Source organism: Neptunitalea lumnitzerae (genome assembly GCF_027924185.1).
Taxonomy (GTDB): Bacteria; Bacteroidota; Bacteroidia; order Flavobacteriales; family Flavobacteriaceae; genus Neptunitalea; species Neptunitalea lumnitzerae.
Genome location: NZ_BRVO01000005.1, coordinates 1 through 57,671 on the forward strand (window position 1 = coordinate 1; position 57,671 = coordinate 57,671).

45 protein-coding genes (1 of these 45 running past the window's edge) are annotated in these 57,671 nt (G+C 34.4%); 22 read left to right on the plus strand and 23 right to left on the minus strand.

Going from position 1 to position 57,671, the window contains the following annotated elements:
* Positions 1-926, minus strand: a 926-nt coding sequence (locus Y10_RS16045) for a YpdA family putative bacillithiol disulfide reductase (protein WP_281766439.1), incomplete at its 3' end; no start/stop codon positions are given.
* A gap of 171 nt (positions 927-1,097) precedes the next feature.
* Here Y10_RS16045 and Y10_RS16050 point away from each other — a divergent pair.
* Complete coding sequence (locus Y10_RS16050) at positions 1,098-1,520, plus strand: CBS domain-containing protein (protein ID WP_281766440.1); 423 nt, start codon at positions 1,098-1,100, stop codon at positions 1,518-1,520.
* A 101-nt stretch (positions 1,521-1,621) separates the two neighbouring features.
* On the opposite strand, the gene Y10_RS16055 is transcribed toward Y10_RS16050, so the two are convergent.
* The 4 genes from Y10_RS16055 to Y10_RS16070 form a co-directional block, all read right to left on the minus strand.
* Positions 1,622-2,140, minus strand: a complete 519-nt coding sequence (locus Y10_RS16055; RefSeq protein ID WP_281766441.1) for a DUF4890 domain-containing protein — start codon at positions 2,138-2,140, stop codon at positions 1,622-1,624.
* A 123-nt stretch (positions 2,141-2,263) separates the two neighbouring features.
* Entirely contained in the window at positions 2,264-4,738 is a 2,475-nt protein-coding gene (locus Y10_RS16060) for a zinc-dependent metalloprotease (protein WP_281766442.1), read from the minus strand.
* Between the two features lie 270 nt (positions 4,739-5,008).
* Positions 5,009-6,493 (minus strand): SLC13 family permease, encoded by a 1,485-nt coding sequence (locus Y10_RS16065; RefSeq protein ID WP_281766443.1) that lies wholly within the window; start codon positions 6,491-6,493, stop codon positions 5,009-5,011.
* Positions 6,494-6,611: 118 nt separating this feature from the next.
* Positions 6,612-7,505, minus strand: a complete 894-nt coding sequence (locus tag Y10_RS16070) for a DUF6268 family outer membrane beta-barrel protein (protein ID WP_281766444.1) — start codon at positions 7,503-7,505, stop codon at positions 6,612-6,614.
* 179 nt (positions 7,506-7,684) lie between these two features.
* Here Y10_RS16070 and Y10_RS16075 point away from each other — a divergent pair, with 179 nt between their 5' ends.
* Positions 7,685-8,338 carry an HAD family hydrolase gene (locus tag Y10_RS16075; protein WP_281766445.1) on the plus strand — a complete coding sequence of 218 codons (654 nt, stop codon included), beginning with the start codon at positions 7,685-7,687 and terminating at the stop codon, positions 8,336-8,338.
* Between the two features lie 77 nt (positions 8,339-8,415).
* Here the strand turns inward: Y10_RS16075 and lysS are convergent, their stop codons facing one another.
* The 6 genes from lysS to Y10_RS16105 all read right to left on the minus strand — a co-directional run bounded on the left by lysS (position 8,416) and on the right by Y10_RS16105 (position 22,293).
* Positions 8,416-10,104 (minus strand): lysine--tRNA ligase, encoded by a 1,689-nt coding sequence (gene lysS / locus Y10_RS16080; RefSeq protein WP_281766446.1) that lies wholly within the window; start codon positions 10,102-10,104, stop codon positions 8,416-8,418.
* Positions 10,105-10,217: 113 nt separating this feature from the next.
* Positions 10,218-11,969, minus strand: coding sequence for a T9SS type A sorting domain-containing protein (locus tag Y10_RS16085; protein ID WP_281766447.1), 1,752 nt, complete (start codon positions 11,967-11,969; stop codon positions 10,218-10,220).
* Positions 11,970-11,972: 3 nt separating this feature from the next.
* Entirely contained in the window at positions 11,973-13,724 is a 1,752-nt protein-coding gene (locus tag Y10_RS16090) for a T9SS type A sorting domain-containing protein (protein ID WP_281766448.1), read from the minus strand.
* 3 nt (positions 13,725-13,727) lie between these two features.
* Positions 13,728-15,464: a T9SS type A sorting domain-containing protein gene (locus Y10_RS16095; protein ID WP_281766449.1), complete on the minus strand. Its 1,737-nt coding sequence runs from the start codon at positions 15,462-15,464 to the stop codon at positions 13,728-13,730.
* Entirely contained in the window at positions 15,465-17,207 is a 1,743-nt protein-coding gene (locus Y10_RS16100) for a T9SS type A sorting domain-containing protein (protein ID WP_281766450.1), read from the minus strand.
* 103 nt (positions 17,208-17,310) lie between these two features.
* A complete protein-coding gene (locus Y10_RS16105; RefSeq protein WP_281766451.1) occupies positions 17,311-22,293 on the minus strand; it encodes a PKD domain-containing protein in 4,983 nt (1,660 codons plus the stop codon).
* Between the two features lie 322 nt (positions 22,294-22,615).
* On the opposite strand from Y10_RS16105, the gene Y10_RS16110 reads away from it, so the two are divergent.
* The 3 genes from Y10_RS16110 (at position 22,616) to Y10_RS16120 (ending at position 25,415) form a co-directional block, all read left to right on the plus strand.
* Positions 22,616-22,774, plus strand: coding sequence for a YqaE/Pmp3 family membrane protein (locus Y10_RS16110; RefSeq protein WP_281766452.1), 159 nt, complete (start codon positions 22,616-22,618; stop codon positions 22,772-22,774).
* Between the two features lie 56 nt (positions 22,775-22,830).
* Complete coding sequence (gene lipB, locus Y10_RS16115; protein WP_281766453.1) at positions 22,831-23,550, plus strand: lipoyl(octanoyl) transferase LipB; 720 nt, start codon at positions 22,831-22,833, stop codon at positions 23,548-23,550.
* A gap of 110 nt (positions 23,551-23,660) precedes the next feature.
* Positions 23,661-25,415 (plus strand): discoidin domain-containing protein, encoded by a 1,755-nt coding sequence (locus Y10_RS16120; RefSeq protein ID WP_281766454.1) that lies wholly within the window; start codon positions 23,661-23,663, stop codon positions 25,413-25,415.
* 148 nt (positions 25,416-25,563) lie between these two features.
* Here Y10_RS16120 and Y10_RS16125 read toward each other — a convergent pair whose 3' ends face one another.
* Positions 25,564-26,511 carry an aldose epimerase family protein gene (locus Y10_RS16125; protein ID WP_281766455.1) on the minus strand — a complete coding sequence of 316 codons (948 nt, stop codon included), beginning with the start codon at positions 26,509-26,511 and terminating at the stop codon, positions 25,564-25,566.
* A gap of 125 nt (positions 26,512-26,636) precedes the next feature.
* Here Y10_RS16125 and Y10_RS16130 point away from each other — a divergent pair, with 125 nt between their 5' ends.
* Genes Y10_RS16130 through Y10_RS16140 form a run of 3 tightly spaced genes read left to right on the plus strand, consistent with a single transcriptional unit; the run spans position 26,637 to position 29,080 of the window.
* The gene (locus tag Y10_RS16130) at positions 26,637-27,185 is read left to right on the plus strand and encodes an RNA polymerase sigma factor (RefSeq protein WP_281766456.1); all 549 of its coding nucleotides are present in this window, start codon (positions 26,637-26,639) and stop codon (positions 27,183-27,185) included.
* Positions 27,172-27,765 (plus strand): hypothetical protein, encoded by a 594-nt coding sequence (locus Y10_RS16135; protein WP_281766457.1) that lies wholly within the window; start codon positions 27,172-27,174, stop codon positions 27,763-27,765. The genes Y10_RS16130 and Y10_RS16135 overlap by 14 nt, the downstream gene beginning before the upstream one ends.
* Positions 27,749-29,080, plus strand: coding sequence for a hypothetical protein (locus Y10_RS16140; RefSeq protein WP_281766458.1), 1,332 nt, complete (start codon positions 27,749-27,751; stop codon positions 29,078-29,080). The genes Y10_RS16135 and Y10_RS16140 overlap by 17 nt, the downstream gene beginning before the upstream one ends.
* On the opposite strand, the gene Y10_RS16145 is transcribed toward Y10_RS16140, so the two are convergent.
* The 3 genes from Y10_RS16145 to msrA form a co-directional block, all read right to left on the minus strand.
* A complete protein-coding gene (locus Y10_RS16145) occupies positions 29,058-30,017 on the minus strand; it encodes a TIGR01212 family radical SAM protein (RefSeq protein ID WP_281766459.1) in 960 nt (319 codons plus the stop codon). The two genes, Y10_RS16140 and Y10_RS16145, sit on opposite strands and share 23 nt — an antisense overlap.
* Before the next feature lie 68 nt (positions 30,018-30,085).
* Positions 30,086-30,820 (minus strand): sugar-binding protein, encoded by a 735-nt coding sequence (locus Y10_RS16150; RefSeq protein ID WP_281766460.1) that lies wholly within the window; start codon positions 30,818-30,820, stop codon positions 30,086-30,088.
* An 86-nt stretch (positions 30,821-30,906) separates the two neighbouring features.
* On the minus strand, positions 30,907-31,584 hold the full coding sequence (gene msrA, locus Y10_RS16155; RefSeq protein ID WP_281766461.1) for a peptide-methionine (S)-S-oxide reductase MsrA: 678 nt from the start codon (positions 31,582-31,584) through the stop codon (positions 30,907-30,909).
* Positions 31,585-31,891: 307 nt separating this feature from the next.
* On the opposite strand from msrA, the gene Y10_RS16160 reads away from it, so the two are divergent.
* A complete protein-coding gene (locus tag Y10_RS16160) occupies positions 31,892-33,526 on the plus strand; it encodes a BCCT family transporter (protein WP_281766462.1) in 1,635 nt (544 codons plus the stop codon).
* Between the two features lie 69 nt (positions 33,527-33,595).
* Here Y10_RS16160 and secA read toward each other — a convergent pair whose 3' ends face one another.
* From secA to Y10_RS16190, 6 genes are all read right to left on the minus strand, one after another.
* The gene (gene secA, locus Y10_RS16165; RefSeq protein WP_281766463.1) at positions 33,596-36,964 is read right to left on the minus strand and encodes a preprotein translocase subunit SecA; all 3,369 of its coding nucleotides are present in this window, start codon (positions 36,962-36,964) and stop codon (positions 33,596-33,598) included.
* An 83-nt stretch (positions 36,965-37,047) separates the two neighbouring features.
* Entirely contained in the window at positions 37,048-37,269 is a 222-nt protein-coding gene (locus Y10_RS16170) for a DUF2795 domain-containing protein (protein ID WP_281753081.1), read from the minus strand.
* Positions 37,270-37,422: 153 nt separating this feature from the next.
* Positions 37,423-37,998, minus strand: a complete 576-nt coding sequence (locus Y10_RS16175) for a cob(I)yrinic acid a,c-diamide adenosyltransferase (protein WP_281766464.1) — start codon at positions 37,996-37,998, stop codon at positions 37,423-37,425.
* Positions 37,999-38,065: 67 nt separating this feature from the next.
* Positions 38,066-38,761 carry an ABC transporter ATP-binding protein gene (locus tag Y10_RS16180; RefSeq protein ID WP_281766465.1) on the minus strand — a complete coding sequence of 232 codons (696 nt, stop codon included), beginning with the start codon at positions 38,759-38,761 and terminating at the stop codon, positions 38,066-38,068.
* A gap of 82 nt (positions 38,762-38,843) precedes the next feature.
* On the minus strand, positions 38,844-39,629 hold the full coding sequence (locus Y10_RS16185) for an O-methyltransferase (protein WP_281766466.1): 786 nt from the start codon (positions 39,627-39,629) through the stop codon (positions 38,844-38,846).
* A gap of 19 nt (positions 39,630-39,648) precedes the next feature.
* On the minus strand, positions 39,649-41,508 hold the full coding sequence (locus Y10_RS16190; RefSeq protein ID WP_281766467.1) for an ABC-F family ATP-binding cassette domain-containing protein: 1,860 nt from the start codon (positions 41,506-41,508) through the stop codon (positions 39,649-39,651).
* A gap of 144 nt (positions 41,509-41,652) precedes the next feature.
* On the opposite strand from Y10_RS16190, the gene Y10_RS16195 reads away from it, so the two are divergent.
* The 12 genes from Y10_RS16195 to Y10_RS16250 are packed head-to-tail and all read left to right on the plus strand — an operon-like array spanning position 41,653 to position 55,084.
* On the plus strand, positions 41,653-42,411 hold the full coding sequence (locus tag Y10_RS16195; RefSeq protein WP_281766468.1) for a polysaccharide biosynthesis/export family protein: 759 nt from the start codon (positions 41,653-41,655) through the stop codon (positions 42,409-42,411).
* A 13-nt stretch (positions 42,412-42,424) separates the two neighbouring features.
* Entirely contained in the window at positions 42,425-44,896 is a 2,472-nt protein-coding gene (locus Y10_RS16200; RefSeq protein WP_281766469.1) for a GumC family protein, read from the plus strand.
* Positions 44,897-44,899: 3 nt separating this feature from the next.
* Positions 44,900-45,499 carry a sugar transferase gene (locus tag Y10_RS16205; protein ID WP_281766470.1) on the plus strand — a complete coding sequence of 200 codons (600 nt, stop codon included), beginning with the start codon at positions 44,900-44,902 and terminating at the stop codon, positions 45,497-45,499.
* A complete protein-coding gene (locus Y10_RS16210) occupies positions 45,477-46,343 on the plus strand; it encodes an ABC transporter permease (RefSeq protein ID WP_281766471.1) in 867 nt (288 codons plus the stop codon). Before Y10_RS16205 ends, Y10_RS16210 begins: the two co-directional genes overlap by 23 nt.
* A gap of 2 nt (positions 46,344-46,345) precedes the next feature.
* On the plus strand, positions 46,346-47,158 hold the full coding sequence (locus Y10_RS16215; protein WP_281766472.1) for a polysaccharide pyruvyl transferase family protein: 813 nt from the start codon (positions 46,346-46,348) through the stop codon (positions 47,156-47,158).
* A 9-nt stretch (positions 47,159-47,167) separates the two neighbouring features.
* Positions 47,168-48,397 carry an ABC transporter ATP-binding protein gene (locus Y10_RS16220; RefSeq protein ID WP_281766473.1) on the plus strand — a complete coding sequence of 410 codons (1,230 nt, stop codon included), beginning with the start codon at positions 47,168-47,170 and terminating at the stop codon, positions 48,395-48,397.
* The gene (locus Y10_RS16225) at positions 48,388-49,752 is read left to right on the plus strand and encodes a sulfotransferase (RefSeq protein WP_281766474.1); all 1,365 of its coding nucleotides are present in this window, start codon (positions 48,388-48,390) and stop codon (positions 49,750-49,752) included. Before Y10_RS16220 ends, Y10_RS16225 begins: the two co-directional genes overlap by 10 nt.
* Positions 49,752-50,708 (plus strand): glycosyltransferase family 2 protein, encoded by a 957-nt coding sequence (locus Y10_RS16230; protein WP_281766475.1) that lies wholly within the window; start codon positions 49,752-49,754, stop codon positions 50,706-50,708. Before Y10_RS16225 ends, Y10_RS16230 begins: the two co-directional genes overlap by 1 nt.
* Before the next feature lie 15 nt (positions 50,709-50,723).
* Positions 50,724-51,695: a glycosyltransferase gene (locus tag Y10_RS16235; RefSeq protein WP_281766476.1), complete on the plus strand. Its 972-nt coding sequence runs from the start codon at positions 50,724-50,726 to the stop codon at positions 51,693-51,695.
* A complete protein-coding gene (locus Y10_RS16240) occupies positions 51,695-52,777 on the plus strand; it encodes a glycosyltransferase family 2 protein (protein ID WP_281766477.1) in 1,083 nt (360 codons plus the stop codon). Before Y10_RS16235 ends, Y10_RS16240 begins: the two co-directional genes overlap by 1 nt.
* The gene (locus tag Y10_RS16245) at positions 52,761-53,918 is read left to right on the plus strand and encodes a glycosyltransferase (RefSeq protein ID WP_281766478.1); all 1,158 of its coding nucleotides are present in this window, start codon (positions 52,761-52,763) and stop codon (positions 53,916-53,918) included. The genes Y10_RS16240 and Y10_RS16245 overlap by 17 nt, the downstream gene beginning before the upstream one ends.
* A 5-nt stretch (positions 53,919-53,923) precedes the next feature.
* Positions 53,924-55,084: an acylneuraminate cytidylyltransferase gene (locus tag Y10_RS16250; protein WP_281766479.1), complete on the plus strand. Its 1,161-nt coding sequence runs from the start codon at positions 53,924-53,926 to the stop codon at positions 55,082-55,084.
* Here Y10_RS16250 and Y10_RS16255 read toward each other — a convergent pair whose 3' ends face one another.
* Positions 55,085-55,849: a hypothetical protein gene (locus Y10_RS16255; RefSeq protein WP_281766480.1), complete on the minus strand. Its 765-nt coding sequence runs from the start codon at positions 55,847-55,849 to the stop codon at positions 55,085-55,087.
* Between the two features lie 41 nt (positions 55,850-55,890).
* Entirely contained in the window at positions 55,891-56,769 is an 879-nt protein-coding gene (locus Y10_RS16260; protein ID WP_281766481.1) for an N-acetylneuraminate synthase family protein, read from the minus strand.
* Positions 56,770-56,926: 157 nt separating this feature from the next.
* Here Y10_RS16260 and Y10_RS16265 point away from each other — a divergent pair, with 157 nt between their 5' ends.
* Positions 56,927-57,671: the 5' portion of a UDP-glycosyltransferase gene (locus tag Y10_RS16265; RefSeq protein WP_281766482.1), read on the plus strand. Its footprint extends 647 nt past the window's final position; 745 of the gene's 1,392 nt are visible here — the first part of the coding sequence; it begins with the start codon at positions 56,927-56,929; its stop codon lies off the right edge, out of view.

Below are 57,671 nucleotides of genomic sequence, written 5' to 3' on the forward strand. Positions count from 1 at the left end.
AGTTCTGAGTGAATAATGGAATTTTCTATAAACCATTTATGTGTTTCCATACCACCACAAATAACGCCTGCTAAATAAAGGTTGTCTATATTGGTTTCCATTGTATCAGGGTTATAAGTTGGTTTCAGCGCATCTTGTTCATTTAAATCAACACCAATCTTTTTCAAAAAGTCAAAATTAGGCATATACCCAGTTAGGGCTAAAACAAAGTCATTTTCAATTTCTACGCTACCATCAGGTGTTCTCATAATTACAGAACCTTCTTTTATTTCTTCAAGTTCTGAGGTAAAGTAAGCTTTGATACTTCCTTCTTTAATTCGGTTTTCAACGTCTGGTTTCACCCAATATTTAACGCGTTCTCCAATAGCCTCTTTTCTTACAATCATGGTTACATCAGCACCTTTTCGGTAACATTCAAGTGCAGCATCTACCGAAGAGTTACTGGCGCCAATTACAGCCACTTTTTGATTCACATATAAGTGTGGTTCTCTGTAATAATGACTCACTTTTGGTAAATCTTCACCAGGTACGTTTATGAGATTTGGAATGTCATAAAACCCGGTAGATATAATAACATTTGAAGCTGTATAAGTACCTTTAGAAGTATTGATATGAAAAACGTCACTCTTTTTTATTTCTTTTACCTCTTCGTAAAGCTTTATCTGTAAATTATTAGAGGTTACAATTCTTCTGTAATATTCCAAAGCTTCATTTCTTTGTGGCTTCGGTTCTTTACAGATAAAGGGTATATTATCTATTTCTAATTTATCTGAGGTAGAAAAGAAATGCATGTTCAGCGGATAATTGAAAATAGAATTAGCAATGCATCCTTTTTCTATAATAAGATGAGATAATCCTTTCTTTTTGGCTTCTAGTGCACAGGCAATACCAATAGGTCCGCCACCTACAATTATAACGTCGTACATGATATTTTGTTTAAATAACAAAGGTACAATAATCAGATTTTTTAACTTCTGCTAAGCACTTTACTGGGTGTTAAATATTTTACAAAAATCTTCTAATATTTGGAATGACTAAAATCAGTAATCCGGACAAATTTATTTCTGACATTTACAATGTATTAAAAAGCACTAATCATGAAAGTTAATATACCGGTATCGGAAATAATGTCAACAAATTTGGTGCTGCTCAACACAGATGATAGTCTTGATAAGGCAGAGAGACTATTTAGAAAGCATCATATAAGACACATTCCTGTTGTAAAAGGAAAAGTAATAGTGGGGATGCTTAGCTTTACAGATATACTAAGAATTAGTTTTGCCGATTTGAATGATGATGACGAACAAGTAGAAACAATTGTTTATAATATGTTCACGATAGAGCAAGTAATGTCTAAGGCGCCTGTAGTAGTTAGGCCAACCAGTACTATAAGAGAGGTTGCAGAAATTTTATCGCAGAAAGAATTTCATGCATTACCTGTAGTTAATAAAAGAACCTTGGTAGGTATTGTTACCACTACCGATATTTTAAGGTATTTATTAAAACAGTGTGAAGAATAAAGTTTAGAATTTCAGATTTTTTTGGGTTTATAGTTAGCAAAAAGCCGTTTCATACTAAATGTGTGAAACGGCTTTTTCTCTCATCAATCAACCATCATTTTTTATCTTCTTCTACCTTGACCTTCTTTTCTTTCTTCCATACGACCTTTAAAATGCTCTTTCATTTTATCCTTACGGCTTTCTTTCATCTCACTCCACTTTTTATATTGCTCATCCGTAAGTAATGATTTCATTTTAGTACGCATTGCAATTTGTTCATCTAGTCTGGCATTTTGCATAGCAAAGCGTTCTTCAGATGTTGGTCTTTGAGGGGTTTCTCCTTTCGCTTTAGCTTCCTCTCTTTTAGCTTTTATTTCTTCAAATTTGGCTTTATGCTTTTTAGCAACTTCGGTATTAATTTTTAATAATTCTTTTTGTTGTTTTTCGGTAAGGTCTAAGGCTAATGTCATTTTTTTTGTTTTCAAAGTAGCCATTTGTTCTGGAGTATAGTCATCCATCATTCTTTCAAACCTAGGTTGGTGTTGCCCTCTGTGTTCTCTATCTCCTCTTCCTTTAAACTCTGTTTGTGCTATCCCAGCAGACGTAACTAAGATAGCGGCTAATACTAATAACTTTTTCATGATAACTATTTTAATGTTTGTATATAAGACCGTTACAGTATTAAAAGGTTTAATGAATTGATGCCTGAAACAGAAAAAGCACCCTATTTTGGGTGCTTTTTAACATTTTTATGCGGTATTTGATTATTTCGTCGGATTTAAAATAAGGTCTATACGCTTTATTAAATCTTGTAAATGATACTTAGTAGTTGTGTCACTAGTTCTGTACGTAGCGCTTTTTAATTTCTTTTGAAGCGTGTCTAGTTCACCTCTTACTATAGCGCGAATATCAGACTGACTTACATTTACTGAAGTATCACCGTAAGTTTGACCTTGGTCTTCTGTCATTAAATATTCCATTCTGTCAATATAGGCACGTTGTAAATTACGTCTATAGGTATCTATTGTTTTACCTTTTGATAGTTCACTAAAAATACCATCACGTAAATCGGTCATCATTTCTAGTAGGCTATATGCTTTATCTGCTTGGAATGTTTCATTTTCTATAAGACGTTGCATTCTACCAAAATCTAGAATTTTATTAATTCCGTTTACTTGTAACTTACGGATGCGTTCAATAGCACCAGCACTTTCAATCTTGTTGAAAATAGTTTCATCTAACATCCATTCTGGTGTAGTAAATAATTGTTCTTGAATAAAAGCCATACAATTTTCTTGATGTTCTTTAGCCACAGGAACATACACAGCACCTTCTTGGTCATACGTTTTATAGAACTCATAAACACCACCAATGTTAGAAATTACGTGCCCCATGTATCTATTGTACTGGCTTAAAACTTGTCCGTACATATACTCTAATTCTTCAAAATCTTCCCCTTTTTCATAGGTCCAAGTAATTAAGTTAGGTACAATTCTTTTCAAGTTTTCAATACCATATAAAGAAGCTTTAATAGCATCGTCTCCTAAATCTTCTGTTTGAGAACTAGGGTCAATAACAGTCCATTGTTGGCTACCAAAACGGTACATAGGATCGTTTTCATGCGCTAATATCCAGCTGTCTAAAGTTTCCTTTTCTTCAGTAGCAGTTTTGTCTAGTAATGGCTTATATCCCCATTCAATAGCATATTTGTCATATATACCAATATTAGGCATAAGGGCAACACCTTTATCTTCTGGTTGTGCTACATAGTTAAAACGTGCGTAATCCATTATAGAAGGCGCCGTACCGTATTTTTGCGTAAAGCTAGCTGAACGTAAAGAGTCTACCGGGTACGCAACACTGCTACCCATGTTATGAGGTAACCCTAAAGTATGGCCTACTTCATGAGAAGAAACAAAACGAATTAAACGCCCCATAACTTCATCTTTAAATTCAGGAGATTGTGCATCTGGGTTAATGGCTGCCGTTTGTACAAAAAACCACCCGCGTAATAACGACATTACATTGTGGTACCAGTTAATATCAGATTCTAAGATTTCACCACTTCTAGGGTCACTTACGTGAGGTCCGTTAGCATTTGGTATAGGTGAAGCCAAGTAACGTACTACAGAGTATCTAATGTCTTCAGGAGACCATTCTGGGTCTTCTTCTACTGTAGGAGCATCTTTGGCGATAATTGCATTTTTAAAACCAGCCTTTTCAAAGGCTACTTGCCAGTCTTCTATACCTTGTTTAATAAAAGGTACCCATTTTTTAGGGGTAGCTCTATCAATATAATATACAATAGGCTTTTTAGGTTCTACTAATTCACCTCTTTTAAATTTTTCAAGATCTTCATCTTTAACTTCTAAACGCCATCTGTCCAAGTACTGTATGGTTTTACTTTGCTGTACATCTAACCCATAATCTGTTTGGCGTGTGGTAAACCACCCTACACGCTGGTCAAAGTACCTTCTTTTCATAGGTTCTTTAGGAAGTAAAATCATAGAAGCATTCATTTCTACAGAAATAGTTCCTAAGCTAGAGTTTGAAGGTGGATCTCCGGCAGCATACGTTTTTACGTGTCTTGCTTCAATGTTTAACGGATAACTCTTAATATGGTCTATAAAAGATTTATCGCCATCTATACGGCTTACTTTATATTTTTTGCGGTACCATTCAGGTAATCCTAAAGCTTTTACATCTTTCTCAAATAAATTGTTTATTTGAATTACGGTACTGTTACCTACAGAATCTTTCTTTTCTGCCTTGATATCAAAAGTTTCTAATATAGGCTCAAAGTTAGAGTTTACTACAGCTTCATGAATAGGTAATGAATCGGCAGCATAGATATTGTACGATACAATACGTAGTAATACTTTTTTATCTTTTTTCTCCCAACGTAATACTTGGGTGTTAGCCTTACCACCACCAAAACCAAGACCGCTTGCAGTTTTAGCAATTCTAGACACCATAAGCATTTCTCTTCCAAATAAAGAATCTGGAATTTCGTAGTATTCTTTCTCTTCTATTTTATGAACTTTAAATAGCCCGTCGTCTGTAATGGCATCCTTCGTAATTACCTTACTATACGGTTGAATACTTCCTTTAGGAGTTGGTTTGGGTTGTTCGGTTTGTTTTTTCTTGTCTTTCTTTTTCCAAAATTGTGCTTCTGCATACTGTATATTACAGAGTCCTACACACAAAAGCAGAAATGTTAACGATATATGGTTTTTCATAATAAAATTTTAGTAAACAGATGCAATTACGAGAAAATAGAAACATTAAGGAAATTAAAAAGTGAAAATATGTTATTTGCGCAGCTTGAAAATGCTGATAATGAGCTCTTAAAGAAAACATAAAAATGTTAAAATTTATTTAATAAATGCAACATTTTCAACGTTTTAGAGTCTATATAATAAAGGAGTTTGAAACACTTCTTTTTTTGAGTTAGAATTATTTGAATTAGCAATTAAAAAGAGCCCATTTGGAGAAATAGGCTCTTTTTTTTATGGTTGAAATTCTGATGGAAATATATTGGGATTAATATCCCATATAATAGGAATAAGATAATAGACAGCAACCGTTACTATGAGTATGGAAATAATGTTTAATACAACTCCTTTTCCTACCATATCCGGAATTTTTAAGTAACCAGAACCAAATACTACGGCATTTGGTGGTGTGGCTACAGGTAGCATAAAGGCACATGATGCAGCCACTGCTGCTCCCGTCATTATAATAAGAGGGTGAATATCTAAGGTTAAAGCCATGGGAGCTAAAATAGGCAATAGCATGGCTGTGGTAGCTAAATTAGAAGTAACTTCTGTTAAAAAGTTAACCGATGCCACTAGTATTAGTAATATAATGAATAGTGAGAAACCTTCTAAGCCTGCCATTTTTTCTCCTATCCAAACGGCTAAGCCACTTTGCTGAAAAGCACTTGCCAATGCCATACCACCCCCAAAAAGCAGAATAATACCCCAAGGTAGTTTTTGGGCATCTTTCCATACCATAAGCCCTTTTTTGTTGGTGCTATCCGGAATAATAAATAATACAATGCTAAAGGCTATGGCAATTACAGTGTCGTCAATAATTTTGCTGTCTACCTCTGGGAAGAACGATTTCATTACAATACTTCTAAAAATCCAGCAAAGTGCGGTTAGTGCAAAAACAATGGTTACTTTTATTTCTTCGTTACTTATTTTGCCAAGTTCTTTTTTTTGCTTTTTAATTTCTTCTTTACCACCAGCATAATTCTTTTTTTCAAACTTGTAAGCTATTTTGGTAAGGTAGAAGTAGCATATCACTAATATGGTTATAGAAATTGGAAACCCAAATTTAAACCACTCTACAAAAGTAATCTCATAGTTATAGGTTTCTTGTACAACGCCTGCTAATACTAAATTAGGCGGTGTACCAATTAACGTTGCAATACCACCAATGCTAGCACTATAGGCAATGGCTAGCATGAGAGCCTTGCCAAAACGTTTATTTTCATTTTCCGCTGTTTCTGGGTTGTCCTTTAATTGTGTAACAACGGCTAAAGCAATGGGTAACATCATTACCGATGTGGCGGTATTAGATATCCACATTGATAAAAATGCTGTGGCTATCATAAAGCCAAGAATAATTTTCTTTACATCGGTGCCTACATAGTATATAATGTTTAAAGCAATACGCCTATGTAAGTTCCATTTCTCAATAGCTAATGCAATTAAAAAACCACCTAAGTACAGAAATACAAATTTATGACCGTACGAGGCTGTGGTGTCAGAAATGGAAGCCCCGCCAGTAATAGTAAATAATACTATAGGGAGTAGGGATGTAGCAGCTATGGGAATAGCTTCAGTAATCCACCAAGTGGCAATCCATGCTGTAACAGCAAGAACCGAGTTAGCCTCTGGGGATAATCCTTCTGGATGAAAAAGAAAGCGAATTAAAAGAAATGCTATGGGACCCAAAATGAGCCCTATCTTTTTGGTTAGTTTCATGCTACAACGTTTGCTGGTAGCTAATTTAAAAAAATAAGTGAGCGATTCCACAAAAAAAAGGAACCCTACATAATTCAGGTTCCTTTTTGACAAAGAATATAAATACAGAAAATAAATTTTAGTCTAATAGTTTGTTTGGGATGGTCCAGTTAATGCCAAGGTTTATGTAAAAACTGTCTTCTATATCAAAGTTGTAAACCTCGTTGTTTTCTGGGTCTAGAATACTTAAATCGTTATAAAATGTTTTTCCTGCCTTTAACTGTAATTTGCTGTTTTTCCATAGGTTTAGGTCGTACCCAAAACCAGCTAGTACATAGGTTTGTCTTAAAATACCTGTATCTTCATAACTCTCTGTTCTTATTTCAAGGTTGTCATTAAAGGTGCCCATAAAACCATCTAACTTAGCAAAGGCGCTAAAGGTGTGCGCTTTACCCACTATGTATTTGGTATACATTTCTGGTATACCAATTTGGTAACTCCATCTTTCAGTAGCTTGTTTGGTATAGGCAATTACAGGTATAGGAGTTCTAAAACCATATTGCGGATTATAAGTTGCCCCAAACGTCCAAGAGCTGTTGGTGGTACTGTCTGTTTTACGTACTAAAATGGTTCCGTTAAAGTAATAACTGTCCTTAAAATCGTTAGTGTCATAGTTAGTAGCTAATTGTCCACCTCCTTTTATAATAAGGCTCCACTTATTGCTAAATGCATGTGCATATTTTAAAGTAGGTGTATAGGTGTAAAACTGCTCTAATTGATCAAAAGAAAAAGGCACATCTTCATCTACAAAACTGTAATTGGTGTATTTGTAGTCAAACCCTAAGCTAAAACTATTTTTTTCATTTTTAAAAATTGGGACACTAAAGCCGGCATTGAATTGATACACATCGGTAACACTATTACTACTAAGGATACCTCCGTTAACATATAGGTTGTCTGATAGCTGTGCTGAGGAAAATTGACCAATTAATAAAGTAATAAAAATGGGGGAAAACTTCATGAAACTCTTCATATACATATTATTTTATGGTAAAACTATGGCGTTTACCATAACTTTCAATGTAAAATATACGAAGTGGCAAAATGTGTCTACGAATCGAAAAATGATGGTAAACATTAGGTTTCCTTTCACATAAGCCCACTATGGAAACTGTATATTTGTGAAGAACAACGATTTGTATTCAAATGTATATGTACAAAGGAGTAATTTTTGATTTAGATGGTACGTTGGTAGACTCTATTGAAGATCTGGCGTTGGCAATGAACGAGGTTTTACAGCAACATAATTTCCCTACGCACCCCATAGAGGCTTATAAAACTTTTATTGGTAATGGAATGAATAAATTAGCGGAACGTGCTTTACCAAAGGAATACCAAAATATAGCAACTCTTGACCATTATGCAAGTGCTTTAAAAGAAGCGTATAAAGTGTATTGTAATACACATACTAAGGCTTATGATGGAATTGGAACTCTTTTAACTACCTTACAGGTAATGGGAATACACATGGGAGTATTATCTAATAAAATGCACAATTTTACGCAAAAAGTAGTGCTAACTGCATTTCCTGATATTAAGTTTACAGCGGTGCATGGTATGTATGATGAGGCTACTAAAAAACCAAATCCGACGAGGGCTCTAGAAATGGCTAAAGAAATGAAATTACCTGTAGAACAGGTTTTATTTGTGGGCGATTCTGATGTAGATATTCAAACCGCTAGAAATGCCGGAATGCGTGCTGTGAGTGTAACTTGGGGATTTCAGCCTAAAGAAAAATTGGTAGCCAATCATCCTGATTTTATGATAGATGTACCAGAAGCTTTATTAGGTATTATTAAAGAATAAAAAAAAATGGAACCTATTAGGTTCCATTTTACTAGATAATTGATATATTATAAGACTAATCTTGTTTAAAATGTTTCTTATGCTACAGAAACAAATAATCCATCGTCTGTTTTTTCAACTTTGGCAACTTTTTTACTAGTTAAACCTTTAATGGCTTTATCCCATTTTTTGTTGCTCATGCCTGTAGCTTCTTTCAGTGCAGGCAATTCAATTGGCGATTGTTTTTTCAATAATTCAAAAACAACTTTTTCGTCTTCACTTAGCTCTACCTGTTTTTTCTCTGGCTTCATTTGTGGGAAGAACAATACTTCCTGAATCGATTGGTTATTGGTTAAGAACATAATTAAACGATCCATACCAATACCTAAGCCCGAAGTAGGAGGCATACCAAACTCTAAAGCTCTTAAGAAATCCTGATCTATAAACATAGCTTCATCGTCTCCTTTTTCAGCTAATTTTAATTGCGCCTCAAAACGTTCGCGTTGGTCAATAGGGTCGTTAAGTTCTGAATATGCGTTTGCAATTTCTTTACCACAAACCATTAACTCAAAGCGCTCTGTTAACTCAGGGTTATCACGGTGTGCTTTACACAACGGACTCATTTCTTTTGGATAATCGGTAATAAAGGTTGGTTGAATAAAATTCCCTTCACATTTCTCACCAAAAATTTCATCAATAAGTTTTCCTTTACCCATAGTATCATCTACATCAACTCCCATGTCTAAGGCAGCAGCTCTAAGCTCATCTTCGGTTTTTCCTGTAATGTCAAAACCTGTGAATTGCTTAATAGCATCGGTCATGGTAACACGAGCATAGGGTGCTTTGAAATCTACTGTATGTTCTCCAAATGTAGCTTGAGTGGTACCGTTTACCTGCATTGCGCAATGCTCTAACAAGTTTTCGGTAAACTCCATCATCCAGTTGTAATCTTTGTAAGACACATAGATTTCCATAGCGGTAAACTCAGGGTTGTGCGTTCTGTCCATTCCTTCATTACGGAAGTTTTTAGAAAACTCATAAACCCCATCAAATCCACCAACTATTAATCTTTTTAAGTATAACTCATTCGCAATACGCATGTACAATGGTATGTCTAATGAGTTATGGTGCGTAATAAACGGACGTGCAGCAGCACCACCTGGTATAGATTGTAATACCGGAGTTTCCACTTCAAAATAACCTTTATCATTAAAGAAGTTACGCATAGCTGTAAACAACTTGGTACGCTTTACAAACACCTCTTTAACTTGCGGGTTTACTACTAAATCTACATAACGCATACGGTAACGTAATTCAGGGTCTGTAAACCCATCGTGAATATTTCCTTCTGCATCTGTTTTTGGTAATGGTAACGGGCGTAAGGTTTTACTTAGTAGAGTAAAATCTTTTACCAAAACTGTTTTTTCACCTACCTGTGTAGTGAAAAGTTCCCCTTCAATACCTATAAAATCTCCTAAATCAATAAGTTTTTTAAATAGGTCGTTATATTTTGACTTGTCATCACCAGGACAAATTTCGTCACGGTTAAAATAAATCTGAATTCTTCCTTCGCTGTCTTGCAACTCTGCAAAAGAAGCTTTTCCCTGAATTCTGGTAGACATTAATCTACCCGCTAAGATTACCTGTTTACCTTCTTCATATTCTTCTTTTACTTGCTTAGAAGTATGGTTTACAGGGTATAGTGCAGCCGGATATGGCTCGATGCCCATAGCTCTTAAGTCCTCCAGTTTTTTTCTTCGAATCAGTTCTTGTTCAGAAAGTTGCATACTATTTTATTTTAGAAGTGCAAAAGTACATTTTTTACAAATTTTGTACACACCTTTTTGAGGTATTTTTCAAATATCCCTAATTAATAGAAGAATTTAAAGTTTATATACTGCTATTGCTTTATAATTTTATGTGTTTGTGATTGTCCGTTGGTGGTTAGGGTTAATAAATACATTCCTGTAGGGTAGTTGTTCAGGGGCACTGATTGGTTATTAGTGTTTAAGGTACCTTGTTGTAATAAAGCCCCTTGAATATTGTATAGCGTATAGCTTGTTTGTTGGGTTACCGGTACGTTAATGTTATTATAGGTTGGGTTAGGGTAGGGCTGTAAATTTATAGCTTGGTTATTCTGCGTACTAAGTGGCGTACATGCCTGTGTTGAAAATTTGGTTAGGAAGAAATCGGTATCCCCCCCAATACTGGTAATGGCATTTCCGTTGGCATCGTTTAAGTAGCTGTTAAAATCGCCCCCTACCAGGTAATCTCCCGAATGGTCTACGGCAAGCGCTCTTCCGTTCCCTAATGCTCCCGGACCTCCATTGATAAAATACAACCCAGTACAATCTCCGTTTGCAGGGTCAAAAGTAGCCATCATCGGTCTGCTTCCGTTGTTGGTGCTAGGGTAAATGGTTTGGTTCCCCCATGTGTAATTACTATCGCCTTGTACTCGTCCGGTAAACACTACTTTGTTATTAACATCATCATATACAAGGTCGTATAAGTTATTAGTACTAAAGGTATCTGGGTAGGTATACCAATGTACGGTAGTAGCGGTAGTAGCATCTACTTTAAAAATAACGTGTGGTACTTGGTTTTCATTAATGGTAAGTCCTAAAAAAGTATTAAGCCCAAAGCCTGCTAATGAACAAGCGATATACATATCATTCTGACTATCAAAAGCGAGTTTTTTAATAGCAAGATAAAACAGATCAGGTTGTGCATCTTGTAGCATCCATTGTAGGGTACCTGTAGCATCTAAACAGGCAATATAAGAAGAGCCAGTAAGGGTTTGTCCTTGAATAGAAAATGTTTCAGAGGTACTGCTAGACTTATGCGCAGTTAAGTAGATGTAATTATTGTTAGGGTTAATATATAACTGCATATTAGCTTGTAATCCTCCATCAGACACATCAATGTTTAAGGGAATGGCTTCTATAAAATTACCATTGGTATCATATTTTAAAATAAAGACCTCTCTATCAGTACCCGTATAGGTAAAGCTATCTGCATAGGTGCCTGGGGCATCAATAGTTACGAGCCAATAAGAAGTACCATCAGCAGTAGTTTTTAAATCCATAGACCGCATATCATTAGAATTGGCACTGGATGATAAAGGTCTTTGTACCCATTGAAAATTCCCATCTTTATCAAACTTAGTAATAAAGGTATTTCTACAATCAATAGGAGTAACAGTTTGGTCAATAATATAATCTTCATCAATATGTGGTGCATAGTAATTATTGACTACACAGGTTTTAAAGTGTCCTGCTACATATACATTGTCATTGGCATCAATTTCAACACCTTCAATAGTTTCATTACCTCCGCCTCCAAAAACTTTACTCCACCGGTAAGTTCCATCAAAACTAAAGCTTGTTAATACATAATCAGGAATGTTATTGGAATAGCCATAAAAGGTAAGAGGGTTCCCCGCTACATCAGGTTGTAGCCCACCAATGGGCGACATGGTATAGCTGTTATTATCGCTATCTACTACAATGTCTACAATACCTTCTCTTGTATAGCCATTAGACATGGTGGTATATCCTCCACCTCTTTGTATCCATTGCCAGTCTTGGGCTTGCAGGGTACAGGTAGTGAGTAAAAGAATGTAGGTAGTTGAAAAAAGTAATTTTTTTAGCATGGGCTACTGCTTTATAATTTTGTGTGTTTGTGATTGTCCGTTTGCTGTGGTTAGGGTTAATAAATACATCCCCGCAGGGTAGTTGTTCAGTGGTACTGATTGGTTGTTAGTGTTTAAAGTGCCTTGCTGCAATAAAGCCCCTTGAATGTTGTATAGTGCATAGCTTGTTTGTTGGGTTACTGGTACGTTAATGTTGTTAAAGGTAGGGTTAGGGTAGGGCTGTAAATTTATAGCTTGATTATTCTGTGTACTAAGTGGAGTACATGCCTGTGTTGAAAATTTAGTTAGGAAGAAATCTCTGTTGCCACCCACGCTGTAAATAGAGTTTCCATTGGTGTCGTATAAATATCCACTAAAATCACCTCCCATTACATAATCACCAGAGTTATCAATAGCTAAGACTCTAGCATTTGCAGGCACACTACTTTGCCCGTTAATATAGTGTATGGCATTGCAATCTCCATTGGAAGGGTTAAAGGTAGCCATCATGGGTCTACTTCCATTATAACTGCTTGGGTATACCGTTTGCGATCCCCATGTGTAGGGTACAGCTCCTTGAATACGGCCTGTGTACACAAGTACATTTTGGTTATGGTCATACACTAAACTACCGGAACCATTAGCCCCTTGATTAGCATAGGTATACCAAAATACATTAGAAGCGGTAGCAGCATCTGTTTTGATAATCACATCTGGCCCCATAAATTCTGGTATGGTAATTCCCATAAAAGTATCAAGGTTATCACCTGACATTTGGGCATCTATGTACATATTGTTTTGGTCATCAAAAATAATACTGTGAATGTTTAGGCTATGTGTAGCTGTGGTATTTTGAATCATATATTGAAGCGTACCTGTAGTATTAAAGCAAGCAATATAGGAGGTTCCTGTAAGGGTTTGTCCTTGTATACTAAGTGATTCACCAGAGCTTGTAGTTTCTCTTGAAGTAAGATAATAGTATCCGTTGTTAGGGTTTATGTAGAGTTTCATGTTAGCAACCAAACCTCCGTCTGAAACATCAATATTTAAAGGGATTGCTTCTATAAAGTTTCCGTCGGTATCATATTTAAAAATAAAAATACCATTTTCGCCTCCTGGATAATTTAAACTACCAGCATAAGTTCCTGGAGCATCAATGACTACCAACCAATGAGAAGTTCCATTAGGAGTTGTGACTATATTCATAGAGCCCATATCATTTGTATTTCCTCCTACAGGACTTGGTCTTTGTACCCACTGAAAATTTCCGTCTTTATCATATTTAGTAATAAATGTCATTCTACAATCCAATGGAGTAGTAGATTGATCGAAAATAAAATCTTCATCTATATGCGGAGCATATGGATTGTTTAAAATGCAAGTTAAAAACTGACCTGCGATGTATATATTGTCATTGGCATCAATACCTATACTTTCAATGGTTTCTCTATTGTTTCCTCCTAAAGTTTTACTCCACCTGAATGTACCATCACAGCTAAAGCTTGCTAAAACAAAATCTGGGTTAGCCGTATTAGAACCATAAAAATTAACAGGATTTCCTGCGATATCAGGTTGAGAGTGTCCAATTGAAGAGAGTATATAGCTGTTGTTATCGCTATCAATTTTAATGTCGATCACAGCTTCAAAGTATTGAAGGTTGTTGACAAAATTAGTATAACTACCTCCACGTTGTATCCATTGCCAGTCTTGGGCTTGCAGGGTACAGGTGGTGAGTGCTAGGGTGTAGGTAGTTAAAAAGAGTAATTTTTTTAGCATGGGCTACTGCTTTATAATTTTGTGTGTTTGTGATTGTCCGTTAGTGGTTAGGGTTAATAAATACATCCCCGTAGGGTAGTTGTTCAGTGGTACTGACTGGTTGTTAGTGCTTAAAGTACCTTGTTGTAATAAAGCCCCTTGAATATTGTATAGCGTATAACTTGTTTGTTGGGTAACCGGTATGTTAATGTTGTTATAGGTTGGGTTAGGGTAGGGCTGTAAATTAGTTGCTTGATTATTCTGTGTACTAAGTGGAGTACATGCTTGTGTTGAAAATTTAGTTAGGAAGAAATCGGTATCCCCCCCAATACTGGTAATGGCATTTCCGTTGGTATCGTTTAAGTAGCTGTTAAAATCGCCCCCTACTAGATAATCTCCCGAATGGTCTATGGCAAGCGCTCTTCCGTTCCCTAATGCTCCCGGACCTCCATTGATAAAATACAACCCGGTGCAGTCTCCGTTTGCGGGGTCAAAAGTAGCCATCATGGGTCTGCTTCCATTGTTGGTGCTAGGGTAAATGGTTTGGTTCCCCCATGTGTAATTACTATCGCCTTGTACTCGTCCGGTAAACACTACTTTGTTATTAACATCATCATATACAAGGTCGTATAAGTTATTAGTACTAAAGGTATCTGGGTAGGTATACCAATGTACGGTAGTAGCGGTAGCAGCATCTACTTTAAAAATAACGTGTGGTACTTGGTTTTCATTAATGGTAAGTCCTAAAAAAGTATTAAGCCCAAAGCCTGCTAATGAACAAGCGATATACATATCATTCTGACTATCAAAAGCGAGTTTTTTAATAGCAAGATAAAACAGATCAGGTTGTGCATCTTGTAGCATCCATTGTAGGGTACCTGTAGCATCTAAACAGGCAATATAAGAAGAGCCAGTAAGTGTGTGTCCCTGAATTGAATAACTATCTGCAGTATTTGTTGCTTTATAAGAAGTTAAGTAAATGTAATTATTGTTGGGGTTAATATATAACTGCATATTAGAGAGCAGTGTTCCGTTTGGTATTGTTATGTTTAAGGGGATGGCTTCTATAAAATTACCATTGGTATCATATTTAAAAATAAAAATACCGTTGTCACCTCCAGGGTAATTCAAATTACCAGCATAAATTCCTGCATTATCAATACCTACTAACCAGTAGATAGTACCATCTTCAGAAATAACAAAGTCTAAAGATCCCATAGCATTCCCTGCTGCATCTATTGGCGAGGGTTGTTCTATCCACTGAAAATTTCCGTCTTTATCATATTTAACAATAAAGGTATTTCTACATCCAGCAGATTGATCCATTATAAAATCCTCATCAATATGCGGTGCATATGCATTAGTAGGATTGCATGTTGAGAAATGTCCAGCCACATATACATTGTCATTGGTATCAATTTCAACACCATCTATGGTTTCATTACCTCCGCCTCCAATTACTTTACTCCACCGGTAAGTACCATCACAGCTAAAACTTGTTAATACATAATCAGGAATGTTATTGGAATAGCCATAAAAGGTAAGAGGGTTCCCCGCTACATCGGGTTGTAGTCCACCAATAGGCGATATGGTATAGCTGTTATTATCGCTATCTACCACAATGTCTACAATACCTTCTCTGTCGTCGGCAGCGCCTAATGAAGTATATCCTCCTCCTCTTTGTATCCATTGCCAGTCTTGGGCAGTTAGAGGTAGAGAGATAACTAATAACAAAATGGTTATGAGTAGTTTTTTATTCATTTACTGCTTCACAATTTTGTGTGTTTGTGATTGTCCGTTGGTGGTTAGGGTTAATAAATACATTCCCGTAGGGTAGTTGTTCAGGGGTACTGACTGGTTATTAGTGTTTAAGGTACCTTGCTGTAATAAAGCTCCTTGAATGTTGTATAGCGTATAGCTTGTTTGTTGTGTTACTGGTACATTAATGTTGTTATAGGTAGGGTTAGGGTAGGGCTGTAAATTTATAGCTTGATTATTCTGTGTACTAAGTGGCGTACATACCTGTGTTGAAAATTTGGTTAGGAAGAAATCGGTATCTCCCCCGATACTGGTAATGGCATTTCCGTTGGTATCGTTTAAGTAGCTGTTAAAATCGCCCCCTACCAGGTAATCTCCCGAATGGTCTACGGCAAGCGCTCTTCCGTTACCTAATGCTCCCGGTCCTCCATTGATAAAATACAACCCGGTGCAGTCTCCGTTTGCGGGGTCAAAAGTAGCCATCATGGGTCTGCTTCCGTTGTTGGTGCTAGGGTAAATGGTTTGGTTCCCCCATGTGTAATTACTATCGCCTTGTACTCTTCCGGTAAACACTACTTTGTTATTAACATCATCATATACAAGGTCGTATAAGTTATTAGTACTAAAGGTATCTGGGTAGGTATACCAATGTACGGTGGTTGCAGTAGCAGCATCTACTTTAAAAATAATGTGTGGCACTTGGTTTTGTGGCAGGGTAAGCCCTAAAAAAGTATCAAGGCCAAAACCCGCTAGTGTACAGCCAATATACATATCGTTCTGACTATCAAAGGCAAGGTCTTTAACAACTAAATACAAAGCATCGGGCTGTGCATCTTGTAACATCCATTGAAAGTTACCATTGGTATCTAAGCAGGTAATATGAGCCGATCCTGTAAGTGTATGTCCTTGAATGGCAAATGTTTCAGAGGTGCTGCTAGATTTATAAGAAGTTAAGTAAATGTAATTATTGTTAGGGTTAATATATAACTGCATATTAGCTTGTAATCCACCTTGAGATACATCAATGTTTAAGGGAATGGCTTCTATAAAATTACCATTGGTATCGTATTTAAAAACAAAGAAACCTTTATCCGTATCGGTATAATTAAAGCTACCTCCATATAATCCTGGTGTGGCAATCACTACCAACCAATATATAGTACCATCTTCAGAAATGACAAAGTCTAGTGAGCCTATGTCATTAGATCCTGCCCCTACAGCAGATGGCTGCTCTATCCATTGGAAGTTTCCATCTTTATCATATTTAACAATAAAGGTATTTCTACAATCATTGGACTGATCCATTATAAAATCTTCATCAATATGAGGAGAATATACATTAGTAGGATTACATGTTGAGAATTTACCTGCTACATATACATTGTCATTAGTATCAATTTCAACACCATCTATGGTTTCGTTACCTCCGCCTCCAATTACTTTACTCCATCGGTAAGCACCATCACAGCTAAAACTTGTTAATACATAATCAGGAATGTTATTGGAATAGCCATAAAAAGTAAGAGGGTTCCCGGCAACATCGGGTTGTAGCCCACCAATAGGCGATATGGTATAGCTGTTATTATCGCTATCCACTACAATATCTACAATACCTTCTCTTGTATAGCCATTAGACATGGTGGTATACCCTCCTCCTCTTTGTATCCATTGCCAGTCTTGGGCTTGCAGGGTACAGGTGGTGAGTGCTAGGGTGTAGGTAGTTAAAAATAGTAATTTTTTTAGCATGGGTACGGTGTTTTTTGGGTTTGTATTTTATTAAAAACATAGAACCATGCCTGTACTACAGGCATGGCTTTATGTTTGGTATGTTTTAGGGTATACTAGTTGCCTATTGTACCACTAATTTTAATGTTTTTATTACTTTACCATTTTGTTGTAGGGCTACCACATAGGTGCCTGCCTGCCAATGGTTGCAATATAATTGTAATACCCCTTCACTATCGGTTAGGGTTTTTACGGTCATGGTTTTTCCACTTAAAGCCGTAACTGTTAACGTAGTGGCTGCTTTACTAGCTGTTTTATAGTACAGCGTGGTACTTTCTTGTACCGGGTTAGGGGCAGCCATCAGTTGTATTTCGGTCATTTCTGCTTCTGCGCCTTGCGCCATTTTGCTATTACCGCAATTAGGTATGGTAATGCTAAAGTCACCTACTGAACATTCAGCGCCGTTAGCAACTGCTTGAATATTAAACATAACGCTACTACCAGATACACCCGATGCTGGAAAAAAGTAGAACGATCCGCTACTAGCATTACCAGGAAGTAAGGTGATGCTATTGTTGGCGGTATAACCTGAACTAACCAAAAACGGAGTAACGGTTAAGGTAACAGCCGTTGGGCCTGGGTTATAAGCGGAATAGAATATCTCTACAAACGTACCTCCGTTACTCTCCATGCATTTTACGTCTTCAGCCTTATATTCATATTTTATATCACAAGGGTTACAAGATTCTCCATCAGCCGTGTAATCCATATCACCAATGTTAATATGGCAATATCCGTTATCTAATGTTAACTGATAAACTCCCGATTGGGATAATGGATAGTTTGCAACCGTACCACTTCCACTAGAAACACTTCCTCCGTTTAGTATCCATGCCCAATCTGAATAAGTGCCTAATGGCCCTACTATATAGGTAGGATTACGTTTTATACAGTCATCAAAACAACCTTCAGGGAAAATCCAGGCAACAGCCTGTAAATCGGTTGGTAAGGTAATTTGGTTGGTAGCTGTACAGTCATTACGTTGTGCACGTACTTGTATAGCACCATCATGGTACATAGTGGTACTGGTACCTGTATCTCCATTACTCCAATAATAGTCTACTCCGCTTTCTACATTGGTTACGGTTACTTCCACCTCGTATGGATCACAACCTACTACATTGAAAGATAAGTAAGGCGTGTTTACCGGGTTGGTTACTTCTACGGTAAAAGTGCGTTCTGGCCCCGTACAGGTAGTACTACCATTGCTATAAGCGGCAGCTACGCCGTAGGTATGTAAACCTGTAGTGCTTGGTACATCGGTAATTTCTGTAAGTCCGTCATAGGCACTATCCGCAACACCGTCAACCGTCCAATAATAGGTAAGTTCTGGGTTGTCTGGTACCGAAAGGGTTACCGCACTACCTAAGCAAACCCCATCATTGCCTGTAATTACCGGAGCATCTGGTAACGGAATTTGATTTACGTCAGTAGGTTGTATCAAATGCGAGAAACAACCTTCGTTACTGCTTACATACACATAATAATGTCCGTCAGCATCGTTATTAACCGTATAGCTACCCGTAGTGGTAGTTCCTAACAAAACCCCATCCTTATACCATTCAAATGCATCTGGCATGTTACCATTAATATTATTGTTATAAGTAATAGTTACAGCTTCCCCTTCACATGTTTCTGAAGGTGTAATACTTAGATCTCCGTCTAAAAGAGGATCAGTAATAGATAATCCATGCGTAACACTGTTACTACAACCAAACTCATTCGTAATTGTTAAAGTAACGGGAGTAATACCACCAAGTCCAAAATTGAAGGTAGGTAGAGGTTGATAATTGCCCGTACCGTTAAAGTCCCATTCATAGGTTAAAGAAGAGTCTACTATACTTGGGGTAAAAGGAATACTTTGTCCTAAACACTCGGTATCCCAAGTAAAATCTATATTATCAATATCTATAATTTCTATAGTATCAAATGCTGTACATGCTGGGTACCCTGAAGTAGAAATTTTAACTCCAATTTCATACGTGCCAGGGGCAAGAGAAGTATAGGTGTGTGAGGTGCTGCTAGAAGCAGATGTCCATGTACTACCACCATTTTTGGTGAATTGATAATTGCTAATGCCTACAGGAGCATATTCTTGCGAAGCATCTAGAACTTCTAAATCATACGTACCGTTACCATTACAAACTATGTTGTATTTAACGCCTGCTTCGTACGGTATAGTTACTGTAAGGTCATATTTTATACTACAGGTTTCTCCGCCTCCTATATTATACGTAGCTATTACATCAACCGAGTATTCTCCTGGTGGTACGTCTGTTACTATAATTTGAGAGAAAGTAGAAGCACCAACGTCTACATAGTCATATAGGTCAGCCAAAGGACTTAAATATACATTGATAGGAGAACCCGAAGCGTTAATGTTAATGGTAGCCTCTCCACAAGCCGAATTGGTATACGTGGCACTTAAAGTTTCATTTACGGTACATGTGTTTGGCGCTCCACAGCTATAGTAATAGTATATTCTTTCTGTTTCACTGGAGCAATATGAATTAGATACAACTGCATAGTAATACCCATAGTTACTTTGTTGCGAAAGGTCTATAGTATCGGTGTTTTCTCCTGATATAGGAGATCCCGTACCTGTCTGGCTAGTACTGAAATACCATTGGTAGCCTGTAGTAGCCCCAAAACCAGTTTGTGCTGTTACGGTATAGGTATAGTCAGCCGTGGTTAAACTGGGGTCACACGCATTTAGATGTAGTGTTTCTGGACTTAAAGAAACTACCGGAGTTTGATACAGTGTTACTGTAAAAGTATCGGTAGCTGCCTGGCATCCGCTAGCAAATGTAGCCGTAGCTGTTACCGTAACCGTTGTATTGTTACTAGTAGGTTGCGGAAACGCGTAATCTACTGTAGCATCATCTACAACAATATCCCCATTAAAATTCCATTCAACTGATGAAGGCGTCATACCTCCTGCAACAGTTAGGGTATAGGTTTGTTCGTCTTCGGCACACATAGTACTGCTTGGTGCACTAATGGTTACCTCTGGAGACGTTACCACCGTTACTTCATAAGATTCGGCATAATCTTCACCACATTTTTTTACTGTAGCAGTTACTTCAGCTGTCATACTGTTAGACCCCGTAGGTGGTTCATTCCATAAAATTTCTACACTATTTGTATTTTGGTTGGCGTACACACTACCTGCTGTAGATGGGTAAATAGTCCATACATAACTATCAGCGTCTGCTACCGGGTCTATAGTGTAGGTTTGAAAGCTACTACCACAAACAGTATCTTGTGCTTGTGTAAACGTAATGGTAGGTACATCTTTTTCTACATTATAAGTAATAGCGTCAGATTCACAACCATTTTTTTCATAGTATAAAGTAACCACGTAATCTTCAAACGCAGGGTCAAAAGTTATGGTAGCATCGGTACTGGTAGAACTACCTATAATAGTACCATGATCTACAGACCAATGTGGGGTTACCCCATCTGGTACACTCGTTGCACTATACACGTTAGAAGCCGTAGGGCACACCAAGATGTCTCCTGTAATACCTGCCGGAGTAGGTACATCTGCATATACTTTTATGGTTTTAGCACCAATACAATAATTATCGTCAATAGCTTGTAAAACATACGTACCTGCCAAGTTAAAAGTTTCTGTAAAGGTAGTACCCGAGCTGGTAGTAGAAGATCCGTTTGGTTTTTCTAATACCCAAGAATCTGGTGTAATGGTAGCTCCGTTATATTCTACTGTGTAGGAGTTGGTAGTGTCAAAACATACAGGAGAGTCTCCTATTATAGTAGCTGATGGGTTTATGGTAATTTCTAAGCTTGCAGTACCCCCACAACCTAAAAGCGCATTGTTATATTCACATCTTAATAAAATAGTACCGGCACTACCTGCTTGTAGTACTATCTCGTTTCTTTGATCGTTTGTAATTAAAGTGGTTCCACTAGTACTAGCTAAAATACTCCAATTAAATTCTGTAGTAGGCCATTGCGGTAATGAGTAAGTAAATTGCTCACCCTCACAAATTTCGGTAGGGCCTTCAATAGTACCATCTTGTTGTACTACGGGTACTTTTAGTGTAACTTCACAATCAGAACAAGAAGATCTTACTGTAATTTCACCAAAACCTGAAGGATCTACATGGTCCCACACAATAGTTGCGGTGCCTCCATTATTATTAAGGATTGTTCCCCCTTGTGCCATCCAGTCATAATCACAACTGGGGTCATAGTTCATTATTTTATATATAGCCTGTTGTCCTTCACAAACAACCGAAGGACATTCAATAGGACCAATACCTGGGGAGATAATTACCCTGGTAGTATAACTATCAATACATCCACAACCATTAGATACAATTAGTATTACTTCATATACACCTGGAGCAGTATATTGATGCGATGGTTCAAAAGCAGTTGAATAGGTGCCATCACCAAAATCCCATTGATAGTACAGGGTGGTATGTCCGTCTGCTGAAGAAGATAAGTTGGTAAAATCTACTTCATCTTCTAAACATGCTCTAATATCTACCGTTTGCTCACCTACTGCAAAAGCAGCTGTTGGAGCACCAACTTTTTCAATACAAATTTCGGTTTCTTTAATAGTTCCATCGGTTAATGTACTTACCGCAGTAATAGAACTTTGTGTAGTGTTCATGGCACCCCATGCCACATTACATGTTGTAGAAGTTTGAGAAGAGATGGTTCCACCTGATACCAACCAAGTAGTACTACTAATGTAAGAGGTGTCTCCCGCAAGGTTGTAGCCAACCGTGCTTAGTTCGCACACACGTATGCATTCACCATCTTCAATGTAATCTCCATCTCCAACGGCAGCAGCAGCTGCTGCATTGGTTTTCTCTTTGTCTCGGTCTCGAGTTTTTTGGCAACTTACATCTGAATCCCATTCCAGATACAAATTAACGCTGTCTAGTACAGCTGTAGTTCTTGTGGTTGTAATGGGGTCTTTGTTTGCCCCTAAAGAAAAGTTGTTGTAGGCCATAGCCTGTCCTATGCATAGCAGCGTAGCCACTATACACATGAAGAGCGTAGTTTTCTTCATTTTAGCGAGTTTAGATTAGTAATTAAAAAGCGATAATTTTATGAAAGCAAATAAAAAACGTGCACGTATAATTATTAATTCACAAAACTGTATGATTGTACGATAAATGTATAAAAAAATTATTTGATTTGTAGGAAATAAGTTAATTTTTTGTGAAATAATATCTTTTTTTTGTTAAAAAAATATAGATAAACTTTCGCAGCTATTGTAATTACAGGCGTTAGGCGGCAGTAGAAACATTTTAAATAAATGTAACATTTTTAGTAAATTACCTACTTATAAGTATGTCAATCATCAATCAAAAAACTGAAAAATTAAACGTATGGGGTGTTTTAGAGTACTCTTAGCCATTGTTTGTCCGCCATTGGCTGTATTAGATAAAGGATGCGGATCTGTAGTAATTACTTTTTTACTCACCTTATGTGGTTGGGTGCCTGGGGTAATTGCAGCACTTATCATATTGAACAATCCTAACCGATAAATTTGTACCTTTACAGCCTGTAATTAGGTGTATGAATACCTTTAAAAAAGAGTGGTTTGAATAAAGAAGTGTACATAGAAGACTTAGGGGTAAAAGATTATAAAGAAACCTGGGATTATCAGGAAGAATTGTTTCAATCTATTTTAAATCTAAAGATTAAGAATAGGAGAGAAGATACAACCGAGCCCACTTCTAATTACTTTTTGTTTGTAGAGCATCCGCATGTGTATACCTTAGGTAAAAGTGGAGACTTGAGTAATATGTTACTGAATGAAGAAGAGCTAAAAGCCAAAGAGGCTACTTTTTATAAAATTAACCGAGGGGGCGATATTACCTATCATGGTCCCGGACAAATAGTTGGATATCCTATTTTAGATTTAGATAACTTTTTTACCGATATTCATAAATACTTACGCTTTTTAGAAGAAGTAATTATACTTACCTTAAAAGACTATGGTTTAGAAGCTGGGAGAAGCGAGGGCGAAACGGGAGTATGGTTAGATGTTGGTACACCATTTGCACGTAAAATTTGTGCTATGGGCGTAAGAGCTTCTCGTTGGGTTACCATGCATGGGTTTGCTTTAAACGTAAATGCTAACTTAGGTTATTTTGATAATATTATACCTTGTGGTATACGCGGTAAAGGGGTAACCTCTTTAAATGTAGAGTTAGGAAAAGTAGAAATACCTTTGGAAGAAGTGAAAGAAAAAATTAAAAAGCATTTTCAAGAATTGTTTGAAGCTGTTTTTGTGGAGAAAAGTGCAGCTTCTTTGTAATGTATTTTCTTTAACAGATTGCCATTTTAACTATCTCTTAATTGTAAAAAAATAAATCAGGTGGTTTGTTTTTTGTATTTTTAAAAAATCAAGAACAAACAAATAAAATTATGAAACACCTGCTAAGCGTGCTCATGCTATGTGGTATAATGCTACATGGCTATAGTCAGCAAAAAACGTATTGCAACCCTATTAACATTGACTACGGTTATACGCCTATTGAACCCTTTACTACCTTTGGGAAACATAGAGCCACTGCCGACCCAGTTATTGTAAACTACCAAAACAAGTATTTTTTATTTTCAACCAATCAGTGGGGATATTGGTGGAGTGATGATATGCTTCACTGGAATTTTATTTCCCGAAAATTTTTAAGAGAACGCAACAAAGTATGGGACGAGCTGTGTGCTCCTGGTGCTTTTGTGATGAACGATGAACTTTATTTGATAGGTTCAACCCACGGTAAAGCTTTTTCTATGTGGAAAAGTGACAACCCAACAGAAGACGATTGGGAAATAGCCGTAGATTCTTTAAAAGTAGGAGCTTGGGATCCTGGTTTTCTGTATGATGAAGATAAGGATAAGTTATTTTTATATTGGGGCTCTAGTAATGTATTCCCAATTCTGGGAACCGAATTAGATACCAAAACATTTCAGTCAGATGGGTATGTAAAACCCATATTAACCCTAAACCCTGAAGATCATGGTTGGGAACGTTTTGGAGAGCACAACGATAATACTTTTTTTCAGCCTTTTATGGAAGGTGCTTGGGTAACCAAACACAATGGTAAATATTATATGCAATATGGAGCACCAGCAACTGAGTTTAGTGGTTATGCAGATGGGGTGTATGTAAGTGAAAGTCCGCTTTCGGGATATGCTTACCAAAAACATAATCCGTTTTCTTATAAACCAGGTGGTTTTGCCAGAGGAGCAGGGCATGGTGCTACTTACCAAGACAACTATGGTAATTGGTGGCATACCTCTACCATAACCATTGCACAAAAAAATAATTTTGAAAGACGTATTGGTATTTGGCCAGCCGGTTTTGATGAGGATGATGTAATGTATTGTAATACGGCTTATGGAGATTACCCAACCCTATTACCTAATGGAGAAGCCGACCATACCAAAGGATTATTTGCTGGATGGATGTTGCTTAACTATAACAAACCTGTACAGGTGTCTTCTACCTTAGGGGGCTACCAACCCAATTTTGCGGTAAACGAAGATTTAGAAAGTTATTGGAGTGCTAAAACCGGAGATAAGGGAGAATACTTTCAAACCGATTTAGGAGCTATCGCTACGGTAAAAGCCATTCAAATAAACTATGCCGACCAAGATGCGGAGTTTATGGGGAAACAATTAGATACGTACCACCAGTATAAAATTTTAATTTCAGAGGATGGTAAGCGTTGGAAAACATTGGTGGATAAGAGCAAAAATAAAACCGATGTACCACATGATTATATTGAGCTTGAAAAACCTACACGCGGACGTTATTTAAAATTGGTAAACTACCACATGCCAACAGGTAAATTTGCCCTTAGTGGTTTTAGAGTATTTGGAAATGGAGATGGAGAAAAACCAGCGCCTGTAGAGAATTTTGTAGCCCTTAGAGCTAACCCTAAACAATATGGTGAGCGTAGAAGTGCTTGGATTAAATGGAGAATGCATGATATGGCAGATGGGTATGTAATTTACTTTGGTAAAGACCCTGATAAGCTGTATGGTAGTATTATGGTTTATGGTACCAATGAATATTGGTTTACAGGTATGGATAGAACAGACACCTATTATTTTCAAATAGAAGCATTTAATTCTAATGGTATTAGTGAACGTACCGAAGTAATAGAAGCAAAGTAATAATGGTATATATAAGAAAGTACAGTTACTTTCTTAAACACCAAAGTGGAACAGCCACTCTTAATTTTAATTTTGAGTGGCTGTTGCTTTTTATTTTACATGAATTTCCAGTTTGAAAAAAAATGAAAATGTTATTTGGTAATTGAGTTTATCTTACTGAAAACTCAAAAGTACTTTCATTTTTATATTCTTTTCCTGCTTCTAATATGGCAGAAGGAAAACTTTCTATATGCGGTGCATTTGGGAAATTCTGAGTTTCAAAACAAATAGAAGAGTAGTTGCTGTATTCAGCATCATCTTTGTAATTACATTCTCCTAAATCTTCAGGGGTAAAAATAACAACACCAGGTTGGTTGGTAGTTACTTTCATTTCAATGCCTGTTTTAGGACTATACAAAGTAGCTGCTTCTTCACTTTTAATAGGGAAACAATCGTCTACCCCTGTAAAGCCTTCTTGTTCTTTAATAATTTTAGGTGTTCTAAAATCAAAAGGAGTGTTGGTAACGTCTAATAATTTACCTGTAGCAATTTGGGTATCGGTTACCTCTAAAAAGGTATCACTATTAATAAATAATTCATGATTTAAAACCGTACCTTCTCCATTCAAGTTATAATAATTATGGTTGGTTAGGTTAATAATCGTTTTAGCATCAGAAGTAGCGGTGTATATATTTTTTACTTTATTACCTTCTAGCGCATAAGTTACACGAGCAACTAGATTACCAGGATACCCCTCGTCTCCATCTTCGCTTTCTATTTTAAATGTAATGCTAGTTTCGGTTTGTGTTTCTACTTCCCAAACTCTTTTATGAAATCCGTTTCTGCCACCGTGTAAGTGTACCCCGTTTTCATCGGTATAAATAGGAAATTTTTGGTTGTCAATCTCAAAATACCCTGAACCAATTCTGCCGGCATACCTACCTAAGCTTGCGCCTAAGCAATACCCGTGATTTTTGTAGTCTTCAACAGTTTTAAATCCTACCACTACGTTGGTATTGTTTCCTTTTTTATCTTTAACATAGAGTGAAGTAACGGCTGCCCCGTATACTGTGCAAAATAACGTAATATTGTTATTTTGAATGGTATATGTTTCCAATTGTAGTTAGTTTTAAAAAATTATAAACAAATTTACTACTTATTCAGGAAAATTTTGCAACGCTGATAGTTTTATATCGTCTTTAAGTATGTAAAGTAATTTTAACCACCAAGAAACTAGCCGGCATGTTTCAAGGCAATATTATTGAAAAGTGTAAAAAGAACGACCGTAAGGCGCAATTGCAATTGTATAATAGCTATTGCGAGGGCATGTTTCATGTGGCTTATCGTTTTTTAAAATCGGTAGAAGATGCAGAAGATGCTATGCAAGAATCCTTTATCAAGGCATTTAAAAAATTGCATCAGTATCATGGCGACGTAACTTTTGGTGCTTGGCTTAAAAAAATTGTAATTAATCATTGCATTGATCAGTTAAAATATGAGAAAAAACAATTGGTATCTTTAGAAGATCAATTGCTAGAACCTATACAACACGAGGAAGAGGTGATAAGTGAATCTTTGGTTATAGAAATTAAAGAGCACATATTAGAAGCCATAGATAAGCTTTCTGATAAGTACCGTTTAGTGGTTTTGTTATATTTAGTAGAAGGGTATGATCATAAAGAGATTTCAGAAATATTAGATATTACAGAAACGGCTTCTAGAACCAAATTGTTACGAGGTAAAAGAAAATTACAAGAATATTTAAAAGTTTATAGTAATGGCATTGGATAAACAAGAAAAAGATTTTTTCCGTAGCAATGTTTCATTGCCCAAAGGACATGAAAATCGTTTTTTAGAAAAACTAGAGCAAGAATTGCCTCAAAAGAAAACAGCTTTTAGTTACTATGTAAAAATAGCAGCTGCAATAGTAATTCTTTTAGGGTTGGGGGGTATTGCATACTTTGTGCAAACAGATTTTTCTAAAGAAAGCATACCAGCACCGTCAGTTGCAGAAGGAGTTGATGAGCAAAAACATGTATCGCCATCAGAAAACGAACAGATTACTTTGGGAGATTTATCTCCTGACTTGAAAAAGATACAAGAGTATTATGCTGCAAACATCAACTTAACTTTGGCAAGCCTTGAGGTAAACGATGCTAATAAACGCTTATTTGATGGTTATATGGATAGGTTGGCAGTTTTAGATAAAGAGTATAAAACATTAACTAAAGAGCTGAATACGTATGGGCCTAATGAACAAACGGTTAATGCACTGATTAATAATTTACAATTACGGTTACAATTGCTTTACAAGTTGAAAAATAAATTAGAAGAACTTAAAAAGACAAAGCAACATGAAAGTATTAGTTAAAGGAGTCACTTTACTTTTGTGCCTTATCACTCAGGCAGTGGTAGCACAGGTACAAAAGAAAGAGTTTAAAGAGAGTTTTAATGTGTCATCAGATGTTACTGTAGCGGTGAATACCATGAATGCCGATGTAGTTTTTGATACTTGGAACCAGAACAAAGTAGAGGTAATTGCTACTATAGAAATTGAGGGCTTAAGTAAAGAAGAAGCTCAAGAATACTTTAATAATTGGGATTTTGAAGCGTTGGGTAACAGCACTAAAGTTACTATTACTGCAGGCGGAGGAAATACCCCTTTAATTTTTAAAGGAGAGCCTGATAAGTTTGATTTTCATTTCGATTTTGATTTTCCTGAAGTGGTAGCAATGGAAATGGACTCATTGTTAATATTACCACCTCCGCCACCTGCCATCATGGAGCTTGCTAATGTAGATTTTGACTATGAAGCTTTTGAAAAAGATGGAGACGCCTATTTAAAAAAATGGCAAAAGCAATGGGCTAAAGAATACAAAAAAAGCAACATTGAAAAAGAGATGAAAGAATGGGGTGAGAAAATGGCGAAAAAACAGGAGGTATGGGCTGAAAAAAATAAGGCTTTAATGGAAAAACAAGAACTTCTTATCATAAAGCAGCAAGCTGAAAAAGCAGCTCAAAAAACACAAGAATTCTTTTTAAACTCTGGTGAAAACGAAATTATTATTATAAAAGATGGTAAAACGGTTCAATTAAAAATTAAAAAGAAAATAGAAATAAAACTTCCTAAAGATGCTAAGCTTAAAATTAATGTGCGCCATGGAGAAGTAAAATTGGCCGATAATGCAAATATTAATGCAACCCTGTTTTATGCAGGGTTGCATGCCAATACGGTACAGGGAAATCATACAGTAATAGAATCTTCTTATGCGCCTGTATCTATAGAGCAATGGAATCAAGGCAAATTGATATTAAATTTTTCTAAAGATGTTTCTATAAATGCTGTTAACAATATTGACTTGGTGTCTAATTCTTCTGATGTAACTATCAATAAGTTAACTAATAAAGCATTTATAAATGCTAATTTTGGTACATTAACCATGAGCAATATATCTCAAAATTTCACATTTTTAGACTTACGTATGGATAATATGGAGGGAACTATAAAAATGCCCAATGTAGCCTATAAATTAAAGCTAGCACTAGAAAATACAGATGTCAAATCTCCTGTAACTTGGAAATTTGTAAAAGAGAATAAAGGGTATAAAGAAGGTTATAATAAAACTAATAAGGTGACTAGTCAATTAGCTGTAAGTGGTATTTTTAGTAACTTAATTTTTCTTTAGTACAATTGTATTTCCTTCCTTGATATTTATTTTCTGCTTTCATTTTTTTGATGAGTTCATTGGTAAACTCAAAATTTTTAATTCCCCATGTAGGTGCTATTAACAATCGTAAGGGAGATTGCGATATAAAGCGTTCAATGGCAATTACGGGGTTGAGGTTTTCTACAAAATCACTTACCAGATTTATATATTCGTCTTTGCTGTACAATGAGAACCATTCAGGGTTGGTTTTAAATTGCTTAGCCATGATGGTGCCTTTCACTAACTGTAATTGATGTAGTTTTAGAGTGTTTAAAGGTAATTTAGAAACTTCTGTAGCATGTTTTATTATTTCTTCGCTGCTTTCTCCTGGTAATCCTAAAATTAAGTGAGCTCCTGTATGTATGTTTCTTTTGGCAGTAGCTTCTATAGCTTTAATGGAACTTTGGTAGTTATGTCCTCTTCTAATAAACTCAAGCGTTTTATTATTTGTAGACTCAATTCCATATTCAATCATTATATACTTTTCTTGTGCTAATTCAGCAAAGTAATCTAATAAGTCGTCTGTTACACAATCGGGTCTGGTACCTACAACAATACCTTCTATTTTTGGGTGTTTAAGTGCCTCTCCATAAATTTTCTGTAAATTTTCAATACTGTCATAAGTATTGGTGTACGATTGAAAGTAGGCAAGGTATTTTTGAGATTTATAACGCTTGTTGAAAAAGATGATGTTCTGATCTATTTGGTCTTGTATAGGGTCAACATCCTTTTTAAAATTAGGACTAAAAGATTGGTTGTTGCAATAGGTGCAACCACCATAGCCTAAATTCCCGTCTCTGTTTGGGCATGTAAAACCTGCGTTAATACTTATTTTTTGTACTCTACTACCAAATTTTTCTTTGAGTAAAGTATTGTAATTTAAATAGGGTATATGTAAAAAACCTTCTTTGTTCATGACTTCATTTAATCATGCGCAAAGAAGGTGTATTTTTTATTGTAAAAGAATGATATTTTGCAGGATTACTATTCTTTTAGTAAAAGAGTTCCAAAAATATCGGCATTTATCCAACCTTGGTTTTTGTCTTCTCCTTCTACGTAAATAGAACCTATAAAGTTTTCTCTTTCTTTACTATGGTCATTATCACAGTAAGCTAATGCAAAACCAACTTCTTTATCTTTGTGTAGTGTTACAGGGCTATTTTCTTCACCATCAACATAGGTGTTGTCATATAAATAAACTTTAAGCTCCCAGGTAGATATTTTTCCGTTTGTAATTCTTTTAGAAACTAGGTGCTCGTTATATAAATGCGGAATTTCGCCAGGACCTATATCCATAACATTTCCATCTAAGGCTACGTGATATGCAAAAGCATTGTGATTGTATTGGTGTTCACCGCCTGAGTTATTCTCATCTACAAATACCTCTACACAATCGTCATCCCACCACAATTTTTTGGGGTCTTTGTATTGGTCAAATAATACATCGTCATGTATCTGTACTAGTAAATAAAGAGCCTCGTCATCCCAAGTGATTTTATATTTACCACTAAAATCATCATCGGAATAGGGTGGTCCTATCCAACGTTGGTCTAGGGGTAGCCAATTGGTTTGCATCCAACATTTGTCTGTACCCTCACCATCTACTATAGGTGTTTCAACAGCTTTCTTTACAGTTATTAATTGTTTCGTTTCTTTAGTTTTTTTCTGGCAACTTATAAGGCTTGCCACTAAAAATATCGAGAAGAATATTTTTTTCATAAAGTATTTCAAATTTGCTCTAGCAAAGGTATCAAAAAAAGGAGTATTTATAGCTGGAATCTACAAGAGATGACCTTCATAAAGGTTTACTCTTTAGATTTGTTAAATTCTTTTTTAAACTTTTCAAGTCTTGGCTTAGATACACTTTGAATGTATGGATTTAAAGGATTTTCCTCTTCAAAATTTTGATGATAACCCTCGGCTTCCCAAAAAACGTCGAATTTTTTAATCTCTGTTACTATTGGTTTTTTAAAAGTTTTATTGTGTTTAAGTTCTGCCACATAATCTTCAATTATTTTTTTCTCTTCATTAGTGTTATAGAAAGCAATAGACCTGTATTGAGTGCCGGAGTCAGGACCTTGACGGTTTAGTGTGGTGGGGTCATGAGAGTCAAAAAAGGCTTTTACTAGCGTTTTAAAAGATACTTTTTTAGGGTCATAAATAACTTCTACAGTTTCTGCATGCCCAGTGTTTCCTCTACTTACTTCTTCGTAAGTGGGGTTAATGGTAGTACCTCCAGAATAACCAGATATGGCTTCTTTTACACCATTAATGCTTTCATAAATTGCTTCAACGCACCAAAAGCAACCACTAGCAAAATATGCCTTTTTTAAATTGGAGGGTGTTGTTACTTCCAAATCAGAGGTAGGTTTGTTATGTTTTGTAGCAAGTTCTGTTTTTTGCTCTTTTTCTGAAGTTGAGGATTGTGCACAACTAAGAAAAATAACACTTAATAATAGTGGTAAAGCAATAATATTTTTCATTTGCATTTTCATATTATAATTAGACAATTTTTTTTAGAATCTAATGAATAGCTTTCTAGTAAATGATTTTACATGGTTCAATAGGAACAAAGCTATTTGGTTGGTCGTTTAGTTTTGTAAAAGCTTACTTAAATTCTTCTTAAATATAGAATAAAGTATATTGATGTATCCTTAATATAGGTGTGTTTTTCAGGAGGTTTTTTAATATTTTAATTTTTATTAAGTGTCGGTGTTATTAATTTAATAAAAATTTGGAATTGTGTTGAAGAAAATTATTTTGTCTCGGTTAAATAAAAAGTATTGTTCAGTGAAAAATCCCCAAAAAAAGTTCTTAGATTTTCATTACCCCGTATTTATACCCTCAGCTATTATTGTATTACTTTTTGTAATATTAGCTATTGTGTATGGAGAACCTTTAAGTGATTTCTTTTTAGAGGTTAGAAATCAGCTATATGACAAAATAGGTTGGTTTTTTATTCTTACGGTGAATTTGTTACTTATAGCAGCAATTTTTATTGCTTTTAGTAAGTTTGGTAAGATAAAACTTGGAGGTCGCAGTGCTACTCCAGATTTTAGTAATTTCTCTTGGTATTCTATGCTGTTTTCAGCAGGAATGGGAATAGGTCTTATATTTTATAGTGTTGCAGAACCCATTCAGCATTTTGCTACCCCGCCAATACCTGTAGAAGGCGATGTGAATGCTGCAAAACAAGCCTTTAAATTTACGTTTTTACATTATGGTTTACACCCTTGGGCTGTATATGGGATGATAGCTTTGGCTTTTGCTTTCTTCACTTTTAATAGAAAGTTGCCATTGACCGTTAGGTCTTTGTTTGCTCCTTTATTAGGACGTAAAATACATGGGGTGATTGGGCATATAGTAGATACCTTAGCTGTAATAGCATGTTTGTTTGGTTTAGCAACTACCTTGGGTTTTGGCGCGCAACAAGTAGGCTCAGGATTTAATTTTTTGTTTGGGTTAGAAAATAATGTGACTACGCAAATTATTTTTATTTCTATTACTACAATTTTAGCAACTCTGTCTATTGTTTCTGGACTAGATAAAGGTGTTAAGGTGTTAAGTGAGTTAAACGTACGTATTGCGATTGGTTTTATGTTGCTGATGCTTATTTTAGGGCCCACAGTATTTTTATTAGACTCGTTTGTAGAGAATATTGGCTTGTATGCTCAGAATTTGTTAGAGTTAGGTACTTATACCGAAGTGTATGCAGAGTCTAAATGGCAAAATAATTGGACTATCTTTTATTGGGCATGGTGGATTGCTTGGAGCCCGTTTGTTGGTATTTTTATTGCTAGAATATCTAAAGGTAGAACCATTAGAGAGTTTTTAATGGGGGTAGTAATTCTTCCGTCTCTACTTTCATTCTTATGGTTTACCATCTTTGGATCATCTGCTATTTATTTAGAGTTGAATGAGCTAGCTGATATTTCTACTGCAGTAAGTGCCGATATTTCTACTGCTTTATTTGAGATGTTAAAACATTATCCGTTAACTAGTATTATGAGTTTTGTGGGGATTGTTTTAGTAATAAGCTTTTTTGTAACCTCTAGTGATAGTGGATCTTTAGTGGTAGATTTTATTACTACAGGAGGGAAGTTAGATGCACCGGTAGCTACTCGTATTTTCTGGGCCTTAGTAGAAGGATTGTTAGCAATAGCATTATTAGTAGGTGGAGGATTAAGTACATTACAAACGGCTGTTATGATTGCTGCATTGCCATTTGCCATTATTTTGCTTGTGATGACATATTCTTTATTTATAGGGTTGAAACGCGAGCGAGTGAAGTATTTAAGACATCGTGTGGCGCGTAATCTTAGAGTACAGTCATCTCAAATGGAACGTTTTATGGAGGACTTTGATAATGATGATGAGGACGAGGATGAAGAAGACGATGATGATATTGAAATTATCTCAAAATAATGATAACTAATACAATAAAAAACGGCTTGCATTTGCAAGCCGTTTTTTTATATCTAATTTCTAAGTAAATTATTCTTCTTCAACAATCACCCATTCGCCATTTTTTACTAGTGGCTCTGCTTGTTTAAACTTAACGCTTCTTGTTTGACCATTCATTACATTTTTAATAGTCACCTTCTCGTTACGTCCAATTTTTGGTTGCTCTCTAGTAATGGTTTCTGTAATTTGTGGTTGTTGTTGTGTACTAGCACCCGCAGCTCTGTTTTGAGCAGCTAACTCATCACTATTAGGAATCTCCTCTTTAGAGGTTTCTAAATTTTCTTTTGGTCTTCTTACTTGAGAAGCTTCTTTGATATTGGTAGTATCATTTGTTGGAAGCTCTCCTTTAAATAAGAAAGAAATAACATCTCTGTTTACTTTTTGAAGCATACCTTTAAATAGTTCAAAAGCTTCGAACTTATAAATTAATAAAGGATCTTTCTGTTCGTGAACAGCTAACTGAACAGAGTCTTTCAACTCATCCATTTTTCTTAAATGCGTTTTCCATGCATCATCAATAATGGCTAAAGAAATGTTCTTTTCAAAATCATTAATTAACTTTTTACCATTAGACTCGTATGCTTGCTCTAAGTTAGTAACTACATTTAAAGATTTTTGTCCATCACTAAATGGTACTACAATACGCTCATATTTGTTATTAGGGTTTTCATATACATCTTTAATAACAGGGAATGCAGTAGCTGCATTACGTTCCATCTTATCGTTATAATGTGTATAAACCGCTTTATAAATTTGTGCTGTAAGTGCTGTAGAAGAAAGTTTATTAAACTCTTGCTCTGTAACTGGAGAAGTCATAGAGAAATATTTAATAAGCTCAAATTCAAAGTTCTTATAATCGCTGGCAGCTTTGTTATTTTCGCAAATTAACTCCGTAGTATCGTAAATCATGTTTGCAATATCTACTTTAAGTCTTTCTCCTTGTAAAGCGTGCTTTCTTCTTTTATAAACAACCTCTCTTTGTGCGTTCATTACATCATCATACTCTAACAATCTTTTACGAACACCAAAGTTATTCTCTTCAACTTTTTTCTGAGCTCTTTCAATAGATTTGGTCATCATTGAATGCTGAATTACTTCACCATCTTCTAGCCCCATTTTATCCATCATCTTAGCCACACGCTCAGAACCAAATAAACGCATTAAGTTATCTTCTAACGAAACATAGAACTGAGAACTACCTGGGTCTCCTTGACGACCAGAACGACCTCTTAACTGACGGTCTACACGTCTAGAGTCGTGGCGTTCTGTACCAATAATAGCTAAACCACCTGCTTTTTTAACCTCGTCAGATAATTTAATATCGGTACCACGACCAGCCATGTTTGTTGCAATTGTAACAATACCAGGTTTACCAGCTTCTGCAACAATGTCTGCTTCTTTTTTGTGCATCTTAGCATTTAATACGTTGTGCGGTATTTTACCACGTTGCAACATACGGCTAAGTAATTCAGAAATTTCTACAGAAGTAGTACCAATAAGTACTGGTCTGCCTGCTTGCGAAAGTTTAATTACTTCCTGAATAACTGCATTATATTTTTCTCTCTTTGTTTTGTAAATAAGATCTTCTTTATCTGCTCTAGCAATAGGTCTGTTGGTTGGAATTTCAACAACATCTAGTTCATAGATTTCCCAGAATTCTCCTGCTTCTGTAATAGCAGTACCCGTCATACCAGAAAGCTTACCATACATTCTAAAGTAGTTCTGTAAGGTAACAGTAGCGTAAGTTTGTGTAGCGGCTTCAATTTTTACATTTTCTTTCGCTTCAATAGCTTGGTGCAATCCGTCAGAATATCTTCTTCCGTCCATAATCCTACCGGTTTGCTCATCTACAATCATTACTTTGTTATCCATTACTACATACTCTGTATCTTTTTCAAATAAAGTATATGCTTTTAGTAATTGACTTAAAGTATGAATACGCTCTCCTTTAATACTATAGTTTTGGAATAACTTTTCTTTTAGTTCAGCTTCCTCTTCAATAGGTAAGTTTTGCTTTTCAATATTAGCAATCTCTGTACCTATATCTGGCATTACAAAGAATTGCTTATCGGTACTTTTTTCAGAAAGATACTCAACCCCTTTATCGGTAAGCTCTGTCTGATTGTTTTTCTCGTTTGTAGTAAAATAAAGTTCTGCATCAATAACCGGCATTTCACGGTTATTATCTTGCATATAGTAGTTTTCAGTTTTTTGAAGTAATTGTTTAATTCCTTCTTCACTTAAAAACTTAATTAAAGCTTTGTTTTTAGGTAAACCTCTGTGTACTCTATATAATAAAAGTCCTCCTTCTTTAGTATTACCTTCTGCAATTAATTTTTTTGCTTCCGCAAGAACACCTGTTAAATATTTACGTTGCATTTCAACAAGTTCAGAAACTACAGGTTTCAACTCGTTAAACTCATGTTCATCTCCTTTAGGAGTAGGACCAGAAATAATTAAAGGGGTACGGGCATCATCAATTAATACAGAGTCAACCTCATCCACAATAGCATAATTGTGTTTGCGTTGTACTAAATCAGATGGCGTGTGTGCCATATTATCTCTTAAGTAATCAAAACCAAACTCATTATTGGTACCATACGTAATATCAGCGTTGTAGGCTTTTCTTCTTCCTTCAGAATTAGGTTGGTGCTTATCAATACAATCTACTGTTAAGCCATGAAATTCAAATAAAGGAGCCATCCATGCACTATCCCTTTTTGCTAGGTAATCATTCACAGTTACTAAGTGTACACCATTACCTGTTAAGGCATTTAAGTATACCGGTAAGGTAGCTACTAATGTTTTACCTTCCCCTGTTTGCATTTCAGAAATTTTACCTTGGTGTAAAACAATACCACCAATTAACTGCACATCGTAATGTACCATATCCCAGGTAACTTCTTTTCCTGCAGCATCCCAAGAGTTATTCCAAACAGCATTATCTCCTTCAAGGTTTACGTACTCTCTATCTGCCGAAAATTCACGATCATAAGGAAGTGCTTTAACCGTAATAGTAGGATTGTTAGCAAAACGTTTAGCCGTTTCTTTAACAACAGCAAAAGCTTTAGGAAGTAAGTCGTTAAGCGTGTTTTCAGTAATCTTATACGCTTCTTCTTCCAGTTTATCTATCTCAGTATATATGTCTTCTTTAGCATCGATATCTTCTTCAACTTCTGCTTTTGCAGTTAGTTCTTCAATTTTAGCATCAATGCTACTTCTTTCTTTTTTAATAAGCTGCTTAAACTCTTCAGTCTTCAGTCTAAGTTCATCATTTGAAAGCTGTTCGAATTCTTTTTCGTTTGCTTTTATAAGGTCTACTAAAGGCTGAATTTCTTTGATATCCTTCTGCGCTTTATCTCCTACAAAAATCTTTATAAGTGAATTAATGAAACTCATTATTCGTATGGTTTTATGTATTTTTCAAAATTAAACAAAAAAAAAGCCTCGTATGAGACTTTTTAAAGTTAATTCCGCAATTGTTAATATTCATCTTCATTCCAGAGGTAGTCTTCCTCCGTTGGATAATCCGGCCAGATTTCTTCTATCGATTCATACATGTCTCCTTCATCTTCCATTGATTGCAAGTTCTCCACTACTTCAAGAGGAGCTCCAGTACGGATAGCAAAATCAATAAGCTCATCTTTGGTTGCCGGCCATGGCGCATCATCTAAATAAGACGCTAGTTCTAATGTCCAGTACATGTGCTAATAGGTTTTAATTTATTGCAAAAATAAATTTTTATGTTAAAAAGTCAAGTGAAATTAATATTAATTAATCTTTTTTTCAGAGAACGTTTTTTTACCTCTATTTCATTGAAAAATAAGCAAATAAAAGTGTTAAGAAATTGTAATGTTTTAAGATTCCTTTTTAGGAACCCATTTTATCTCTTCCGCTTTCAAGTCATAAGACAACTTTCGTGCCAATACAAATAGGTAATCTGAAAGCCTATTGAGATACTGAATTACTGTCGGGTCTATAGTTTCATGGTCGTTAAGAAGGCAGGTAATACGCTCTGCTCTACGACAAACAGTTCTAGATATGTGACAGAATGACACGCTTTGGTGTCCTCCAGGAAGTATGAAGTGCGTCATTTGGGGTAGCTCTTCATTCATTTTGTCAATTTCTTTTTCAAGAACTTCACAATCACTTGTTTCTACATGAGGGATATTGAGCCTTTTTTTGCCATTTTTAAGAATTTCTTTTTCAGGTGGAGTGGCTAAAATGGCCCCTAGCGTAAATAATCTATCTTGTATAGTGTTTAGAATGCTCTTGGTATGAGTGGTAACAGGTTGGTCTTTTAGAAGCCCAATCCATGAGTTTAATTCGTCTACAGTTCCGTAAGCATCAATTCGTATATGGTGTTTAGGAACTCTAGAGCCACCAAATAGTGCGGTAGTACCCTTGTCTCCTGTTTTTGTATAAATTTTCATGTGTTCAATTTTACAGCCAACAAGGTACAAAGATTCTTAAATAGATTTTATAAGAAAATAGTATAAGTTAAGAAGCACTTATTCTGTTAGGTAAGTCGCTTTCTATTTGCCCATCTCTAAGTCTAATTATACGGTGAGCATGCTCTGCAATATCTTCTTCGTGAGTTACCAATATTACTGTATTTCCTTTTGCATGAATTTCATCAAATAAATTCATAATCTCAATAGAGGTTTTGGTATCTAAGTTACCAGTAGGTTCATCGGCTAATATAATAGAAGGCTTATTTACTAAAGCTCTACCAACAGCAACCCTTTGTCTTTGTCCACCAGATAGCTGATTCGGTTTGTGATCCATTCTATCTGCTAGTCCTACATCTTTTAATACTTCAATAGCTCTTTCACGTCTGTCGTGTTTAGAAACACCTGCATATACCATTGGTAATGCAACATTGTCTAAAGAAGATGTTCGTGGCATCAGGTTAAAGGTTTGGAATACAAATCCTATTTCTTTATTTCTTATTTCGGCTAAATCACCATCTGAAAGTTTACTTACATCTTTGCCGTTTAGCACATAGCTGCCCGAAGTAGGAGTGTCTAAACAACCTAAGATGTTCATTAAAGTTGATTTACCAGAACCAGAAGGTCCCATTAAAGCAACATATTCTCCTTTTTTGATTTCAAGATTAATACCTCTTAGTACATGAACTATTTCAGTGCCTAATTTAAAATCTCTTCGAATATCAGAAATAGATATAAGACTCATACAGTTTATATTTTAATATTAGCAAATCCAAAATGTGAATACTGGATTCTTTAGCCTATTAGTTGTAGTTGTCTTTTATTTGTTACAGTCTTATAGTAAAATTCTGTTTTGCTTGTTCTTTTCTAAAAAAAACAATGCCCCAGTAAAAACTATCTATGGTAACTTGTACTTCCGGATGCTCTTTTATGATTTCCCAAGCTTCAGTCATTTCTTTAGACCAATGTATGTCATCAAATATCCATACAGAATTGTTGTGCTTGTAGGGTAGTAATAATTCAAAATAATTAAGTGTATCTATTTTAGTGTGGTTGCCATCAAAATAGATAAGGTCAAACGGTTTTTGATTAATCTTAGGTAGTTGGTTTAAAAACGAGGTGAATTCCGCAATTTCAATTTTAGTGTTCTTAATGTTGAATTTCTGTAAGCTAGCTGCTGCGGTTTTTGCGGTATTGTTACAGCCTTCAATAGAGGTTATTTTTGCTTTCTTGCTGCCTAATGCCATAGGGAAAGTAGCCATCCCTAGAGAAGTTCCAATCTCTAAAATGGTTTCTGGTGAAAAATAGTTTGTAATTCTGTATAGTAGTTTGGCTCTTCTGTATGTAATTCCTGCAGTTTTGGCAATTTTATGAATAGCTCTTTGATTAGATTTAAATACTTTAGAGCCTGCTCCAAAATCTTCTACAGTAATAGTGGTTGTGTTTTTAAAAAGCGTTTTTCGGTAGTTTTTTATCTGTTTGTATTCAGGTTGTTTTGCTTTATTATAGCAGCATTTTGTTACAAAATCATAAACAAAAGGGGAGTGTACCCCATGTTGATTGGTAGATTTAGCAATGAATTTGAAATACGCACGTATTAAATGTGTGTTCATGTGGTAGCTGCTAGATGTATTATTCTTCCATTTTTTCCATAAGTTCCATCCATCTCATTTCTTTCTCTTCTATTTGGTCTAGAATGGCTTGTAATTGCTGTGAGGCTTCATTTACCTGGTCTGCTAAAATAGTTCCGTCAGCAAATGCTGCTTCCATTTGTTCTTTTTCTTCGGCTAGCTTTTTCAGTTCTCTTTCAATTCTACTGTATTCTTTTTGTTCATTATATGAAAGTGCAGAATTAGCATCTTTTTTCCAGTTTTTCTTTTCTTTTTTAGGTTCTGTTTTTTCTTCAACTTCTACGCTATCCTCATAAATTCTGTAGTCAGAATAATTTCCAGGGAAATCTTCAATTTCTCCTTCACCTTTAAAAACAAATAAGTGGTCTACAATTTTATCCATAAAATAGCGGTCGTGCGAAACCACTAATAAACATCCTGGGTAGTCTAGTAGAAAATCTTCTAATACGTTAAGGGTAACAATATCCAAATCGTTTGTAGGTTCATCCAAAATTAAAAAGTTTGGATTTTGAATTAATACGGTACATAAATATAAACGTTTTGATTCTCCACCACTCAGTTTTTCAACGTAATCATATTGTTTTTTACGGTCGAACATAAATCTTTCTAGAAGTTGACCAGCAGAGATAACTTTACCTTTAGTTAATGGTATAAATTCTCCAAACTCTTTAATAACATCAATTACTTTTTGCTCAGGTTTAACCTCAATACCAGACTGTGTGTAGTATCCTATTTTTATAGTGTCGCCAACAATAACTTTACCTGTGTCTGGAGCGGTAGATTTTGTAATAAGGTTTAGGAAACTAGATTTTCCAGTACCGTTTTTACCTATAATACCAACCCTTTCTCCTTTTTTAAAAGTGTATTCAAAGTTTTTTAAAATTTGTTTGTTGCCATAGGCTTTAGAAACATTGTGTATTTCTATGATTTTGCTTCCTAGGCGTTCCATATTAATTTCTAGCTGCACCTTGTGTTCTTTTCGTCTTTGGTGTGCCTTTTCTTTAATTACATAGAAATCGTCAATTCTTGATTTAGATTTTGTAGTTCGAGCCTTTGGCTGTCTACGCATCCAATCAAGTTCTTTGTTGTAGAGGTTTTTAGCTTTATCTAATGAAGCAGCTTCTGCAGTCATTCTAGCGTCTTTCTTTTCTAAATAATAGCTGTAGTTTCCTTTGTATTGGTATAGAGTGTTGTTGTCTAATTCTATAATCTCATTACAAACTCTTTCCAGAAAAAAACGGTCGTGAGTAACCATGAAAAGCGTTATTTTTTCTTGAGCAAAATAATTCTCAAGCCATTCGATCATTTCTAAATCTAAATGGTTGGTTGGTTCATCTAAAATAAGAAGGTCTGGTTTACTAATAAGAATTTGAGCCAATGCTAGTCGTTTCTTTTGTCCTCCTGATAAATTGGCAACCTTTAGGTTCAAGTCTTCTAATTTAAGTTTGAAGAGTATCTGTTTATATTGAGTTTCAAAATCCCAAGCATTATGAAGTTCCATTTGCTCAAAAGCTTTTTGGTACTGTTTGGTGTCTTCAGGATTTTTAAGAGCCTGTTCGTAATTGTGAAGTACTGTGAGAATAGGGGAGTCAGATTGGAAAATAGTTTCCTCAATTGTTAAATCTGGGTTTAGGTTTGGTTCTTGGGGTAAGAATGCAATGTGTATACCGTTTCTAGAAACAACCTGACCAGTATCTGGAGTGTCAATACCAGTAATAATATTTAATAAGGATGTTTTACCAGTACCGTTTTTGGCAATTAAGGCTATTTTTTGATCTTGATTGATTCCAAATGAAAGATCGGAGAACAAAACGCGTTCACCGTAAGATTTAGATATATTCTCGACAGATAGTAAATTCACTTCTTCTATGTTTTTTGCAAATTAAACGGAAAAAAAGACAATAGCCATATTAAAATTTTTTAATTAATGTTATAGGATTATATTTGCTCAAAATGCACATTATAAATGCGATTTAAATTTCTTTTTTTATTACTTGTTGTTTGTTTGGGTTTGCACTCATGCATTTCTCGAAAGCAGCTTACTTATCTGCAACCCAACGAGAATGAAATAGATTCATTAGAAATGGTTTCTGCTTTGCCAGAGCCTTATAGAGTTCAGGTGAATGATGTGTTGAATATTGATTTGAAGGCAGAAGATCCGCAGTTGGTAGCCATGTTTACCAAGAATGAAGGGGCAGCTCAATCACAATCGGTTTCAGATGCTAATTTATATTTGAATGGATACAGTGTAGATTTACACGGTACAATACGTATACCTGTTCTAGGAGAGATTAATGTTTTAGGGTATACCGTTGATGAAATTAGAAAAAAAATTGAGGATAAACTTTACGACGAATATTTAACTTCTGAATCTGGACTTTTTGTTAGTGTGAAATTAGCAGGTGTTAATTTTACGGTGACAGGAGAAGTTGGTAGCCCTGGAAGATTAACTGTTTTTAGAGATAGAGTTAATATTGTAGAAGCTATAGCTATAGCAGGAAACATGAAAGATGTAGGTGATAGAGCGAATGTTGTGATAGTAAGGCAGTATCCTGGTGGTACTAAAATACATCACATAGACCTTACAGATGCCAATGCGATAAGCTCACCTTATTATTTTGTAAAACCTAATGATATGATTATTATTAATCCGTTGCCGCAAAAATCAATAGGTGCTGGTACAAATGGTTTACAAACTTTTACAACCATATTTTCTGTTTTTTCTGTATTAACAAGTACAGTATTGTTAATTAGAACCCTATAAAACACAAGCTAAGATGTTAGATAGTAATTTTGAAATAGGGTCTGGTAAAATTCAAACCAGTTTTGATACCAAGGGATTTCTTTTAAGGTTAGTTAATTATTGGTACATTATTGTACTATGTCTCATTTTAGCCTTAGGGGTAGCTTATTATATAAACTTAAGAACACAAAGATTATACAGGTTAGATACCCTTATTTCTGTGAAAGAGGAGACGAATCCTTTTTTTACTAGTAGTATGAGTTTGACCTTTAATTACGGAGGGGCATCTGATAAAGTAGAAACGGTGCGTACTATTTTAAAATCAAGATCTCATAATGAAAATGTAGTAAGACTTACGCAAACTTATATTCATTATATGAAGCAAGGGAGATTTAGAATGGAAGATATTCATAATAAAGCTCCTTTTATTGTAAGTATTGATGAGTCTGATTTTCAAGTTTTAGGCACGCCTGTTAAATTAACTTTTGTTTCAGAGTCGGAGTACACACTTTCACTAGATCCTGGTGAAAATAAAGTAGTGAATCTGACACGTTATGTAGATGGTTCTACAGAGAAGTTATCAACTTCAAAGGTGACCTCTAAAAAATATGTTTTAGGGCAAGAGATTTCTGAGCCTTATTTTCATGGTGTTATAGCTAAGAGAGGTAATTTAAAAGGCGGCAAAGGGCAAGTCTACTATATTCGCTTTAATTCTATAAATTCAGAAGTTAATAAGTTTAGAAAGATTAATATTGATATAGAGGTAAAAGGGGCCTCAATGCTAAGGTTGAACTTAGTAGGTACTAATAGAGATATTTTGGCTGATTATTTGAATGCTACCATTCAAGTGCTTAAGAAAGATCAATTAGACCAAAAAAATCAATTTGCTACAAATACACTCAACTTTATAGAGGAGCAGTTAGAAGGGGTTACCGACTCTTTAAAAAGAAATGAGAAGCAGTTAAGAGATTTTAGACAGAATAAGCAAATTTTTGACTTATCAAGTAAGGGTAGTGCTATTAATGATGAAATGAGAGGTCTTCAGATAGAGGAAAATTCTGTCACCTCTAGAATAGCTTATTTGAACTTACTTAGAGATTATTTAGTTAATAAATCTGATTACGCTTCACTGCCAGCTCCTGGTTCATCAGGTATAGAGGATCCTAATATTCTTATGAACGTTGGTAAGATTGTTGAATTATCTGTTCAGAGAGATAAGATAAAATCTAATGTTAAGAATCCTATTTATTATACAAAGATTGATGAGCAAATAAGCGCTTTGAAGAGCGTGTTGATAGAGAATATAAAAACAGCAAAAGAGAAGCTTCAATTTGATTTAGCGACTCTAGAGTCAAGGTTGCAAAGGGCTAAATTTGAGTTTAATAAATTGCCTTTAGAGGAACAGCAGTTGTATAATATTCAACGTAAGTATGAGTTGAGTAAGGCGAGTTATGATATGCTTTTGGTGAAACAAAATGAAGCACGTCTTGTTAGAGCAGCCAATGTTTCGGATATTAAGGTAATTGATCCTGCCCAGAATTTATCACAGGGGCCTTTAACTCCGAATAGTTCTAAAAATTATTTTATGGCGTCACTAGCAGGTGTGTTAGTACCCTTTATAATTATTTTTATTTTGACGCTATTAGATACCAAAATTCACGGCGCTCAAGATATAGAGAGGTTAACCTCTTTGCCTGTGTTAGGAATGGTTGGTCATAGTTATGTGAAAAGTAATTTAGCAGTTTTTGAAAAGTCTAAATCGGCAGTTTCAGAGTCTTTTAGAGCAATTAGGTCTAGTTTACAGTATTTTATGAGGTCTTCAAAACAGGAAGTAGATGATAATAAATGTCAGACTGTTTTGATAACATCTTCGGTTAGTGGAGAAGGTAAAACGTTTTTTTCTATTAATCTTGCCTCTGTTTTTTCTCTAGGTAATAAGAAAACTGTATTAGTTGGGTTAGATTTAAGAAAGCCTAAGATTTTTGGAGATTTCAATTTGAATAATGATGTAGGGGTAGTAAATTACTTAATAGGTCAAAAGGAACTAGATGAGGTTATTGAATATTCTGGTTTTGAAAATTTAGATGTAATTACTTCAGGACCTCTACCTCCAAATCCTTCAGAGTTATTGATTAGTGATAAAATGACTCAGATGGTGAATGAGTTAAAGAAACGATATGATATTATTGTTCTAGATACCGCTCCTATGGGGTTAGTGGCAGATTCTTTAGAGTTGATAAAATATGTAGATGTAACGCTATATATGGTAAGGCACAACTATTCTAAGAAGGAAATGCTTACGTTGATTAATGATAAAAGAAAGAAAGGTGAGTTAGGACCAACTGGTGTTATTCTCAATGATTTTGGAAGTAAGTCGGGTTATGGATATGGATACGGTTATGGATATGGGTATGGTTACGGATATGGTAACTATGGAAATGGTTATCATGAACGAGAGAAGCGGGATTCTATCTTTAAAAGATTAATTAGTAGATTTAAATCGTAAAAGTTGTCTAGTTTAGATAAGATTAAGAAAAGATTGTTTGATATTGTTGTAAGTCTTTTGGCTATAATAATATTGTTAATACCAATACTTTTTTTAATTATAATAGCGACTTTTGATACTACTAAATTTGGTCTTTTTTTTCAGGAAAGAATAGGAAAGGGAGGAAAGGTTTTTTATATTTTTAAAATACGAACTTTAAAAAATACCGGAGCCAAACCTTCTAATTTCGGAAGTTTTTTAAGAGGATGGAAATTGGATGAGCTACCTCAGTTTTTTAATGTTTTTTTATCTCAAATGAGTGTGGTGGGGCCTAGGCCTGATCTGGTAGGGTTTGCAGATGAATTAAAAGGAGGAGATAAGATGGTGCTAAATGTAAAACCCGGTTTAACAAGTAGGGCATCTCTAAAGTATTTTAATGAAGAGGAGATTTTAAAAAGACAAAAGAATCCAGTTTTTTATAACGAGAGTGTGATTTGGCCAGATAAAGTTAAACTGAACCGATTATATGTTCAAAATTGGACGTTTAAGGAAGATTTAAAGATTTTGTTAGATACATTGCTATTAATTATTAAAAAAAACAATGCAAAAAACCGAGGAGCCTGATTGGATTTATGAAATATCGCCTAAGCGAAGCTTGTTAGAGTTGAACTTTGCTGAAATATGGCGTTATAGAGATTTACTAACATTGTTCGTGAAGCGTAACGTTGTTACTGTTTATAAGCAAACAATATTAGGTCCTTTATGGTTTTTGATACAACCATTGTTGACAACATTAACTTTTACCCTAATATTTAATACCGTAGCAGGTGTAGAAACGTTGGGTGTGCCTAATTTTCTTTTTAACCTTGCAGGAGTTTCTTTGTGGAACTATTTTAAAGAGTGTTTAACTACTACCTCTTCAACCTTTGTTACTAATCAAAATCTTTTTGGTAAGGTATATTTTCCAAGGGTTATTATGCCAATGTCTACAGTGATTTCTAACATTGTGAAATATATTATTCAGCTTTTTATATTTATAGTATTTTATTGCTATTATATTTTTGCAGGAGAGCATAATTTTGGAGTTAATGTAACATTATTGTTTTTCCCTTTTCTGTTAATAGCTATGGCGCTTTTAGGTTTAGGGCTAGGAATGATTTTATCTTCATTAACAACTAAGTATAGAGATATGTCTTTTCTAATTACTTTTGGGGTACAGTTGTTAATGTATGTCTCTGCAGTAATGTATCCATTAGCATTTTTAATAGAGAAGGCTCCTGAGTACGCATGGCTTGTAAAATATAATCCCCTAGCACTAATTGTAGAAACCTTTAGGTATATGGTTTTTAGTAATGGAACATTTTCTTATGTAAGTTTATTTGCTTCTTTTGGTATATCTATCTTTATATTTTTAGTAGGTTTGATTATATTTAATAGAACTGAAAAGTCATTTATAGATACAGTGTAATTATGAAAAAAATAAATCTGTATTGGTGGAGTGAGATATTTATTCAACGTAAGAATAAAGAAAATTACGGTGACCTTTTAGGGAAATATTTAGTAGAGAAAATATCTAATAAAACTGTGGTTTGGTTTAATCCTAAAAAAAAGTTTCAATTTTTTAGTAAACAAACTGTATACGCTACTATTGGAAGTATATTGGCGCATGTAAAAAAGGATTGGATAGTTTGGGGTAGTGGAATTATTAGTTTAAAAGATGACGTTGAGAATGCTACATTTTTAGCGGTTCGCGGACCTAAAACTAGAGCGTATTTACAGAATTTGGGATATGATGTTCCTGAAGTATATGGTGATCCTGGTTTATTATTACCTGATTTCTATACCAATGATAAAATTGAACAGAAATTTGAAATAGGTATAATCCCTCACTATAACGATTATAAGTTTATAGAAGAGATGTATCGGGATAACGATGCTATTAGGGTAATTGATTTGATGACTAATGATATAGAACATACCACAGATGAAATTTTATCTTGTAAGAAGGTTTTGTCATCTTCATTACATGGTATAATTATGAGTCATGCCTATCAAATTCCAGCGGTATGGATTCAGTTTTCTGGTAAGGTTTTTGGAGATGGAGTTAAATATGAAGATTACTTTTTGTCAGTAGGCTTAGAGCCATATGTTCCTTCTATATATAAAGAAGAGTTATCTTTAGAGCAGTGTAATGATTATATTAATAGTTTAGTTTCGTTGCCTAAGAAGGAAAATTTAGATAGTTTAAAGGTGAAATTAATGAAAGCATGTCCTTTTAAATAAGTTTTTATAATGAGCGTCATATTAAAGGCAGAAAATATATCCAAACAGTATAGATTAGGAACGGTAGGAACAGGAACACTATCTCATGATCTAAATAGATGGTGGTATAAAGTTAGGGGAAAGGAAGATCCTTATTTGAAAATAGGTGATACTAACGATCGTTCTAAAAAAGCAACTAGTGATTATGTTTGGGCTTTAAAAGATATTAATTTTGAAGTAGAAAAAGGGGAGGTTTTAGGAATTATTGGAAAGAACGGAGCTGGTAAATCTACTCTTTTAAAGATATTGTCAAGGGTGACAACACCAACTACTGGGAGTATAAAATGTGCGGGTAGGATTGCATCTTTACTCGAAGTAGGAACTGGATTTCATCCTGAGTTAACTGGTAGAGAAAATATCTATTTAAATGGTGCAATTTTGGGTATGACTAAGGCCGAAATAACCTCCAAATTAGACGAGATAGTTTCCTTTAGTGGTTGTGAGCGTTATGTAGATACACCAGTGAAGCGTTACAGTAGCGGTATGAAAGTACGGTTAGCTTTTGCTGTAGCAGCACATCTTGAACCAGAAATTTTGGTAGTAGATGAAGTATTAGCAGTAGGAGATGCTGAATTTCAGAAAAAAGCTATAGGTAAGATGCAGGATATTTCCAAAGGAGAAGGTAGAACAGTTCTTTTTGTGAGTCATGATATGGGTGCGATTAAGAGTTTATGTTCTAGGTTGCTAGTGATTGATAGTGGACAAGTAGCTTACTCAGGAAATGTTAATGAAGGAATAGAGTTTTATTTGAATGAATCTAAACTAAAAGATTTACATTATTATAAAACGTTTGGAATTATACGATGTGTTGAATTTAAAAATAACTCTAAAAATAGGATTAATGGAGTTTTAGTTGGTCAAAACATCTATATAGAAGTAAGTTATGAAAATCCTGAATTTTTTCAATTTGCATTATCTATAGGTTTTTTTGATAGTTTTTCTAATTTTCTTTTTTCTTGTAGAAGCGATGTTATCGATGTGAAATATTTTAAGAACAAGGGTGTTGCTACCTTAGAAATACCTAAATGGCCATTAAGTGAGGGAGTTTATTCTTATACTATTACTTTATTTAATGGAAATTCACCTGTTGAGAGTATTCGAGATGCAGGTAATATTAATGTAGAAAAAGGAGATTATTATGGTTACGGGAAGTTGCCTGGTAGGAGAAAATCATTTTATATAGATTACAAATGGAGTTGAAAATTAGAAAAAAACTTGTTAAAAAATTAGATCCGTTTTTTTTCAAATTGTATAGGTATTTATTAAAATTTGAAAAAGATGAAGTGGCTTTAGTAAAACAAAAGTATTTGAAAAGTTTTCAAAGTGTAGGATTTAATTGCAGGTTGAATGGCAGTAATTGGATTTTTATTAATCCAAAGAAAATTATATTAGGAAATAATATTCATATAGGAAATAATGCTTATTTTAATGCTAAGGGTGGTTTAATTATAGGTGATAATACTCATATTTCTAGAAATGTTACTATTTATACTGTTAATCATGATTACGAAGGAGAATGTTTGCCATATGATAATAATGAAATTCATAAATCAGTTATAATAGGTAAGAATGTTTGGATAGGGATGAACGTTTCAATAGTCCCAGGTGTTAGGATTGGTGATGGAGCAATAATAGGTATTGGATCTGTAGTAGGTCGCGATGTAGGTCCCTTAGAAATAATTGGTAACTCAAGTCAAAAAACTTTAAAGAAGCGTTCAAGCGATCATTATGAACGACTGCTTAAGGAACAAAAGTATGGAGGAGTAAATGGGAAAGCTTTAAAATTAAAGATGTCTGAGTCTTTTTTGAATACTTATAGCAAAAATAAAATGAATCAAATTGTTTTTGTTTTAGGAACTGGAAGGTCAGGATCAACTTCCATAGTTGAAATTTTAAATCAGCACCCTAACTTTGTCGCTTTTCATGAGGATATTAGACAATTAATTCGGTTGAGTAACGAGAAAGCGTTGGGTGAAAAAGTGTATGAAGAATTAAATGAAATTTTTGATCATAAATTATGGTATGCTGACAAAAATCAATTGATTATTCATTCAGATCAGAGATTATGGAATTTTATAAATTATTTAAATGATTATTTTCCTAATAGTAAATTTATTCATTTAAAACGTGATCCTGTGGATTGTGTTAAATCAATGGTAGCTCGAGGGTGGTATACAGAAGGAGATCTTAAGGAGCCAACACATGATTGGGCCAGATATAGGTTAAAGGCGGATGAAATAGGTGTCATGGGCCAGGATCAATGGACTTCGTTAAATCAAATTGAGAAGTGTACATGGTATTGGTCTTATTTGACTAGTAAAATAGATGAGCAATTGAAAGAATTGCCTAAATCCAAAGTTTTACACTTAGAATTAAATAATTTGGACAAGGAACTAGAAAAGTTAGCTGGGTTTTTAAACGAAAGTAATTTTGTCTTTAAACCAATTATTTCAAATAAAAGGTTTGCTCATAATGATGTCAAGTTTTCTCAAATAAATAATTTGAAAACAGATAAGGTTATAATGGAATCTTTAAATAAATTTTATACGAGCTAATGTTTTCTCCTCTAATCTCCATAATAATACCTGTTTATAATAGGGAGGGGTTAATTATTAAAACAATTGAGAGTGTTAATAATCAGACCTATTCTAATTGGGAATGTGTAATAGTTGATGATGGGAGTAATGATGGATCCGAGGAGATTATTTTAGGTTATATTGGAGGGAACTCTAAATTTATTTTTTTAAAGAGACCAGAAAATCGGCTTCCAGGCGGAAATGCTGCTAGAAATTATGGTTTTGAATGCTCTAACGGAGATTATGTGAATTGGTTTGATAGTGATGACTATATGCATCCAGAATTTTTGGAGCAAAAAGTGGCTGGGATTTCTCAGGATACTGATTTAGTAGTTTCGTTATATAGATATGCAAATTTTGATTTGACCCGTTTTCGGGAAAGTAAGTTAAACTCGTTTGTTCCTGAAAAACATTCCTTGTTTAAAAAATATGCCAGTGATTTTCTTGAAATACAGTTAAATGCTTGCATGTGGTCGAGGAGATTTTTAAAAGGTAAAAAACTCTTTGATGAGTCGTTTAGAAGGTTTCAGGATAATGAATTTCAAATAAGGATGTTTTTCTGTAATCCAAACTTAATTTATGTAAACGAAGTTTTAGCTACGATAAGAGGGGGTAATGGTCAAGAGAATCAGATAAGTTCTAAAGTATCTCAAACTCACAAGAAAATTGAAGATATTTATAAATATCGTTTTAGAACTCTCAAGCTAGCTTATGATTATGATAAAAGTGATAGGGAATTGATCAATATTTTATATAAAAAGAATATATGGTCATTTTATGAGGCAATTGCATCAGTTAATGGTATTATAGCTAGGTTAAATTTTTTTAGGCGAAATAGTCAAAATATTAGGCTAGCTATAGAAATTTCTAATCCTTCTCTACTTACTAGATTAAAGTTTCATCTTTACAGTATAAAACTCATATTTTTTTCTTAAAAGAAAATGTCTCCTATGAATTTACCTTTAGTATCTATTATTATTCCTACTTATAACAGAGCAAACTTATTGAGAGAAACCCTTGACAGTGTTTTTAATCAAACTTACTCTAATTGGGAGTGTATTGTTATTGATGATGGTAGTTCGGATGATACTTTTGATTTGATGAAAGAGTATCAATTAAAAGATAGTAGGTTTCAATTTTATAAAAGACCGGATACAATATTACCAGGAGGTAATGGTGCAAGAAATTATGGTTTTACCAAAAGTAAAGGGGGTTATATAAATTGGTTTGATAGTGATGATATTATGCATACAAGTCTTCTAGAGAAGAAAATGGAAGCTTTTATGAAGAATCAAAATTTATGTTATTGCTTGTGCCAGATGAGAGCATTTCAGATAGATCGTCAAGGGAAGGTAAATTGGCTAAAAACAACACAAGCTTTTAAAGAAAAACAAGATTTATTTGTGTCATATATTAGAGGAGGTGTGTCACTAGGCTCTCCAACAATTATTTGGAAAAGAACATTTCTTGACCCAAATAATTTATTTGATGAGAAATTAAAGCAATCCCAAGATTTAGAATTTAATTCTAAGTATTTATTTAAGCAGGCTGAGTATGCTTATATTAATGAGCCTTTGATTTTTTATCGAAAAACTGATATTTCAATAACTTTAAATTTTTATCCTAAAATAGAGAAGTATTTAGATTCTTATTTGGAGGTGAGGAGGAGAATATTAAAATTTGATCCTCTTAATTTAGAGGTTAACTTAGTTGTCTTAAAGTCAATTTTAGGTGTTTTTAGATATTGCGTTTCAAAAAGAAAATTTAAATTGAGCGATGAGATATTAAAATTCATACATGAAAATAACAATGATAATTCTTTATTGATGAAATTGAAGCTTTATAGAATTCATTTATTTTACTTGTTGTTTCGAATAATTCGTAAAGGGGATACCAAATTCAAAAATCTTTTAAAATTATAATGCTGACGATTGTATTAACATATAGAAATAGAGATTTGAATATTGTTCGTCGTTGTTTGGACTCCTTACAAGGACAAACCGATCAGGATTTTGAACTTATTTTAGTAGACTACGGAAGTGATGTTAAGTTTGCAAAGGATTTTAAAGAGTTAGCGAACAATATATCTTTTGCAAATTATATATATGTTGCAACTAATGGGCAGCTATGGAATAAGAGTAGAGCAATTAATATTGCTTTAAAAAAATGTAAGACTCCTTATTTTTTAATGGGAGATATCGATTTGTTATATCATCCTGAAATGATTTCTAGGTGTAAGTCTTTTATGAGACAACACGATTGTGTCTATTTTCAATATGGTTTTTTATCGAAAGAAGAAACAGATTTGGATAAGAATTTTGAAGGCTATGTTCCTGAATTTTTAGGTAATGGTGACGTTACAGGTACTACATTATATAAAACAGACATATTAAAGGGTATAAACGGTTATGATGAATTTTATCATGGATGGGGAGCCGAAGATACAGACGTACATTTGAGGTTAAAAAATGCTGGGTACGGTATTAAGTTTTACGAGGAAGAGTTGTTAGTCAAACATCAATGGCATCCTAAATCTTATAGAACTAAAAAGAGTACAGCTCCTTTTCATACGAGACAGGAGAAAGTGAATCATGATTATATGTGGCAGCAATTAAACAACAAAAAAACTGTTGCGAATTTAAATTATGGATGGGGTGAATTACCTTCAGAAACTCAGCTTCAGAAATTAGAGAGGCCTGAGAAAGTTATTAATCTGACTACATTACAAAATAGCTTTGAGGCTTTTGTTTATGGAGTACTCCCAGAGTTAAATTCTTCTATAGACATTAATATAAAAGAAGATACTACTTCAAAAACCCTTAAGAATAAGATTAAAAAAATGCTGGGTAAAAAGCATTTCAGTTCATTTTCAATAGAGGAGGCTAATAACTTATTACTTTCAATGATAATAAGTACGCATCGATTATCTTCTTATAAGTATACAATTGATTGGAACAAGGGTGTTATAAATTTAAAAATAGTTCCGTATGAGACCAAAAATTAAAATTTTAATGGTTTCTATGCCTACACTTCACTTTTTTAGATGGGTTAGTCAATTAAAAAACACAAATTTTGAAGTATATTGGTTTGATATAGTCGATGGTGGAAATTCAATTGAAAAAATATCTTGGGTTCATCAAATTACAAATTGGAAGCGAAAATTTGATTATCCTGGAAGAAGTTTTATAAAAAAGAATTTTGAGGGGATATATAATACTATTCAGAAAGTAAACGATAGAAGTACAGAGAAGGTTTTTGAGGAAACATTAAAAAAAATACAGCCTGATATGGTGCATAGTTTTGCCTTATATGTTTCATGCACTCCTATTATTTCAGTGATGAAAAAGTATAATAATATTTCTTGGATTTATAGTTCGTGGGGTAGTGATCTTTTTTATTTTCAAAATGATGAGCTTTATTTAAAAGATATAAAACGTGTGTTACCTCGGGTAAATTATTTATTCGCTGATTGTCGTAGAGATTTTCTTATAGCTAAAAAATTAGGATTTCAAGGTGATTTTTTAGGAGTATATCCTGGTGGTGGTGGATTTGATTTTTCTTTAATGAAAGATCTTAAAAAGGATTTTAAGGAGAGAAATGTAATCTTGATTAAAGGGTATCAAGGAAGGTCAGGTAGAGCAGTTGAGGTTTTAAAGGCATTGCTTAGAATTAAAAATGAAGTTGAAGATTTTGGTTTGACAATATTTGGGGCGGCGGAAGAAGTTGTTCAGTTTGTAGAGAATTCAGATCTTCATAATTGGGAAAATCTTCAAGTTTACAAACGTGTTAAGCACGAAGAGGTATTAAAACTAATGGGAGAGGCTGTTTTGTATATTGGGAACAGTAATTCTGACGGAATGCCTAATACACTATTAGAAGCAATGTGTATGGGAGTTATTCCTGTGCAATCTAATCCTGGAGGTGTAACCGAAGAGGTGATTAAGCATGCTGAGAATGGTTATTTAATAGATGAGTGTGAGAATGTTGACCATATTAAGATGGTTTTGACTATGGCATTGAGAGAACTTAAGGGTAAATATGAAAGTATTACACTTGAAAATGAAAAGCTAAGCCAAAATTGGGAGTTTACTCATGTAAAAGAAGAAGTTATTAAAAAGTATAATTCAGTTTCTGAAAAAATATAAATATCATGAAAAAAGTTGGTGTTATACCAGTACGTAAAGGGTCTAAGGGAATTCCTAATAAGAATAAAAAGAAAATGGTTGGGAGACCTTTGTTTACTTGGGTGTTAAAGGAAGCTATTTTTTCTGATTTAGATGAGGTGTATGTTTTTACAGATGATGATCAAATAATAGCTTTTATAGAAAAGGAATATCATTGGACTAATAAAGTAAAAGGTATTTTACGAGGAGAAGAAAATGCTTCGGATACGGCTTCTACAGAAGCGGCAATGCTTGAATTTAGTGAAATGATAAATTTCGATTTTGATGTTATTTGTTTGTTGCAAGCTACTTCTCCATTTACCTTATATACAGATATAAATTCATGTGTAAATAAAGTAGCGGAACAAAATTATAATGCTGCTTTAACGGTGGTTAAAACTCATAGGTTTACTTGGACAGCAAATGAAGGTGCCGATAATTATGATATTTATAATAGACCTCGCAGACAAGATTTTAAAGGACTTCTAATAGAGAACGGAGCTGTTTATTGTACTACAAAAAATGATTTTAGTAAAAGTAAGAATCGCATAAGTGGTAATATAGCAACTGTAGAAATGCCTGAAGAGTCATTAACAGAAATAGACTCAAAAGAAGATTGGGTTATAGTTGAAAAACTATTGGCTAGACGACTTAAAAAAGGAAGGCAGCCAAGTAGAATAACGCATTTAGTGTTAGATGTAGATGGTGTTTTTACAAATGGATGTATTACGTATACAGCAGATGGAGAGCATACAAAATCTTTTGATATGAGAGATGGAATGGGGCTTGAAATACTAAGAGAAGATAATATTAAAGTTATTATTATGACTTCTGAAAATTCTGCCTTGGTAGCAGCAAGAATGAATAAGTTAAAAATTGAAGATGTATATTTGGGTGTAAAGGATAAATATGCATTAATAGCAAATATAGTCAAGAAAGAATCCCTAGATTTAGCTCATATAGCTTACATGGGAGATGATGTAAATGATTTGGCTAATTTGTGTAGTGTAGGTTGGGCTTTAGTACCTCATAATGCTACAGAAAGAGTAAAACCTTATGCAGATGTACTTATGAATGCTGATTCAGGGAATGGGGCTATAAGAGAAGCTTGTGAGTGGATTATAAGATATAATGAAAGGTTTGATTAATTAATCTTCAGTAAACATATAACTCCACTGAGTTCCTTCAAATTGTTTTTTAAGCTCATAGTAATTTATAAGCAAATCAGTTATTTTCTCTGTATTTTGCTTTGTTATGTTGGTCTCTATTTTTTCTTTTGGTAATTGCAAGGCAGTATGTAGTCTATTTGTAACAGCTTGCTTGTCGTTTAGAATTTCACTATAATCAACCTCAATAAACAGCTTGTCTTTAAATGTTATTTTAGTATTCTTTTCATAATTGCTTATTTTTTCAAAAGTAGCTAAGCAATCTTGATAACTTATAGATACCTTCTTATCTTCTAACTGAAAATTATCAGGGTTGTTAGAATTAGCTGTCCATTTTCTTGTTTTTTCTCCAATCTTTTGAGATAGTAAAGCCTCTAAATAATTCTTTCTCGTAAGATGAATAATTACAAAATTAGGATCCTTTTTCATTAAATCCCAAACTTCTTTATCTTCCGAAAATGGGTGGTAATAAAATATTTTATATCCGCAGTATTTAATTTTTTTCGGTTGAAATGAAAAGAAATTGTCCCAAATTTCTCTAGAGGTTTGCGCCCCTAAATCTCTAAAGATTTCATCTTTACACATCACATTAGGGTGCCCATTTAGTAAATAGGTCAGTAAAGTAGACCCAGTACGAGATCTTGTAACAATGGCAAATTTGGTGTAATCTTTAGTTCCTGCTACTTTATTTTGTAACCGTAAAACACTTTTTTTTAGATTACCATAAGTTTTTTTTAAATTATTCATTTATTACAAGATATACATGGTTGATTAACAAGGTGTTACTTTTATTTGCGATATTTAAGTTTATCTCTTTGAACTTGTTCAATAGATAAAATATCTTTGTTTTTAAAAGATAATGCTTCATAAACAGCACTAAGGTCTCTTTTAAGTTTTCTTAGCCCCATGGGTTCTAGAGAAGCAGCATGGTCTGTACCTTTCCATGTTCTATCTAATGTATAATGACGCTCAATAATATTAGCCCCTAATGTATATGCTGCTATGTCTACTGCAATACCTAAGTGATGGCCAGAGAATCCTATATGTTTTACTTTATCTGCATACTTATCTATAAGTAAAGTAATATCTAAAAGACAAACATCTTCAAAAGGAACAGGGTAGCCAGAAGTACAATTGTAAACAACTAAATCTTTATTTCTATCTTTTTCAATAAAAAAGGCAATTAATGTGTCAATTTCATCTTTAGAGGTCATTCCTGTAGAAATATGAATCTCACCTTTATAATTATCACATAGCCATCCTAACATTTCGTAATGATTATTACATGCAGAAGGGATTTTAATAAACTCAGGATTTAAAGAAGCTATTTCTTTTGCAGATGTAGTATCCCATACAGAGGTTGAATATACAATACCTATTTCTTCACAAAAATCTTTAAGTTCTTGATGTTGTTCTACAGAAAACTCTAAAAACTCTCGGTGAGCACCATAGGTGTCTCCATAAGAGTTCGTTGGGTTAGGGTGTGGTGCGTTATATTGCTCTTCTGTTAGCAATTCTTTGTTATGTCTCTTTTGAAACTTAACAGCGTCAGCATTACAGAATATTTTAGCCACTTTAACCAGCTCTTTTGCTATTTCCATGTCTCCTTTGTGATTACATCCAATCTCAGCAATAACAAAAGGTTTTTTGTAGGTATTGTTTTCCATTAAATTTTAGATAAAATTCTTGTGGGCAAATATATATATAAGATATCTAAGGACAAATTCAATATATCCTCAATAATTTACTTTTAATCTAAAAATAATAAATAAGAATAACATAAATATTTATTTTTGACCTTTAAGAGTAAACTAACAACCAAGAATGTCAAAAAAAGTATTTGTTTTATTTCCTGATGGTATTGGGTTAAGAAATTTTGCACTGACAGATTTCAAAGAAGAAGGCGAGCGCCAGGGAATAGATGTGTGGTATTGGAATAATACTAATTTTTCTATTAAAGAAAGATTAGGATATAATGAAGTAGTGATAGAAGATCAAACCACTCATAAATTTACGCCTATATATAGTAGGGTTAGAAAAAGAGCTGAATTAAACGTTTGGACAAAGAAATTTGCCGATAGCGTTTATCAAATGTATAAATTCCCATTTAACATTAAGGGGGCTAATAATAAAATTAAAACGGCATTGATTAGAACGCTAATAGGTCTAAACTCTTCTGAGCGAGGTGTTGAGTATATTAGAGAGAAAATAAAAGAATATGAGCGTTCTACTACCAAATATCAATATTGTAAAAAACAATTAGAGGAGCATAAACCAGCCGTAGTAATGAGTACTAGCCAACGTGCTACTCAAGCTATTGCACCTTTATTAGCAGCTAAAGATTTAGGGATTCCTACTGTAACCTTTATTTACTCTTGGGATAATGTGCCTAAGGCTATGTTAGTGGTAGAAACAGATTATTATTATGTGTGGAGTGACCATATGAAAGGTGAATTATTACAGTATTATCCTTTTATAAAAGAAGAGCAGATAGTAGTTACAGGTACACCGCAGTTTGGGCCTCATTTTGATGAATCATTGGTAATCCCTAGAGAAGTGTTTTTTGAAA

Coding starts and splice junctions, on each gene's coding strand:
- Y10_RS16050 (WP_281766440.1), top strand. CDS start 1,098: ATGAAAGTTAATATACCGGTATCGGAAATAATGTCAACAAATTTGGTG.
- Y10_RS16055 (WP_281766441.1), bottom strand. CDS start 2,140: ATGAAAAAGTTATTAGTATTAGCCGCTATCTTAGTTACGTCTGCTGGG.
- Y10_RS16060 (WP_281766442.1), bottom strand. CDS start 4,738: ATGAAAAACCATATATCGTTAACATTTCTGCTTTTGTGTGTAGGACTC.
- Y10_RS16065 (WP_281766443.1), bottom strand. CDS start 6,493: ATGAAACTAACCAAAAAGATAGGGCTCATTTTGGGTCCCATAGCATTT.
- Y10_RS16070 (WP_281766444.1), bottom strand. CDS start 7,505: ATGAAGAGTTTCATGAAGTTTTCCCCCATTTTTATTACTTTATTAATT.
- Y10_RS16075 (WP_281766445.1), top strand. CDS start 7,685: ATGTACAAAGGAGTAATTTTTGATTTAGATGGTACGTTGGTAGACTCT.
- lysS (WP_281766446.1), bottom strand. CDS start 10,104: ATGCAACTTTCTGAACAAGAACTGATTCGAAGAAAAAAACTGGAGGAC.
- Y10_RS16085 (WP_281766447.1), bottom strand. CDS start 11,969: ATGCTAAAAAAATTACTTTTTTCAACTACCTACATTCTTTTACTCACT.
- Y10_RS16090 (WP_281766448.1), bottom strand. CDS start 13,724: ATGCTAAAAAAATTACTCTTTTTAACTACCTACACCCTAGCACTCACC.
- Y10_RS16095 (WP_281766449.1), bottom strand. CDS start 15,464: ATGAATAAAAAACTACTCATAACCATTTTGTTATTAGTTATCTCTCTA.
- Y10_RS16100 (WP_281766450.1), bottom strand. CDS start 17,207: ATGCTAAAAAAATTACTATTTTTAACTACCTACACCCTAGCACTCACC.
- Y10_RS16105 (WP_281766451.1), bottom strand. CDS start 22,293: ATGAAGAAAACTACGCTCTTCATGTGTATAGTGGCTACGCTGCTATGC.
- Y10_RS16110 (WP_281766452.1), top strand. CDS start 22,616: ATGGGGTGTTTTAGAGTACTCTTAGCCATTGTTTGTCCGCCATTGGCT.
- Y10_RS16120 (WP_281766454.1), top strand. CDS start 23,661: ATGAAACACCTGCTAAGCGTGCTCATGCTATGTGGTATAATGCTACAT.
- Y10_RS16130 (WP_281766456.1), top strand. CDS start 26,637: ATGTTTCAAGGCAATATTATTGAAAAGTGTAAAAAGAACGACCGTAAG.
- Y10_RS16135 (WP_281766457.1), top strand. CDS start 27,172: ATGGCATTGGATAAACAAGAAAAAGATTTTTTCCGTAGCAATGTTTCA.
- Y10_RS16140 (WP_281766458.1), top strand. CDS start 27,749: ATGAAAGTATTAGTTAAAGGAGTCACTTTACTTTTGTGCCTTATCACT.
- Y10_RS16145 (WP_281766459.1), bottom strand. CDS start 30,017: ATGAACAAAGAAGGTTTTTTACATATACCCTATTTAAATTACAATACT.
- Y10_RS16150 (WP_281766460.1), bottom strand. CDS start 30,820: ATGAAAAAAATATTCTTCTCGATATTTTTAGTGGCAAGCCTTATAAGT.
- msrA (WP_281766461.1), bottom strand. CDS start 31,584: ATGAAAAATATTATTGCTTTACCACTATTATTAAGTGTTATTTTTCTT.
- secA (WP_281766463.1), bottom strand. CDS start 36,964: ATGAGTTTCATTAATTCACTTATAAAGATTTTTGTAGGAGATAAAGCG.
- Y10_RS16170 (WP_281753081.1), bottom strand. CDS start 37,269: ATGTACTGGACATTAGAACTAGCGTCTTATTTAGATGATGCGCCATGG.
- Y10_RS16175 (WP_281766464.1), bottom strand. CDS start 37,998: ATGAAAATTTATACAAAAACAGGAGACAAGGGTACTACCGCACTATTT.
- Y10_RS16180 (WP_281766465.1), bottom strand. CDS start 38,761: ATGAGTCTTATATCTATTTCTGATATTCGAAGAGATTTTAAATTAGGC.
- Y10_RS16185 (WP_281766466.1), bottom strand. CDS start 39,629: ATGAACACACATTTAATACGTGCGTATTTCAAATTCATTGCTAAATCT.
- Y10_RS16200 (WP_281766469.1), top strand. CDS start 42,425: ATGTTAGATAGTAATTTTGAAATAGGGTCTGGTAAAATTCAAACCAGT.
- Y10_RS16210 (WP_281766471.1), top strand. CDS start 45,477: ATGCAAAAAACCGAGGAGCCTGATTGGATTTATGAAATATCGCCTAAG.
- Y10_RS16215 (WP_281766472.1), top strand. CDS start 46,346: ATGAAAAAAATAAATCTGTATTGGTGGAGTGAGATATTTATTCAACGT.
- Y10_RS16220 (WP_281766473.1), top strand. CDS start 47,168: ATGAGCGTCATATTAAAGGCAGAAAATATATCCAAACAGTATAGATTA.
- Y10_RS16225 (WP_281766474.1), top strand. CDS start 48,388: ATGGAGTTGAAAATTAGAAAAAAACTTGTTAAAAAATTAGATCCGTTT.
- Y10_RS16230 (WP_281766475.1), top strand. CDS start 49,752: ATGTTTTCTCCTCTAATCTCCATAATAATACCTGTTTATAATAGGGAG.
- Y10_RS16235 (WP_281766476.1), top strand. CDS start 50,724: ATGAATTTACCTTTAGTATCTATTATTATTCCTACTTATAACAGAGCA.
- Y10_RS16240 (WP_281766477.1), top strand. CDS start 51,695: ATGCTGACGATTGTATTAACATATAGAAATAGAGATTTGAATATTGTT.
- Y10_RS16245 (WP_281766478.1), top strand. CDS start 52,761: ATGAGACCAAAAATTAAAATTTTAATGGTTTCTATGCCTACACTTCAC.
- Y10_RS16250 (WP_281766479.1), top strand. CDS start 53,924: ATGAAAAAAGTTGGTGTTATACCAGTACGTAAAGGGTCTAAGGGAATT.
- Y10_RS16255 (WP_281766480.1), bottom strand. CDS start 55,849: ATGAATAATTTAAAAAAAACTTATGGTAATCTAAAAAAAAGTGTTTTA.
- Y10_RS16260 (WP_281766481.1), bottom strand. CDS start 56,769: ATGGAAAACAATACCTACAAAAAACCTTTTGTTATTGCTGAGATTGGA.